Source organism: Rhizobium sp. FKL33 (assembly GCF_005222915.1).
In the GTDB taxonomy this organism is placed as follows: domain Bacteria; phylum Pseudomonadota; class Alphaproteobacteria; order Rhizobiales; family Rhizobiaceae; genus Rhizobium_E.
Genome location: NZ_STFX01000028.1, coordinates 1 through 56,331, shown reverse-complemented (window position 1 = coordinate 56,331; position 56,331 = coordinate 1). Strand labels below are relative to the sequence as shown.

Sequence of the window (56,331 nt, the reverse complement as noted above, 5' to 3'; positions counted from 1 at the left end):
CGCGGCCATGGCTTGGCGCGGTGTGCACGAAGCCCGTGCCGGCGTCGTCGGTGACATGGTCGCCGGCGAGCAGGGGGACCTCAAAATTGTAACCTAGAGATGCGAGAGGGTGGGCACAGGTTATGCCGGCTAAGTCGTCCGCAGTTACATCCATCAGTCTTTTGAATCCGAGCTTCGCTTTCGTGAACGATGCTTCGGCAAGATTGTCAGCGAAGATCAGTTTTTCGCCAACTCTTGGGCCGAAGTCGGCTTCAACCGATGTAACTTCATAGAGACCATATTTGATATTCTTGGAGTAGGAGATCGCTCGATTGCCGGGGATTGTCCAAGGCGTAGTCGTCCAGATCACCACATACGATCCCGCATTCCCGAGATGCCCTCTGAGATCGTCTTTGTGTTTAACACTTTCAGGTTTATCAGGATTAAAACCTAAAGAATGGCTCACCACCGGGAACTTCACCCAGATCGTATCGCTCTCGACTTCAGCATACTCGACCTCAGCCTCGGCAAGCGCCGTGCGCTCGACCACCGACCACATGATCGGCTTGGAGCCGCGATAGAGCTGGCCCGACATGGCGATCTTCAGAAGCTCGCCGGCGATGCGGGCTTCGGAATGATAGTTCATGGTCGTATAGGGATTGTCGAAATCGCCCTCGATGCCCAAGCGGCGGAATTCTTCAGACTGGATATTGATCCAGCCCTGCGCAAACTCGCGGCATTCGCGGCGGAATTCGTTGACCGGGACCTCGTTCTTGTCCTTGCCCTTTTCGCGGTACTTCTCTTCGATCTTCCATTCGATCGGCAGGCCGTGGCAATCCCAGCCCGGCACGTAATTGGCGTCGTAACCGCGCATCTGGAACGAGCGGGTGATGACGTCTTTCAGCACTTTGTTGAGCGCATGGCCGATATGGATGTTGCCATTGGCGTAGGGCGGGCCGTCATGCAGCACGAATTTCTGCCGACCGGCGGCGGAGGCGCGCAGCTGCTTGTAGAGATCCTGCTCCTTCCAGCGCTTGGCGATCTCCGGCTCTTTCTGCGGCAGGCCGGCGCGCATGGGGAAATCCGTCTGCGGAAGATAGAGCGTCGAGGAATAGTCGTTCTTGTCTGCGGTGTCGTTCATCGTCATACCGTCTTATGCGCTCGCGCCCGATCGCGGGGGAGGGGCGGACAGCGCCTGCGAAAAATGGGAACTATCGTGGATTGGAGTGGCGCAAACGCCAAAATCCCGGACCTTTGCGCTCGCCGTTCAGGCTGCAAAGGCCGGGCTAATAATTCGCGATATGATCCAAAGCCGCGCGCGATCCATGATGGGCGCTGTCTTAGGCGGTTTTTTTGGCAAAGGGAAGGGCGGAGGCCGCAAATGTTTGGCGTCTCAGGCTTTCCGCGCCGACGCCATCTCGGCCCATCGTCCCGGCGTCGTTCCATAAGCGCTCCGGAACCAGCGGGTCAGATGCGCTTGGTCGGCGAAACCGGTTTCGGCGGCGACATCGGCGATCGCGGCGCCTTCGCCGAGGCGTTTGCGGGCGGCCTGCAGCCGCCGCATCACCAGAAATCGGTGCGGGCTCGATCCATGCACGCGGCGAAAGGCGCGGGCGATCTGATAGCGGTCGAGCCCGGAAAGACGTTCGAGATCCTCGGATGTCACCTGTTCGAAGGCGTGCTCCACGAGGTAGTCGCGGATGCGCCGCATGTCGGGCGTCGGTTGCCTGCTGCGACCCTTGGCGAGGCCGGCGAGCGCCGCAAGCCGCGCGGCGAGTTCCGCGAGGCATCCGTCGAGCGCGAGCGGATCGATGCCGTTCTCCATGCCGCCGAGCAGCCCTGCGAGCAGGCGCGCCACCACGGGATCGTCGCCGACCGGCTGCTTCAGGAAGGGTAGGGTGCGGATGCCCTCGGGCAACGCGTCGTAAAGTCGGGAGGGTTCGAGATAGAGCATGCGGTAGCGCAGGCCGGCCTCGTCGCCGGCTTGTCCGTCATGCAGTTCATCAGGATGCAGCGCGAGCCACTGGCCGGGCAGGCTCACGCGCCGCTCGCCGCGATAGGCGAAGGCCTGCGCGCCGCTGATCGTCAAGCCCAGCGCATAGCTGTCATGGCGATGCGCCGCATAGGCGAAGCGCGACATCACTACTTCGATCCGTTCCAGCGCCTCGGCGTCGGGCGCGCGGCGGATATGGTCGCCTTCCACGCACAGACGTTCAAGACCCAAGGTCTCGGCCCTTGCTAAGCGCCAGTCTTCATTGCCAGCCAAGGGAGCACCCATGTTCGACACCAAAATCGTTCTGATCCTGCGCGAGGACCTGCCATCCTGGCAAGCGTTGAATGTCGCCGCCTTTCTGATGAGCGGCGTGACGGCGGGCGCGCCCGAGATCATCGGCGAGCCCTATCTCGATCGCGACGGCAGGCGGTTCCTGCCCATCAGCGGCCAGCCGGTGATCGTGCTGGAAGCGGATGGAGAGACGATCCGAAAGGCGGCGGCGCGCATGAAGGAGCAAAACGTGGACGGCGCCGCCTATATCGAAGAGATGTTTTCGACCGGCCACGACGCCGCCAATCGCGCCGTCTTTTCCGAATTCGGTCCCGATAACGCCAGTTTCGTTGGTCTCGGCTTCCGCGCGCCGAAGAAGATCGCCGACAAGATCTCCAAAGGCGCCCGCATGCATCGCTAACCTCGTCTCAATCCAGCCGGGCGAGGATCTGGCGCATCACCATCATGCCGGCGATCATCGCCAACAGGAAGATGTAGACCGAGGCTTCGCCGAGGCCGATCGCCGGAATGGACCCGCCGGGGCAGAAGCCCGCCGCGCCCCAGCCCAAACCGAACAGCGCGGACCCGCCGATCAAGCGGCGATCGATCGTCGTCCTGGCCGGCTGGGCGAATTCCGCGTTGAGGACTGGCGCCTGGCGCGTCCGGAAAATCAGCGCATAGCCGGGAATGGCGACAGCGAGCGCGCCGATCATCACGAAAGCGAGGCTCGGATCCCATGTTCCGAAGAGGTCGAAGAAATTCATCACCTTGGCCGGATTGATCATGCCTGAAATGGCGATGCCCAGACCGAAGATCGCGCCGAAAGCGAGGGCGAGCAGCTCTCTCATCATGCGGCTCCGATCAGATGGCGCAGAATGAAAACGCTCAGAAACGCAGTCGCCATGAAGGTCAAGGTGGCGGCAATCGACCGTTTCGAGAAACGGGCGATGCCGCAAACGCCGTGACCCGAGGGGCACCCCCCGCCGAGCACCACGCCGAGACCGACCACGAAACCGCCTGCGGCCAGCGCCCAAGGCGCGGCGGGCGATTCGAAGGTGATCTCACCGCCGCTCTTCAGCCAAAGGATCGGCGACAGCGCCGCGCCCAATAGAAACGTGGCGCGCCAAGGCCAATCGAACGGCAATGGCGGCAGGACGCCAGCGAGGAGGCCTGTCATTCCGGCGATGCGGCCGTGGAAAGCCATCAACAGCACGGCGGAAAGGCCGATCAGGCCTCCGCCGAACAGCGATTGTACAGGTGTGAAGTCAGTCATCTCTCTTGCCTTGTTTTCTCTCATCCTCGACGATTGCGGGCGGCTTCTTTTCAACTCCCGGCGGCAAGGGCAAATAGGTTGCGCGGTTGAAAAAGTTGCGGGTCCGTTTCTCTGCGTCTGTCAGTGTTCCATCGCGCGAGACGACGAGATTGTATCGGCCGGGGCCGCCGAATTCGTTGGAAAATTTCACCCTGAGACCGAAGGCGTCGAGGGAGAACGGCTTCAACGCATTGATGTCGGCGGCATGGTCGGCAAGATCGCCCCAGCGGGTCTTTTCCGCCAGCAGCGTCAGCATGCGCACTGCTTCCTTGCTGAGCTTGTTGCGCATATCGGGGGTGGCGAAGATGAATTTGACCCGCGCCGACAGAAGTTCGCCGTCCGGCAGCCCCTTGACCATCAGGAAGAAGCTGGATTGCTTGTCCGGCTCGCCATCGGCGTTGAACACCTGCTCGCCCCAGCATTCATAGGTCTTGCTGCTGAACACGCCCGGAGACCAGGCGCTCATGGCGAACCCGGCATCGGCAAAGCCCTTGCACAGCGCCTTGCCGTCAATGCTCAGCCGGCGGAGAAAGCCGCTTTCGGCGTCCTTGATTTCACGCAGGAAAACGATGGGATCGAGCGGGATCGAGAGATTGCGCAGGCGCTTGCTCTTGGGGGAGGCGGGCAAGGCGGGCTTTTCCGTCTCCAGAACCGTCGGCGTGTAGCCGAACGCCCGCATCAAGCGCTTGAGATTGGCCCCGTCCCGCGCAAGCAGCACCGTTGCGCCGATCGCGCCGGCGATGACCGCAAGTATAAACCAGAAAAACAGGTTTCCGCGTCTGCGGCTGGGCGACTTTTCCATCAGGCGCTGAATTCCAAAACGGCTCCACCGACCGCCAGCCTCCATTTAAGGGGCCGACGCTTCGCTGGCAAGGCCGCACCTGATCTGGCGATTGCCCTAAATCATTCCAGAGATTAAGAAACCAGGCCATGTCGCCTTACTCGGGAGAAACGGCCATGACCCACCAGAACGCTGCTCAACGCGCAGACCTTCCGCGCCCTGACGTTAGCATCGACCAGGCGGCGGCGATCTTGCGAGACGCGTATGGTCTGGAGGGGCAAATCGCCGAGCTCGGCAGCCAGCAGGATCGCAATTTCCGCATCCGGACCGCCACCGGCGAGGCTTTCGTGCTGAAGATCTCCCGTGCGGAATATTCCCTGGCCGAACTGGAATCCCAGAACGCCGCCATGCGCGCGCTCGCCTCAAATCAGATCGGCTTCGAAGCGCCGCGCCCGGTGGCCGCGCATTCGGGGAAGGAGATCATCGAACTGACGGTCGGCGATACGCCCTGCCGCGCCCGTTTGCTCACCTATCTCGAAGGCGAGCCGCTGACCCGCCGCAAGCATCTCTCGGAGGTCACCCGCCGCGCCCTCGGCCGCCTCTCGGCGGAGGTGGCGGCGTCGCTCGCCAGTTTCGATCATCCGGGCCTCGATCGCGCCCTGCAATGGGACATGCGCGCCGCCCACAGCGTCACGTTGGCCATGGCGTCGGCCATTCCCGATCCCGCGCGGCGCACGGCTGTGCTGGCGGCCACGGAAGCCGCGGAAGCCCATCTCGCGCCCCTCCGCGACAAGTTGCGCGTGCAAGCCGTGCATCACGACGTGACCGACGACAATGTCGTCGCCCGTATCGGCGATGACGGCCATCCGATCCCCGCCGGCGTGATCGATTTCGGCGACCTCATGCGCGGCTGGGTGGTCGGCGATCTTGCTGTCACCTGCGCGGCGCTGCTGCATCACGCCGATGGCGATCCCTTCTTCATCCTGCCGGCCGTACAGGCGTTTCATGCGACCTATCCCTTGACGGATGGGGAATTGCAGGCGCTCTGGCCTCTGGTCGTGCAGCGCGCCTGTGTTCTCGCAGCCTCCGGCGAGCAGCAATTGGCCGTGGAGCCCGACAACGCCTATGTCGCCGGCAATATCGACCACGAGCGTGAGATTTTGCGCGTGGCCGTCAGTCTCCCGATTGCGGTGATGCAGGCGGCTATTCTCGATGTTCTGGGAAAAACGAATGCCGCGCCCGCGCCGGTCGTGGCGCCGCTGATCGGTGATCTCGATGCGCCCGCGCTGACGCCTCTGCGTCTCGATGCGCTCTCGGAGGCCTATCGTTCCGGCAACTGGCTGGAAGCCGACATCGATCGCCGCTTGCTCAAAGACGCTGCCGTCAGGACTGGCTTTGCGGCGACGCGCTATGGCGAACGCCGCTTGAGCCGCGCGACGCATCATGCTCCGCAAGCGCCGGCCTCGATGGCGCTGGTCGTGGAGCTGGCCGCTCCGGTCGGAACGCGACTTCAAGCGCCCTTCGCGGGCCGGGTGCTGTATACGGACGGCGCGCTGGCGCTGGTCGGGCAGGCCCTGACTGTGTGGCTGACCGGCGCGAATGCACTCGTCGAGGCGGGCGCACTGCTGGACATCGGCGACCAGTTTGCAGCCGTGGGCAAGGAGGGCGTGACCGCCATTCAACTCAGCCGTCTCGGCGAGGAGAGGCCGCCCGCCTTCGTCGCTGATCATCAGGCGAGAGCCTGGATGCAACTCTGCCCGTCGCCGTCCACGCTCCTGGGGATCGATCTCGATGCGCCGGCGCTGGCCAGCGAGGATCTGATGGCGGTGCGGCAGGCGCATTTCGCCAAGCCCCAGAAGAACTATTACCAGAACCCGCCGCAGATCGAGCGCGGCTGGCGCGAGCAGATGTATGGCACAAATGGCCGCGCCTATCTCGACATGGTCAACAATGTCGCCATCCTCGGCCATGGCCACGAGAAGCTCTCGGCGGCGGTCGGGCGGCAATGGAGCCTGCTCAACACCAATTCCCGCTTCCACTATGCCGGGATCGCTGATTTTTCCAAACGGCTCGTCGATCTCGCGCCCGAGGGCCTGGACACGGTCTTCCTCGTCAATTCCGGATCGGAAGCCAATGATCTCGCGCTCAGGCTCGCCTGGGCGCATTCCGGTGCGCGCAACATGCTCAGCCTGCTCGAGGCCTATCACGGCTGGACGGTGGCGTCCGACGCCGTCTCCACCTCGATCGCCGACAACCCGCAGGCGCTGACCACGCGGCCCTCCTGGGTGCACGCCGTCACCTCGCCCAACACCTATCGCGGTCCCTATCGTGGGCCGGATTCCGCTCCCGGCTACGTCACCGAAGTGGAAAAGGCGCTGGCGCGGCTGGAGGAAAAAGGCGAGGCGCTGGCGGGCTTCATTTGCGAAAGCGTCTATGGCAATTCCGGCGGCATTCCCCTGCCCAAAGGTTATCTCAAGGCCGTCTACGAGATGGTCCGCGCCCGGGGCGGCGTGACCATCGCCGATGAGGTGCAGGTCGGTTACGGTCGTCTCGGCCATTACTTCTGGGGCTTCGAGGAGCAGGGCGTCACGCCCGATATCATCACCATCGCCAAGGGAATGGGCAACGGCCATCCGCTCGGCGCCGTGATCACCAGCCGCGCCATCGCCGACAGCCTGGAGAAAGAGGGTTATTTCTTCTCCTCCGCCGGCGGCAGCCCGGTGTCCTGCGTGGTCGGCATGACCGTGCTCGACGCGCTGTTCGAGGAAAAGCTTCAGGACAATGCGCGGCAAGTGGGCGATCATCTCAAGGCCCGGCTGGAGGCGCTCGGCCAGCGTTTCGATCTCGTTGGCGCGGTGCATGGCATGGGCCTCTATCTCGGCCTCGAATTCGTCCGAGACCGCCAGACGCTCGCACCCGCCACGGTGGAGACGGCGCGGATCTGCGACCGCCTGCTCGATCTCGGCGTGATCATGCAACCGACGGGCGATCACCTCAATGTCTTGAAGATCAAGCCGCCGATGTGCCTGTCGAAAGCCAGCGCCGACTATTTCGTCGACATGCTGGCCCGCGTGCTCGACGAAGGCTGGTGACCCCTGATGCCGCGCGCCAATCGTGTGACGCCCTTTGGAAACATCGAAGCGTCCCCGGCGCGCGGGTCTCTGATGGGCAATCGCGGCGATCTGCATGACAGGCAAGGCCGCATCGTCAGGGCCTGGCGCAGCAAGGCGTGGATCAGTTGCACGCTTGAACCCCGGTCGCCGAGTTATCGGGTGATCTTCGATCAACGCGGTCATTACACGCCGCTCTTCTTTCTCGACGAGGCCGTGGCGCTGTCAGCAGGTCATCGTCCCTGCGCGCTTTGCCGCCGCCCGGCCTACAAAGCTTTTCGCGCTGCGCTGGCGGAAGGTCTTGGGGAGGCGGAGCAGACGCTTTCAGCCTCCTGCATCGATCAGATCCTGCATCAGGCGCGGCTCGGGCGAGGCGCCGGGCTACATCTGGAAACACTCGGACACCTGCCCGATGGCGGGTTCGTGCTGCATGGGCGACAGCCGCATCTCCTGTTGCATGGCAAGCTTCACCCTTGGAGCCACGCCGGCTATGGCGCCCCGACTGTCTTCGATCCCGCAACCAGGGTCGATGTGCTGACGCCTCCGCCCATTCTCGCCGCGCTCAAGGCCGGCTTTCGCCCGCTGGTCCAGATTGGCGGCTGACGCGGCGCTTCAAATAAATGAAAACTCCTGTTTCAATTTCATTTTCTGGCGATATGCTGATGAAAATTTGGAGATAGGGGCGGGATGATGCTGACCAACGATCCGGTCTGGTCCGATGAGGCGCAGCGGCGGGAGATGTCGCAGGCGAAAGCGAGCGCTGGCCGCGTTGATCTGCTGGTGATCGGCGGCGGCTTTTGCGGGTTGACGGGCGCGTTGCAAGCGGCCCGCCAAGGGCTCGGCGTTCGGCTGGTGGATGCCGGCCGGATCGGCGAAGGCGCGAGCGGGTTGAATGGCGGCCAGGTCATTCCCGGCCTGAAATATGATCCGGACTGGCTTCTCCAGCATTTCGGTGACAAGCGCGGCGCCGCGGTCGTCGATTTCGTTTCGGGAACGGCGGACGCCGTGTTCGATCTCATCGAAGGTGAAAAGCTCGACGTTCCCCGGGCGCGCTCGGGCTGGATACAGGCCTGTCATACGGAAAAGGCGCTCGCCGCCGCGACTGCGCGCTACAAACAATGGCGCGGCTACAGCGATCAGGTCGAGATGCTGGACGCAACGGGCATTCAGTCCGCAATCGGCGCCGGCAACTATCTCGGCGGCTTTCACGATCGCCGCGCCGGCGTCATCAATCCGCTGTCGCTCACGCTGGAACTGGCGCGACTGGCTCGCGAAAACGGCGTCGAGATCCGCGAAAACAGCCGTTGCGCCAGCCTTTCGCGCCGCGACGGCCTCTGGATCGCCCGTCTCGCCGATGGCGCCGAGATCCGGGCAGGCAAGGTGCTGCTGGCTGCCAATGCCTATTCCGACACTCTGTTCCCGGGCCTCGCCGCCACGCTCGTGCCGCTCCATTCTCTTCAGATCGCCACCGCGCCGATTGCCGAGGACGTGTTGAGATCGATCCTGCCGGCCGGGCAGGCGGTGTCGGATTCCCGGCGGATTCTCGTTTACTACCGCCGCGCTGCCGGCAACCGTCTCATTCTCGGCGGTCGTGGCCCGATGCGTCTGCCGCGCGGACCGGAGGCTTGGGCGCATCTCGAACGGGCGCTGGTCCGGCTGTTTCCGTCTTTGCGTGGCGTGGCGATTGAAAAACGCTGGTTCGGCCGCGTCGCCGTCACGCTCGATCATCTGCCGCATGTGCATGAGCCTGAGCCGGGGCTGGTGACGATGGTCGGTTGCCAGGGGCGCGGCGTCGGTTTGATGACGGCGTCGGGCCCGCGTCTCGTCGATTATCTCCTGACCAGTGATCCAGAGCGGCTGCCTTTGCCGCTCACGCCGATCGCGCCCATTCCCTTCCACCGATTCCGGCAGGTCGGTGTCGGCGCGACGATAGCCTGGTATCGCATGCTGGACGCTTTGGAGCGGTGAAGCGAGCTTGACTCTTTCTGAAAAATGAAAATGATGAACTGAATTTCATATTTGAGCGGACGGCCATGATGGCGATGGGGGAAAGGGTGCAGCAGGGAGGCGGATCGCGCGCGGTGTTCCGCGCCCTCATGCTGACGCCCGGCTCCTTCGTAGCGTTCGTTCTGATCCTCTTCTCGCTGGCGCTGGTGCTGTTTCTGTCGTTGCGCGTCAATGACGGCTCGCTGACCGGGGCAGGGGGCACTCTTGCAAATTATGTCACCGTCGCAACCGATCCACTCTATGTCATGGTCGCGGTGAGGTCGCTGGTCATCGCCGGTTTGGTCACGGCAGCCACAGTCGTCACCGCCTTTCCCGTCGCCTATTTTCTCGCCTTCCATGCCGGTCGCCATCGTGGCCTCATCCTGTTTCTGGTGACATTGCCGTTCTGGACCAGCTATCTGCTCAGGGTCTTCGCCTGGAAGATCGTGCTCGCTTATAATGGCGTCCTGAATTCGGCGCTGGTCGGCAGCGGCCTGCTCAGCGAGCCGTCGCTGGCTTTCCTCAATACGCCCGCCGCTGTGGTGCTCACGCTTGCGCATGCCTATGCGCCATTCGCGATCCTGCCGATTTTCGTCGCGCTCGACACGATGCCGAAATCGCTGCTGGAAGCAGCCGCCGATCTCGGCGCCAAGCCCTTCACTGCCTTCCGCCGCGTCGTGCTTCCGTACTCGATGCCCGGCGTGCTCTCCGGCGCGCTCGTCGTCTTCGTGCCGACGGTCGGCGATTATGTGACGCCGGCGCTGGTCGGCGGACCGCAAAGCGTGATGATCGGTTCGCTGATCCAGGCGCAGTTCGGCAAGGCCAATGACTGGCCGTTCGGCGCGGCGCTCGCTGTCTCCGTGATGGCGCTGATTCTGGCGCTGATTCTCGTCGCCCGCATGGTCGATCGTCGCTACGGGAGCCGCCAATGACCGCGCACGCTCCACGCCTCAATGCCGGCAGTCTGCTCTGGCTCTATGTCGCAGCCTATCTGGTGTTTCTCTATCTGCCGGTCTGCCTGATCCCGCTCTTCTCCTTCAACGATGCGGTGCAGGCGTCCTTTCCGCTCAAGGGCTTCACGCTGGATTGGTACAAGGCGCTCATCGGCAATGAAGCGCTCGCCGCCGCCGTCGCAAACAGCCTGATCGTTGGCCTGACCTCGGCTTTTCTGGCGACGCTCTGCGGCGGCGCGATCGCCTATATGGATGTCTTCGGGCAATCGGTCTTCGCCAATCTCGTCTCGGCCATCGCCCGCCTGCCTATTCTCATTCCCGGCGTCATCCTCGGCATATCGCTGCTGATCCTCGTCAATCTCGCCGGTCTCGGCCCCTCGCTGACGGCCATGGTGGCGGGGCATGTGCTCGCCGGCCTGCCCACGACGGTGATGGTGATGCGGTCGCGCTTCCAGAATATTCCCCGCAGCATTCCCGAGGCCGCCGAGGATCTCGGCGCGCGCGAATTCCTGGTGCTCTGGAAAGTCATGCTGCCGCTCTCGGCCTCGGCGATCGGCTCGGCCTTCATGCTGGCCTTCCTGACCAGTTTCGACGAATTCATCATCGCCTTTTTCCTGGCCGGCTCCGATCAGACGCTGCCGCTGTTCATCTGGAGCCAGCTGCGCTTTCCGAAATCGCTGCCGATGGTGATGGCGCTCGGCAGCGTCATCCTTGCGGTCAGCATCGCCATCGCTGCCGCTGCGGAACTGCTCCGCCGGCGCGGCCAGACGTGAATGATCCAATCATAACAACGAAGAGGAGAACGCGCATGAAAACTGGAAGACTGACCAAGATCCTGGGCGGCGCGCTCGCGGCGGCTCTGATCACGACAAGCGGGTTGGCTGAGGCCGCCGACAAACTGTCCTATTTCACCTGGTCCGGCTATGAATTGCCGGAATTCAGCAAATCCTATCTCGCCGCACATCCCGATGCGATCGAATATGCGATGTTCGGCGATGACGACGACGCCTTCACCAAGGTCAAGGCCGGTTTCCGGCCCGATGTCGCCCATCCCTGTTATGACAAGATCGCCCGGTGGAACAAGGAAGGCCTGCTGCAGCCGATCGACACCAAGCGCATCAAGAACTGGGACAAGATCTTCCCGACCTTCCGCAATCTTCCAGACCTCCAGGCCGGCGACGGCAAGGTCTGGATGGTGCCCTGGGATTGGGGCAACACCTCCATCCTCTACCGCACCGATCTGGTTGAGAATCCGGAAAAGAGCTGGTCGCTCCTCTGGGACAAGCAATATGCCGGCCGCATGGCCACGATCGACGCCGTGCATGACACGCCGCTGGTCGCCGCCCTTCTTGCTGGCGTCAACCCCTTTGACATGAGCGCGGCCGATCTCGACAAGGTCGCCGAGAAGCTCCGCGATCAGCGGCCGCTGATCTCCACCTACACCACCGACATGACCTCGGTGGAGCAGTCGCTGGCGAGCGGCGAACTGGTCGCCGCCATGACCTGGAACGCCTCCGCCGTGGCGCTCAAGAAACAGGGCGTACCGGTGGAGTTCATGAAGCCGAAAGAGGGCATGCTCACCTGGACCTGCGGCTATGTGCTGCTGAAGGACGCCAAGAATGTCGATCTGGCCTATGACTTCATCAACAGCCGTCTGGAAGCCGATTCCGGCAAATATCTGATCGAGGCCTATGGCTATGGCGCCTCGACCAGCACCGCTTTCGCCGAAGTTCCGGCCGATACGCTGAAGACGCTTGAATTGCCGTCCAATCCCGACGACATGCTCAAGACCACGGTTTTCACCGGGCCGATGAAGCAGAATGACGATCTCGCCAAGATGTTCGAAAAGGTCAAGGCGGGCGGCTGAGCCCATGCGCCGCCGCCGTCCCCCAAAGGGCGGCGGCGACCGGAGAGAAAGGACGCCAGAGTGCAAGAGATGACGGCAAGACAGATGCGGGATGCGACGGAGGCCGACGTCATTGTCGGCCGGCGTGTGCGCGCGCTCCGGCTCGAGCGCAACATGTCGCTGACGGAGCTTGCCTCCCGCACCGGCATTTCGATCGGGGCGCTGAGCCAGATTGAGCGCGGCCTGAGTTCTCTGCGCGTCAAGGTCATCTGGCCGCTAGCGGCGGCGCTGTCGGTGGAGCCTGGCGCGCTGATCGGCGAGGGGACCGACAATTCCAACGATCTCTATTGCGTCCGGGCACAATCGCGCCGGCCGCTGCCGGTTCATTCGGAAGGCATCGGAAAATGGCTGCTGTCGCCGCCGGGTTCACAGCTGACCGGCATGCTGGTGACGGTCGAGCCCCGCGGCGGCACTGCCGAAGCCTATGCCCATACCGGCCATGAATTCGGCTATGTGCTGACGGGCGATGTGGAGCTCGAAATCGACGGCGGAACCTATCAATTGAAGCAGGGCGACAGCTTCGCCTTCAAGAGCACCCTGATGCATGCTTTCACCAACAGAGGCGCCGTCCGCGCCGAGATCCTCTGGGTCAACACCAACAAGCCGCCGGAGGCCGACAATGGCTGAGCCCTTGCTGTCGCTCGACAAGGTGCGCAAGGTGTTTCCCGGCGGACTGGTCGGCCTCGACGATATCGATCTCGACATCGCACCAGGCGAATTCCTGAGCCTGCTCGGCCCCTCCGGCTGCGGCAAGACCACCACGCTGAGGGTCATCGCCGGGTTCGAAAGCCCGACGTCGGGCAAAGTGTTGCTTGAAGGGCGCGATATCACCGCGCTCCGACCCTATGATCGACCCGTGAACACCGTCTTCCAGGACTACGCCCTGTTTCCGCATATGAATGTCACGGAGAATATCGAGTTCGGCCTGTCGCTTCGCAAGATCCCCTCCGCCGAGCGTCGCAAAAAGGTTCAGGCGGTGCTGGAGATGGTCGGTCTGCCTGACAAGGCCGAGGCCCGGGTCAGCGCCCTTTCCGGCGGTCAGCGTCAGCGCGTGGCGCTCGCCCGCGCCATCGTCTGCGAACCGAAACTCCTCTTGCTCGACGAACCGCTTTCGGCGCTCGACGCGCATCTGCGCGAACAGATGCAGGTGGAATTGAAGCGCCTGCAGCACGAGATCGGCGCGACCTTCGTGATGGTCACCCATGACCAGACCGAGGCGCTGTCGATCTCCGATCGCATCGTGGTGATGAACAAGGGCCGTATCGAACAGGCAGCGTCTCCCGCCGAACTCTATGACCGGCCCGCCACCCGTTTCGTCGCTGGCTTTATCGGCACCATGAACCTGTTGCCGGCGCGGGTGGTCGGGGTCTCCGCTTCTGGGGTCAGTGTCGACGTCGATGGCTGGACCTTGACCATACCTTCCGATGGGGCGTCGACAAAAAGGCTCGGAGACGATGTCACAATCGGCGTCAGGCCTGAGGACCTGTTCGTTTCGCGTGACGCCGCCGCAGGCGATTTGCTAGGAACAGCAGTCAGCGTCGTCTTTCATGGCAAATCGCTTCGGCTTCGCGTCGAAACCAGCCAGGGAAAGACGCTGTCCGTGGATGTGCCGCGGCAAGGGGAACAAGAAATCGTCGAACCGGGCGTAACCGTGGCTCTGTCGCTGCGTCCCGGGGCGACCTGCCCGATGATGGCGGGCTGAACGCGCAAGCAGAGGAAAGCAAGCATGAGCAATCACGAACTCTTCTACATCAACGGCGAATGGGTTGCCCCTGTCGTTCCCGCCACGCTGGATGTGATCAACCCGGCCACCGAAGAGGCCTACACCAAGATTTCCGTCGGCTCCAAGGCCGATGTCGACAAGGCCGTCGCCGCCGCAAAGGCCGCCTTCAAGACCTTTTCCAAGACCAGCCATGCCGACCGCCTTGCGCTGCTCAAGAAGATCCTCGAAGTCTACAATGAGCGCTTTGAAGATATCGGTAAGGCCGTGTCGGACGAGATGGGCGCGCCGATGTCCTTCGCCCTCGACGCCCAGGCATGGGCCGGCCGCGCCCATATGGAGGCCACGATTAAGGCGCTCGAAGATTACTCCTTCAGCGAAAAGCGCGGCACGACCACGGTGGTCAAAGAGCCGATCGGCGTCTGCGCGCTGATCACACCGTGGAACTGGCCGCTCAACCAGATCGTCTGCAAGGTCGCCCCGGCAATCGCCGCCGGCTGCACGGTCGTGCTCAAGCCTTCCGAGATCGCCCCCATCAGCGGCATCATCTTCGCCGAAGTCATGCATGCGGCCGGCGTGCCCAAGGGCGTGTTCAATCTCATCAATGGCGATGGCCCGAATGTCGGCCAGGTCATGGCCGGCCATCCCGATGTCGACATGGTGTCCTTCACGGGCTCCACCCGCGCCGGCATCATCGTCGCCAAGACCGCCGCCGACACCGTCAAGCGCGTCGCCCAGGAACTCGGCGGCAAATCGGCCAACATCATCCTGCCCGACGCCGATCTCGAAGATGCCGTCACCAAGGGCGTTCAGGGCTGCTTCGGCAATACCGGTCAGTCCTGCGATGCGCCGACCCGTATGCTGGTGCCGGCCGACCGCCACGACGAAGCGCTGAAGGTGGCGAAAGTCGCCGCCGAAGCCTTCAAGACCGGCGACCCAAAAGCTGCCGACACCGATCTCGGCCCCGTCGTCAGCCAGCTGCAGTATGACAAGATCCAGCGCCTGATCCAGGCTGGCATCGACGAAGGCGCGACGCTTGTGACGGGCGGAACAGGCCGTCCCGAACACCTCAATCGCGGCTATTTCATTCGCCCGACCGTGTTCGGCGGCGTCACCCGCGACATGACCGTCGCGCGCGAAGAAATCTTCGGGCCGGTGCTGTCGATTATGCCCTACAAGGACGAGGCCGAGGCCATCGATATCGCCAATGACACGGTCTACGGTCTCGCGGCCTATATCCAGTCCGAAGACATCAACCATGCCCGGGCTGTCGCCGCCGAAATGCGCGCCGGCTCCGTCTTCCTCAACTATCCGGAATGGGACGTCTATTCGTCCTTCGGGGGCTACAAGCAATCGGGCAACGGCCGCGAATATGCCGATTTCGGCATTCACGATTTCCTCGAAATCAAGTCGATCATCGGCTACGGCGATTGATCTTGCCCTCGACTGGCGGCGTCAGCGCCGCCAGTCCTCCCGCGCGATAAAGCCGCGAAGATCGGTGTAGCTCATCGGCTTGGCGAGCGCATAGCCCTGCAAGATGTCGCAATTCATGTCGCGAAGCAGATCGATGTGCGCGCGCGTCTCCACGCCCTCCGCCGTCACCTTCATGCCCAGCGAATGGCCGATGCCGATGATCGCTTCGACCAGTTGCCGCTGTTCCCGGTTCTCGACGATCGGCTTGATCAGCGCCCGGTCCACCTTCAGCGTGTTCGGCTTGACCTTCAGAAGTCCGATGACCGAGGCGTGTCCCGACCCGAAATCGTCGATTTCGAGGCCGAAGCCCCGGCTGCGCAGCGCCTCGATATTGGCGGCGAGATCGCCTTCGCTGTCGTCGAGGAAGATCGTTTCCAGCAATTCGAAGGAAATCTTCTCAGGCGCGATCGGCAGCTTATCGAGCTTGGTCATCAGTTCGGGATCGCTCAGTCGCCTGACAGAGATGTTGAACGATATCTTGGGCGCCGCCTCGCCCAGCGTTTTCATATGGTCGAGGGATTTCTCGAGAATCATCGCATCGATGGCGGAGACCACGTCCAGCTCTTCGGCGATGGCGAGAAACGCAGCCGGCGGCAAGACGCCCTTGAGCGGATGCGCCCAGCGCGCCAGCGTCTCCAGCCCGGCGAGATCGAGGCTCTTCGCATCGAATTGCGGCTGGAAATAGGGGATGAATTCGCCGCGTTCCAGCGATGCAAGGATCTCGTCGGAAACGCGCTTCTTAACGACGATCTGGTCCTGCAATTCGCTGGTGAAGAATTCGTAGCGGTTCTTGCCGTTGCTCTTGGCTCGATAAAGCGCCATGTCGGCGTTCTGCAGCAATTGCGTGGCGTCGCAATCCGGTCGCGCGTCGAAAGCGATGCCGACGCTGGCGCCGACGCGGCAGGGCGTCTTGTCGACATAGACTGGCGCCCGAAGCCGCTCGATGATCTCGGTCGCCATGGCTTGCAACCGGCAGAGATCACCTTCGAAAGTCGAGACGATGACGAATTCGTCTCCGCCGATCCGGGCGACGACATCGTCTGTTGATGCGGCCGAGAGCAGAATGGCGCTGGCATGCGTCAGCATGAAATCGCCGGCGCGATGGCCGAGCGTGTCGTTGATCTGCTTGAAGCGGTCCAGATCGATATGCAGGATGGAGAGGCCAGCGGCGCCGGAGTGGCGTGCAAGCGTTTCATCGAGGAAGCGTCGGTTCGGCAGCCCCGTCAAATCGTCATGCAGCGCGTTGAATTCCAGACGGGATCGGATCGCTTCGAGCTCGGAGTTGCGGGCCTCGGCGAGCGTCTTGGCGCGCTCGAGTTCCTCGCGCACCCGGACGTCCTCCGTGACATCCCAATTGGCGCCGATCACCTTTTGCCGGCCATTTGCGTCGATGAAATGCGCAGCTTGCCCCCGAATATGGCGCAAGGCCCCGTCATTGGCCCTGATGATCCGGAATTCGTTCGAAAAATCTTTTCCCGATGTCACGCCGGCATTGATCCGCTGCAGGGCGGCGGCGCGGTCTTCAGGATGGATGACGCTCATCCAATCATCTCCGCCCATGACTGGCGAATTGCCGATCAGACCGAAAATCTCCATCAGCGTGTCGTCGAACTGCACGGTGTGATCGACGAGATCGGCCTCGAAAACCCCGATGCGCGTGGCTTCCAGCGCGAGTTCAAAACGCTGCTTCAGCCGTTGGATCTGTCCTTCGGCCTCCTTGCGCGCGGTGATATCGAGATCGGTGCCGATGATGCGGGCCGCGCTGCCATCCGGAAAAGTTTCGACGCAGGCGCCGCGGCATTCGATCCAGACATAGGTTCCATCGGCGCGTCGCTCGCGATACTCGCAATCCGTGACCGACATGTCTCCCGCGACCTGCTTCTCGATATAGGCGCGGACCCGTTCGCGGTCATCAGGATGGACGGCATCGATCCAGCTCTCATAGTCGGCGTCGACTTCGCTATCGCGTGAAAGCCCCCGGATCTCTTTCCATTTCCCGGAATAGAAATAGTCGCCGCGCCTGATGTCATGGTCCCAGACGCCGAGATCCGAGCCCACCAGCGCCGCATTCCAGCGTTCTTCCCAGCGGCGCGTCTCTATCTGCGTCGTCTTGGCGGCATGGATGTCGAGTATGGTGACGATGAAGAAGCCGTCGAAACCCGAGACCTGCCTGGCCTGCAGATTACACCAGCGGCGCTCTTCTCCTGATGTGATTTCGATGTCGAGGCCGGCTGGGCAGCCTGGAATATCCGGCGACAGGATCAGCAGATTGACGAGTTTGTCCCGGTCCTCTTCAGCGAACTGTGCGCACAGCGACGACGCCGTTCCGACGCCCGGCAGGATGGAATAGGCTGCTTCATTGGCGCCGAACACGCTCAGGCGTTCATCGATCAGGATCGCCGGCGCCGGCAGCAGATCGAGTGAGGAGAGAATCTCCTTCACGATCCAGTCCGGTAAGGGGCGTAAGGCTGTCAAGGCTCTCACGCAGTCGGCTCGATCTGTTGTTCGGTGCTGAATGGCATGGATTCGTCTCGACTTCGGGAATGCAGATCATCGCCTTACGACCTAAACAATCCGTTCACATCGCTGGTGAAATCTTGGACGTTGTGGCCATGTTGCGCCGCGCCGTCTTTCATAGCAAGTCGTCGATGACAGCGATAAAACATCCGTGTTTGGTGAGAGTGGAGACTGCCATGGAAAAAGATACGCCGAAGCGCCGACCGCGCCGCAAGAGCGAAGGCGCGACCATGGCCGATGTCGCCCGCGCGGCGGATGTGTCGATGCAGACCGTGTCGCGCTTTCTGCGCTCTCCTGACACCGTAACGGAAAAGACCGCCGAAGCGATCCGCGCAGCCATCGCCAGCACCCATTACGTCCATAATCTCGCCGCCAGCCATCTCGCCTCGCAGCGCAGCCGCACCGTGGCGGCGATCATCCCGACGATCTCCGCCTCCGTGTTCGCCGACACGATCCAGAGCTTTTCGGAGGTGCTTGACGCAGGAGGCTATCAGATCTTTCTCGGCGCGACGAACTACGACCCGGTTCAAGAAGAAAAAGTCATCCGCGGCCTTTTGGGGCGGCGTCCCGACGGCATTTTCATCATCGGCGCCCGGCACAGTCGCCAGACAACGGCTTTGCTGAAACGGGCCGCCATTCCGGTGGTGGAAGGTTGGGATCTCGTCGACCATCCGCTCGATGGCGTCGTCGGTTTTTCGAACCGTCAACCCATGCGGTCCCTTGTGGATCATCTCGTAGCCATGGGGCGACGGGGCATCGTGTTCTGCGGCGCGCTGGCGCGCGGAGACGTGCGCGCCGAAGAGCGGCGGAACGGTTTCGTCGAGGCAGTGAAGGCGATCTGGCCTGAGGCGGAGCCGAGTTTGGTCGTGGAGCAGGACCAGGGCGCAGACATGGAAGCGGGCGCTCGCCTTCTCGCACGCGCGCTGCGGGAGCGGCCGGATTGCGATGCACTGGTCTTCTCGAGCGATATCCTCGCCTCAGGCGCGCTTCTGGCGAGCCAGAGACTGGGTATTTCCGTTCCGGAAAGACTGGCGATCACCGGATTTGGCGATTTCGAACTCGCCCGTCATCTCAACCCGGCTCTCACCACCATCCGTATTCCGGCAAGCGAGATCGGTCGCAGAGCCGGGGAAATGCTTCTGGCGTCGATGCTCGGTCAGACGCCTGCCGAAAAACGCGTTGATGTCGGATTCGAACTGATCCTGCGGCAGAGCGCCTGAGATCGACGGTGATGGAAGCCGTCCGTTGAAAAATGTTAGCGCTCACTCTTGACGTTGTGCTGAATGCCGGTACCCTGAAGACAATGAAAATCATCTTTGGGAGGAAGACATGGGCGTTCTCAGCGGGTACCGCGTCCTCGATTGTTCGATCGCCATGGCGGGGCCGTTCGCGGCGCAACGTCTGGGCGATCTCGGCGCGGATGTTGTCAAGGTTGAGCCCGTGACGGGCGAATGGCAGCGGCATGTCTCGGCAGGCGGCGCAGGCGGCAACCGCGTCAACGTTTCATTCCTGTCGCTCAACCGCAACAAGCGCTCGCTCGCCGTCGATCTCAAATCGCCCGACGGCAAAGCCATCCTGATGGACCTCGTCCGCGATTGCGACGTCTTCCTCCAGAACTATCGCCCCGGCGTCGCCAAGCGTCTCGGCGTTGATTACGAAAGCCTGTCGGCGATCAATCCGTCCATCGTCTATGTCTCGATGTCGGGTTATGGCGAGACTGGACCCTATGTCGATCGTCCCGGCCAGGATCTCGTGCTGCAGGGCATGTCGGGCGCCATGCTGTCGGCGGGCCGGGAAGGCGAGCCGCCCACCGCCGCCGGCCAGTATCTGGTCGACGCCATCACGGCCTACACCGCCTTCGAAGGCGTGCTGGCCGCCCTCCTGCATCGCGAGCGCACGGGCGAGGGGCAGCTGGTGCAGGTCAACATGCTCGACGCCATCACCACCATCCAGATGCAGGAGCTTTCGGTCTTCACCGTCGGCAAGAAGGAGCAGAAGCGCTCCGCCGAGCCGCATGCGCATGTCTATATCCGCGCGCCCTATGGCGCCTTCGCGACGTCGGACGGCTTCATCATCGTGGCCTTCCCCAAGCTCAAAACCTTGGGCGAGGTGATCGGCGAGGACAGTTTCCTGACCATGAACGACGAGGTCGATACATGGAGCCGTCGCGACGAGATCTTTGCCAAGACGCGCGACAGGCTTAAGACCAGGACCTCTGCGGAATGGCTGGACCTGCTGCGCGCCGCCGACATCTGGTGCGGTCCCGTCTATGGTTACGCCGATCTCGTCGACGATGCGCAGATCAAGCATAACGGCTCCTTCGTGGAATACGACCATCCGACCGAGGGACGGGTGAAGACGCCCGGCTTTCCGATCCGTTTCTCCAAGACTCCGTCGACAGTCGAGCGCGGCGCCCCGCTCGCCGGCGAGCACAGCCGCGAGATTCTCAGGGAAGCCGGCTATGACGAGGCGCGGATCGACCAGTTGCTGGCCCAGGGCGTGATTGCCGCCAGCGTGGTGTGATCACTAGGCTCCTCCTTGGGCCTGCGCTAACCGGGCAAACCCCTCCGTGAGATCCACGGCTGATACGGCGACATAACCCCTTGGTGTTATGTCGCCGTCGCCGCATTTTCGACATCATCGCCGCCTGCCTCGCCCAAAAAGGGGAGGCCTCGAAGGACCGCGCCAAACGGCGCCAAGAAAAACTCCGGAGGCGAAGATGAACCAGCCTATCAAACTCCAACGCGCGCTCGGCCTGTGGTCGGTCGTTCTGTTCGGCCTTGCTTACATGACGCCGATGATCGTGTTCGGCACATTCGGCGCGCTCGCGACCACCAGCGGCGGCACCACGCCGATGGCCTATCTGATCGCCGCCGGCGCGATTCTTCTGACCGCCATCAGCTATGGCGTGATGGCGCGCGTCTATCCGGTTGCGGGCTCGGCCTACACCTATGCTCGCCGCTCACTGAACGGTCATGTCGGTTTCCTCGTCGGCTGGGCTGTGTTGCTCGACTATTTCTTCCTGCCCATGGTCATCTGGCTGATCGGCGGCGCCTATCTATCGTCCGCGTTTCCGGATGTGCCGGCCTTTGTTTGGATCCTGGCGTTTATCCTTCTGACTACTGCCGTCAATCTCGTCGGCGTCGTCTTCGCAAGCCGCGTCAATCTCATCCTGATGGCCGTTCAACTTCTCGTGCTCATCGCCTTCGTGGCGCTGGCGGCGCGTTATGTCATCGCAGCGCAAGGTCCCGGCGGTCTGCTGTCGGTCGAGCCCTTCTTCAAGGCGGACGTGCCTTTCTCGGCCTCCATCGCGGGCGCTGCGATCGCGGCCTATTCGTTCCTGGGTTTCGACGCCGTCTCGACGCTGACCGAAGAGACCCGCGATCCCGCGCGCACCATGCCGAAGGCCATCCTGATCACGGCCGTGGCGGGCGGTGCGATCTTCGTGCTGTCGTCCTATGTCACCCAACTCGCCCATCCCGGCGCGGTGTTCCAGTCCGTCGATTCCGCCGCCACTGAAATCGCAGCCAAGATCGGCGGCGACGCGTTTGTGGCGATTTTCCTCGCCACCCTCATCGTCGCCCAGTTCACCTCGGGTCTCGCCGCACAGGCGAGCGTCGGACGGCTGCTGTTCGCCATGGGCCGCGATGATGTCCTGCCGAAAGCAATCTTCGCGCGGCTTCATCCGCGCTGGCGCACGCCGGTAATCAATCTGGTCATGGTCGGCGTCGTCGGTCTTCTGGCGCTGTTCATGGACATCACCACCTCGACCTCTTTCATCAATTTCGGCGCTTTCCTCGCCTTCACCGCCGTCAATCTCTCGGTGATCGCGCTTTATCTGCGCGGCGAGACGCAGGTCCGCGCTTCGGGCGTTCTCGTCGGGCTGATCATTCCGGCGGTCGCAGCTGTTTGCGATCTCTATTTGCTGGGCAATCTCGACTGGAACGCCAAGATCCTGGGTCTCGCCTGGCTCGTTATCGGCGCGGTCTATCTCGTCTATCTGACCGGTGGACTGCGCAAGGCCCCGCCGGAAATGGATTTCGCTGAATAAGCCGGGAAAAAGCTCCGGTCAGGCGAGAAACAGATGGAAAAGCTCGGCCTGACTGGAGATCTTCAGCTTCGCATAGATCTGTCGCCGGTGAACCTTGACCGTGTTCGGCGACAGATCGAGAACGGCAGCGATCGAGAGGTTGGAATGGCCTTTGAGGATCAGGGTGACGATCTCGGTCTCCCGTTTGGTCAGAAGCGGATGTTCGATGCGGGCGCCGCCGCTCGGCGCAGCGCCGTCTCCCAAACCTTGCCAGTGTTTCCGCGCAGCAGCACAGACCATCGGTCCAAACAATCCGAAAAGCCCGAGCTCCTCCGCGCCGAACAGCGGTTCGCCCTCCATGCGCGACGCCGAGAGCACGCCGGTCGAGTTCGCACCGAGATCGAGCACGAAACCCACTTCGTCGATGATGCCGGTCGTCCGGTAATGGCGGCGGAAGTATTCGCTGTCGAAGAAATCATCCGGGGCGATCGCCCGCATGGCCAGAAACCGCTCGCGGCGATCGCCTTTAACGGCGTCGTAGAAAGGGTCGAGCACATAGGCGCCGTCGAGATAATGATCGACGATCACGCCATGACGTTTCTGGTCGTGCATGTTGTAGAGATCGCCGGCCCCGCCATCCGCTGTGTAATAGAAGCCGTTCATCATGCCGAAAGGCCCGAGCGCCTGCAGCGCCTTCGCCAGAAGATCCGGGAACGCGGTCTGCCCGATCGCCGTCACCGACTCTGCGAAGGCCGTCGCGAAAGCGCCGAGCTTCGCCTCATTCACCGTCGCGGATTGGTCCATCCGCTTCACCCCCGACCTCAGCACGCGTCATCGCGTTCAGGATGCTTTGGAACTCTCTCATGCAAAAGGCAATGAAAATCACATTCGACCGCCATGAGCTGGACCTGCCGGCTCTCGAGATCGCCGAGGGCGTTCGCTCCGGTCGGCTCAAGGCGGTCGACATCATGGCCGAGAGCCTGCGTCGGGCGCGCATCGCCCAGGACGCCGCAAATTGCTTCGCCTTGATCCGCGGTGAGCAGGCCATGGCTGCGGCTGAAGCGGCGGATGCCGCCGTAGCGCGCGGGGAGCCCACGGGCGCGCTCTTCGGCGTGCCCTTCGCCGCCAAGGATCTGACCCCCACCAAAGGCGATCTCACGACGCTTGGCTCCTGGTCCTCTGGCGACTGGGTTCCCGAAGAAAGCGCGCTTGTGGTGCGGCGGCTCGAAGCGGCCGGCGCGATCCTGATGGGCAAGACCACGACGCCGGAATTCGCCTTTTCGAGCTTCACCGTCAGCCCGCGTTTCGGCGTCACCCGCAATCCCTGGGATCTCTCGAAAACCTCGGGCGGTTCATCCGGCGGCTCCGCTGTGGCGGTGGCGATCGGCGTCGTGCCCGTTGCGGAAGGCACCGATATGGGCGGCTCGGTGCGCATCCCCGCCGCCTTCTGCGGCGTCGTCGGCCTGAAGCCGAGCCTCGGCCGTATTCCCATGACCATCCTGCCGAGCCAGTTCGACAATATCTCGCATTTCGGCCCTCTCGCTCGAAGGATACAGGACGCGATCGCCTTCATGTCGGCGGCGTCTGGTCCGAGCGACGAGGACATTTCTTCCATCCCGATCGGCTTCGATGGCGGGAATTGCGCTCCCCTCGATCTCCGCGGCCGCCGCTTCGCCCTGTCTTACGACCTCGGCTATTACCGCCTCGAGCCCGACGTCCGTCAGTCGATTGACGAGGCGGTCGAGCGCATGCGCAATGCCGGCGCGGTCATCGAGGAGGTGGATCTCGGCTGGACGCGCGCCGTCAATGATCGCTGGTTCGATCTCTGGTGCGTGTTCATGGCCGCCTATTTCGGCGACCGGCTGGTGGGTTTCCGCGAGCGGATGGATCCCGAAATCGTCAAGCTCATCGAGCGCGGCCTGACGCTTAACGCAGCCGAGATCAAGCGGATCGAATTGCTGCGGACCGAGATGTGGCGTTCCCTGGCGACAGCTCTCCAGGGCAGGGAAGCGCTGCTCTGTCCGACTTGCGCCATCACAGCGCCGGGCGTCGATCGTATAGATGACGACTTTATCGGCGAGGATGAACAGGGGCGTTTGCTCGGCCTCGATATGACTTGCCCCTTCAATCTCCTGCCCCAAAGCCCCGCCCTGTCGGTCCCTGTTGGTCTCACGCCACATGGCATGCCCGTGGGGCTCCAGATCGTCGGCCACCGCTTCCAGGACGAGCGCGCGCTGGCGATCGGCGGCGCCATCGAAGCGCTCTCCCTTTAGGAGAGCTGCACAAGGATCGTGGAACCTCAGCCGAACGGCTGCATTTCCTGCATATGTCACATGCGCCGGCGCGCTTTGTGTTCGTCTCGGCTTTCCGCTATTTCTCGCGGAGGCTGGCGTAATCCGTCTCGCCGCCGATACTGCTCGATATGCAAAGGCCCCGTCTTCATGTCCAGAACGCCCAGAACCGTCGAACGCGATGTCCAGGATCAACCCCAGGCGCTGTCGATTGTTCTGGACCGAATGTTCAGCGAGGGACGAATGGCGCTCGAAGGTGCGCGCGCGACAGTGTTGAGCGGCCGTCCGGTGATCGTCACCGGCATGGGCGCGTCTTTCCATGTCGCTGTTCCACTCGTTTATCACCTCTCCGCCATGGGCGTGAACGCCAATCTCATCGAGACGGGTGAACTTGTCCGACATCGCTTGCTGCTCTGCCGCAATGCCGTGGTGGTCGTTATTTCTCAGTCCGGCGAAACCAACGAAACGGTCGAACTCCTGGACGCGATGACGGAGCTCAACGCCATCACCATCGGCGTCACCAATGAGGAACCGGGCGCGCTGGCCCGACGCGCCCATCTGCCGCTGATCGTCGGCAGCCCGCGCGACACGGTCTTCGCCGTGCAGACCTATATGGGCGCCATGGCGGTGCTGTTGTCGCTGTCAGGGCGCCCCGGTTTGCTGGAGCGTGGCGATTTCGAGCCGGCGCTGCAGGCGGTGCAGGCGCTGGTGTCGGCTCCGATGGAAAACGACTTTCCCGCAGCCGGCGGTCCGCTCTATATCCTCGGACGCGGACCTTCCGTCGGCTCCGCCCGCGCCGCCGCGCTCTGGTTCCATGAGTTCGCGCGGATGTCGGCGACGCCCATGACCGGCGGCATCTTCCGACATGGTCCGATTGAGGCGATGGGCGCCGGCTTTCAGGTCATCGGATTTGCTCCCAAGGATATCGATCTTGCCTCCAATCTCGCCCTTGCCGCGGATATTCGCGGAGCCGGCGGAGCCGTCCGGCTGATCGGTCCCGACAGGGACTGGTCCTATCCGGAGATTGCCTCGCTGCTTGCGCCGCTGGTCGAAATCGTGCCTGCACAGCGTGCAGCCGTCGCCGCAGCCCGATCTCGTGGCGCGCCCCTCGGCGAGACGCGCTTCCGCTGACGCGTCATCGACCGGGTGTGAGCCCCGGAAATTTTTACTTGCGCCGCCTCCGGCGCCCGGCGTTAATGACGCTCTCCTACGTGAATCGGGATCCTGCGAGGCCGTCGTGAACAAGACCGTTTTGTCCGGCGTGGCGCTGACTGTTTTCGCCTATTTCCTGTTTTCCATGCAGGATGCGTCGGTCAAGCTTCTGGCTGCGGGCCTCCCGATCGCCCAGATCCTGTTCGTGCGCAGCGTGGTGATCCTGGCTCTGTGTCTCGCAGTCGGCGGCAAAAGCCTGCCGACGGCAATGGTCCGGTCGCCGGTGCTCGTGCCGATGTTGTCGCGCAACGTGTTGCTGCTTCTCGCCTGGCTGACCTTCTACACCGCCTCGCGCGATCTCGGGCTCGCGCAACTGACCACGATCTATTACGCCTCGCCCGTCATCGTCACGCTGCTCGCCGCGCCGATCTTGAAGGAGCGCGTGCCGCCCCTGCGCTGGTTGGCGGTCGCCGTGGGCTTCGGGGGCGTCTTGCTGGCAAGCGATCCCTTCGCCGCTGGCCTGGGGCTGTCGCGCCCGATCGCGCTCGCGCTGTCGGCTGCGGTGTTCTGGGCTCTTTCGGCGATTTTGCTGCGCAAGACGGCGATGGCGGAACGCACGCTGGTGCAGATGGCGATCTCCAGCGGCTTTTTCATCTTGATGACCGGCACCGCCTGCCTGTTTCTCTGGATGCCGGTGAAGCCCGGTCTTCTAGCGCTTATGGCGGGGGTCGGCGTCTTTACCGGCGTGGCGCAATTCGCTTATTTCGAAAGTATCCGCCGCGCGCCCGTCTCGCTCTTGGCTCCGTTCGAATACACCTCGCTCATCTGGGCTTTCATTCTGGGTTACGTCATCTGGGGCGATCAGCCGAATTTGAACGTCTTCGGCGGGGCGGCCCTCATCATGATAGCGGGAGTGCTGGCGCTGCTGTCAGAGCGCGGCAAGACGGTCGTGGCGGAGAGCCAGGCCTGACTGTCAGTCGGCCAACTCCTCCTCGATGACGTCCTTGGCGATGGAGAGATAGGCTTTGATCTGATCCTTCATCACGACTGTCATATCGGTGGCAGGAGGCATTTCATAAATGCAAAGCCGAATGCCGGCAAAGACGAGCGTGGAATGCATGCTCCAGATCAGTTCATATTCCCGTTCGGTCGGGGAGCGGTCTCGGACCGAGGGAAATCCATAGTGCTGCCGCGCGCCTTCGACGATCTCGCGAAACAGCAAATTTTTGAATTTTGTGAGATAGGCCTGCGCGAAAGTGGGGTCGTTCAGAGAAAGGAACATAAAAGCGCGAAACCATCGCGACTTGTAGATCGTCGGGAGATAGTAACTGTAAAAGGCTTCCAGTCGTTGCGGAAACGGTGTCGCGGAGTCCACCAGAATTTCCCGCCATCGCGTCTCCCAGTGTCCGTTCTGGATCACATCAGAAATTGCCGACAGGAGATCGACTTTGGTGGGAAAGTAGCGGTGAACAAGAGGTTGGGTCACCTGAACTCTGTCCGCCAATTCTTGGACGGTGATTGCCATACCCTTCACCGAGTAGATATCGATCGCGGCTTCCAGGAGCTCATGCCGGCGCTCATGAGCCGGAAGATTGCGTCTCTGACCGGATGGGTTTGGCTTCTTTGTCATTAACTTCGTCATACACCCAGCTTTATATGGAATTACCAAAAGGAAATTCATTTGTGGTTAAATGACGATGACGATGATTTCAATCTGTGAAATTCATTGCGACAATTTGAGGTGTCGCCAGACTAGTCCCGAACCAAGAGCAAAATATGCTCTTTAAGAGCATGGAATATGGGTTTCAAATACAACATTTATAACCCGTTTTCGGGGGATACAACGTCTTGGTGCTTTGATCGAGATCGATGTTGCGGATGGTTTCCCACGATTGATTGGAAAATCATTCCGTGAGTACACGGCGAAAACATTCGAAATCGAATGGTTTTTTGACAATGTGCGTCCTTTTGTCGCATGTAAAATCACTTTTGTAGCGATCCCCGACGACTCTGAGAATTTGCCAGAAAGGCGCCGTTGATTCCATCCGTTCACAGGGTCGCCTGAAATCTTGCGCCAATCGCTGCTCGCGGACGAGCCGGCGCCGGCCCGCGAGCAGTCCATTCAGTTCAGCGCGGCCTTGAGCCGCGGAACATTGCTCAACAGGATCACGTCGAGCGCCAAGACCGCGAGCAGGGTGATGCCGGCGACAGGAAAGATGAAGCTCAGCGCCAGCATAATGACCACGGCGCCTTTCCACATCGGCATTGCATCGGGCAGGGGCGGGGCGCCGAGCCGGAAGCTGCCGCCCGGACGACGTTTCCACCACATAACCACGCCGGACACGGCGATTGCGATGATGGCGAAGCAGAAGAACGCGTTCAGCGCGATGTTCCACCATCCCAACTGGCCCTCATGCAGCGCGATTCCAACAGCCATCGCCTTGCCCGGAACCGAATAATCCGCGTAGTCGACCGTCGCCAGGACTCGGCCAGTATATTGGTCGATATGCACGGTCTTGTCGGACGTCGGATCGAGGCTGTCATAGCTCATCGAATCCCGGCTCAACGTCCAGACGCCGGTGGCGTCAGCTGGCGCATTGACCTGGAAACGTCCATCAAAGCCGATTGTACGGGCATAGGAAACAATGTTTTGCAAGACGATCGGAAGGCCTTCCGGCAGGCCGGCGGCGCCGGAGCTTCCATCCGACATTGGCATAGGAGTCTGCTCGAGAGCCCAGGGGACGTCCTTTTCCGCGCCATGGTTCATCTCGGCATGGGTCTTGTCGGACAGAGGCACATTGTCCCATTTCGCAGCCGGAAAGGTGCTCCAGGCCTGTACAAATTTACCGCCCCAGACGCCCGCCCAGGAAAGGCCTGAGATTAGAAAGAACAGCAGGATGATCGACATCCAGAAGCCGGTCGTCACATGAAGTGACTTCCAGAAGGCCCGTCCGCGAGCCGCAAGATTGATCACCAGCACATCGCGCCAGCTCTGCCGGTTTCGCGGCCACCACAGATAAAGGCCGGTTACCAGAAGGATGATGCCGAGCGAGGCCGCAATCTCGATCAGCAAATCGCCGAAGCCGCCATTGCCGCCGATCATCAACTCACCATGGATTGATGTTGCGAATTCGTTCCACGTGCCGTCCTGCGCGCGGTCCTGCACCACCTTGCCCGTATACGGGTCGAGCGCGATCATGCGGTTGCCGCCTTCGAGATTGACCTGGAAAAGCGCGGGATTGGCGGGGCCGTAAGGCGCGACATATTTGCCGATGCTGCCTTCCGGATAGGTTTGCAGCGCCGCCTTGGCCTGATCGGTGATGCTGAGCGCCTTTTCGCCGACCGGAATGGCGATGCGGTCGCCATATTCGGGTGCGACCGTGGTGAACCACAGGATGATCAGGCCGGTGACGGCGAGCATGATCAGGAATGGGACCACATAAAGACCCGCATAGAAATGCCATCTCCAGGCGGCGAAATAGAATTTTTGCGCGATGGCCCGATCCTTGGGCGGCGCGCTGTCGAGCGTTCCAACTGTCATGATGTCCCCTTTGGTTTAGACGAAGAACAAGAGCGCGCTTAGGGCGTGGTGCCGCCGGCGGCGCGTTCCAGAGCAGGTTGATTGAGGATGGTGATGCGTTCGGGCCTGTCGAAAGCGATCAGACCCGTGCGCTTGAAAGCGTTGAGCGTCCGGCTGATGGTTTCGATCGTCAGACCCAGCCAGTCGGCGAGGTCGGCGCGCGTCGGATAGAGAATGAAGGTGGCCCGCGACGGCCGGGAAGGTCGGTCGCGGGGCGCGAACTGCCGCGCGAGATCGAGGACTGCCGTCGCCACCCGTTCCGCCGCCGTCTTGCGCCCGAGCAACAGCGCATGCGCCTGCATGCGCGCCAGCATCAGGCGGCCCTGTGAGACATAGGCGTCGCTTGGCATGTCGACGGGCATGACCGAGCTGTAGGTAAGCGACTCGGCCCGGCAATCCGCGCCGATCGAGAAGACGCGGCCGGGCCCGACAATGTCGGAGATCTGCCGCCTTCCGTCCGGGAGATAATGCGAGAGGGCGAGACAGCCGCTTTCGACGGTTAGCAATTCCGCAGACGGTTCGATCGAGAGCGTCTGGCGCGGCTCCAGAAACTGGTTGTGTTTGGTGGACGCGCGAAGGCGCCGGGGAACAGGGCTTGCGCCCGGGATGGCGATGGAGAGCAAATGCATGGCTTCATCCGGCCTGGGATGCCGGAACGTCAGATTAACTCGCGTCGCCGGATCCGGATCTCAGAAATCGGCGCGAAAGCGCGCCGGGCTCAAACGAGATCGGATCGTGCAGGCGGTCCGCGCGGAGAGGCGGAGGGGGGCAGGAGCAGACGTTGAAGCGCCTCGTCCCAAGCATAGATTACCGGTTCGAGATCCGGCCGCGGGACGTATACGGCTTTTTCGACGCTGGGAAGATGGATGCTCGCAGACAGGCGACACGCATCGCATCCTCGGTCGGATGCGTGCTTCTTGGCTCCATCCTCGTCATCGCCGTAGCAGATATCGGCTATGGAGCCGTCGGGCAGCGCATAAGCGAAGCCTGGAACGGGGTCTGCCGCAAAGGACGGCGCAGGCTTGTGCGCAAAGCCGAGCATGACGAGCAGCAGCGCGCAAAAAAGGCGCAGAAGCTTTCTACCCATACCCGACGTCATGAAATCAACCTGTGCTGGAACGAATTTATGCCGACTATAGCACAAAATTTACATTTGCAACCGGTGCAGGCCGTACCGATCAGGTCAGATGGACGCAGGCCCCGCCAATCCAGGTCGAGGTCAGATGCGTGGCGTCAGCGCTCAAGATCACAAAATCCGCATCAAATCCCTCGGCGATCCGCCCCTTGCGATCTTGAACCCCCATGACCTCGGCCGGATAGACGCTCGCCATTTTAGCCGCCTCTTCCAAGGGCAGCCCGATCACCTCGATCAGGAAGCGGACGGAAGAGAACATGTCGATATCTGCGCCGGCCAGCGTGCCGTCGGCGAGCGTCAGCTTGCCGTCGGTTCGATAGATCTGTCGGCCGTTCAGGGTAAAGCCGGTCAGATCGGTGCCGATCGTCGACATCGCGTCGGTCACGACGAAGATATGCCCGGGGCCGCGTTTGGCCCGCAGCGCCGCCGCCATCGAGCCCTTGTGGACGTGAAAGCCATCGGCGATGATCCCGGCATTGAGCGCGCCGATATCGAGCGCCGCGCCGACCAGTCCGGGGCTGCGATTTTCCATCTGGCTCATGGCGTTGAAGAGATGCGTCGCGCAACGCGCGCCCGCTGCCGCATACTGCCCCGCCGTCTCGTAGCTGGCATTGGTGTGGCCAAGGCTGACCGTGTAGCCCGCTGCCTTCAGTCGCCTCACCTGATCTTCCGTGACATTCTCGGGCGCCACCGTAATCATGATCGCGTCGAAACGGCGACCGACCGCTTCGAGCCGTGTCAGATCCTCCTCGGTCATCGGGCGGATGAGGTTCGGGTCATGGGCGCCTTTGCGTGCGGTCGACAGATGCGGTCCCTCGAGGTGCAGGCCGAGAAAGCCCGGAACATGCTCCGCCTTGGCCTGCAAGCCGGCCTCAATGGCGGCGGCGGTGATCGCGGGCGTATCGGTGATCAGGGTCGGCAATAGCGCCGTCGTGCCGAAACGCGCATGCGCCGCGCAGATCCGGCGGATTCCCTCGACGCTCTGGTCGTCGTTGAACATCACCCCGCCGCCGCCATTGACCTGGAGATCGATGAAGCCGGGGACGATCACCCCGCCCTGAATGTCGGTGCGTTCCGCTTGGGCTGGCCCCCTGTCGGAAGGGCAGAAACCTTCGAAACGCCCGTCACGGATCAGAAGGGTTTCGTCCTCGCGCCAATGCTCGCCGTCGAAGATCCGGCCGTTGTCGATCGCGATCAGGGCCATCAATGCGTCTCCGTCACTTTCTTGAGCGCCGCCGGCGCATCCGGATTAAAACCGCGCGACCGGGAAAACGCCTCGACGAAACCATAGAAGGGGATGATCAGCGCCAGCGCGTCGGTGAGCGGATGACCGGTGCGAACCGCAGGCAGTTGCGAGGCTGCGTCCGCGCCGTCGCCGGTCACGAAAGCCGCCGCTCCTTTGCGCGCCAGGTCGTCCAGGGTCGCGATGGTCGAGGCGGTGGCGGCGTCGCGGGAAGCGAAGCCGACGACCGGAAATTTCCTGCCGACCAGCGCCACCGGTCCATGCAGCACTTCCGCGCTGGAATAGGCTTCGGCGTGAATCTCGGACGTTTCCTTGAATTTCAGCGCTGCTTCCGAGGCGATCGCGAGCGCCGGTCCCCGGCCGAGCATATAGAGCGAATCAGCCCCTTCGAGCGCCGCCTGCAGCGGGCTCCAGTCCAGGGACAATGCTTGGTTCAACGTGTCCGGCAGGTCGCTGACGGCGCGGGCGAGGTCGACATCATCGGTCCATTCGCCGAGAATGGCGAGACCCGCCACGATCGAGCTGACATAGGATTTGGTCGCGGCGACCGCGAGTTCGGGCCCGGCCTGAATGTCGATGGCGTGGTCTGCGGCGTCAGACAAAGGCGAGGGCAGGGTGTTGGTCAGCGCGATCGTCACCGCTCCGGCGTCCCGCGCCGATTTGGTCATGGCGACGATGTCGGGGCTCTTGCCGGACTGCGACACCGCGATCGCCGCCGCGCCGTTCAGGCGCAACGACTTGCCATAGATCGAGGCGAGCGAGGGGCCGATCGAGGCCACGGCGCGGCCGGCATATTGCTCCACCGCATATTTCAGAAAATGGCAGGCATGGTCGGATGAACCGCGGGCGATGGTGACCAGGAAGGCCGGATCTGTTGCCTTCAGCGCCTGCCCGGCGGCGCGCAGGCTCGGACCCTGCCGGTCGAGAAGCCGGGAAACCGCGGTGGGGATCTCGTTGATTTCCTGGCGCATATGGGTCGTCATTGGGGTCATCCTGTACTGGGGCTCACGCGTCGGTGAGCGTCATTTCTGCGACGAAGTCATAGGCGTCGCCGCGATAGAGGGAGCGGGTGAATTCCACCACCCGCCCCGAAGCGAGATAGGAGAGGCGTTCGATGGCCAAACCGGCGGAGCCTTCCGGCACGCCCAGAAGGCCGGCTTCTTCGCGTCCGACATTCACCGCCCAGATGCGCTGCACGGCCCGCGCCGGACTGGCGTTCAACCGCTGGAGTTCGGCATAGAGCGACGTGGTGACCATCATCGGATCGGGCAGAATGTCTGAAGACAGGCAGGCGCGTTCGATGGCGAGCGGCAATTCGTTGGCGATGCGCAGGCGGGCGAGCCGCGCCACCATCATGTCCACCTTGAGCCCGAGCTTCATCATCTCGTCGGGCGATGGATGGAAGAGACCGCGCTCCAGCCATTCCGACCGGGTGGAATAGCCGCGTCGCGCCATGTCTTCGGAAAAGGATGTGAGCCGCGACAGCGGCTGCTGCATGCGGGCCACCGGCTTCATCACGAAAGTGCCCGAGCCATGCTTGCGGCTGAGCAGTCCGTCGCGCACCAATTCGTCCACCGCCTTGCGCACAGTGACGCGGCTGACCTGGGCATATTCGGCGAGATCGCGTTCGGGCGGCAGAGCCTGGCCATGGGCGAGGCGGCCTTCATGGATGGCCTCTTCCAGCCACTGCCGCAGCTTGACATAGAGCGGGCCGGAGCCTTCGCTTTGCAGCGCCCCGAGCGGCAGGAGATCTGCGAGTGGCTCACCCATGCATCGCCTCCGTCTGGAACCGCCGGACAGCCAGAGCCACGGCCCCCGTCAACGCATCCGCCTGGGGTTCGATGAGGCGGGACCGATGGCGGGGCGCGAGATGATCGGCGTAAAGAGCGGCGAGGCCGCCGAGCAGCGCCAGTCGACCGCCCCCGCTGATCTCCGCCTGCCGGTCGAGGCCGGCGTCGATCTGGGCGGCTGCCGCGGTCAGGAGCCGGGATGCGGTCTCGTCCCCCAGTTTGGCGAATTCGAAGATGCGCGGCGCAAAGCGGCCGAACTCACCCGGGCTGGCTTTCTTGGCGAAGGCCACCATGCGCGGCGGATTATGGTCGAACTCCGTGAGGATGGAGGTCGTCAGCGGCGAAGCGGGCGCAATGCCGTCATAGGCGAGCAGCGCCTCTTGCAGGGCCGCGTGTCCGAGACGGGCGCCGGAGCCGAAGTCGCCAATCACGAAGCCCCAGCCGCCGAGATAGCGAATGTCCATTCCCAGTCGCGTGATGAAGATGCTGCCGGTGCCGAGAATGGCCACCGAGCCGTCGCCTTCGCCGAGCGCGCCTTCGAGCGCGATCAGTCCGTCGGAATCGATCACCGAGCGGGCGAAGGGAAGGCGCGAAGAGACGGCGATCACCGCGTCTTCGACATTGTTGCCGGCGAGGCCGAGAAAGGCCGAGGCCTCCGTCAGTTCGCTTTCGCTCAGTCCGGCGCTGGCGAAAGCTTCGCGGCTGGCGTTGGAGATGCTGGCGAGCGCGATGTCGGCGGAGGTCATGATATTGGCGGAGCCGCTCTTGCCCATGCCGAGAATGCGGCCCGTCGCATCGGCGACCGCCGCGCGGCAACTCGTGCCGCCCCCGTCAATTCCAACGAAATATCTGGCCATTGAACGCCTCCTGATCAGACAATACCAAAAAAATACCAATATCCAAGCGGCATCGGCAAAAAAATCCAGGAAGAAAAATTAACCAATCTATTCAACATCAAGATCGTGTGGATAGGCGTGGTTGGATCACGAAATTTTACCTTTCGTAAATTCCTGCTGGACAATTGGTATTTTGTTGGCATTAATTGCCGGCACTGAGGAGACAGGTTGCATGGCTGAGCGGAAGACAGAGGCGCTGCATGAGAGGGCGAAGGGGATCGACATCCTCGCGCCGCTCGACGCGCTGTCGCTTCTCGCCGCCGCGCAGGCCGAAGCCGCCAAGGCTCCCGCCGCGGCCGCACAGGCGATCGCCGCTGCGGCGCGCCTGGCTGCGGATGCGCTGAATAGCGGTCACCGTCTCGTTTACGCCGGCGCCGGTAGTTCCGGGCTGATGGCCATGGCCGATGCGCTCGAACTGCCCGGCACCTTCGGCATTCCGCGCGACCGGATCGCCGTGCTTCTGGCCGGCGGCGCAGACAGCCTGCTCAATCTGGCCGGCGCGCCGGAAGACGATCTCGACGCCGCCCGCGCCGACGCCCGACGGGAGATTTCCGTCGGCGACTGCGTGATCTGCGTGTCGGCGAGCGGCTCCACCCCCTATACGTTGGCCCTGGCCGAAGAGGCCAGGTCTCTGGGCGCGCGCATCGTCTCGATCGCCAACAACGCCGGCACGCCGCTGCTTGCGCTCGCCGATGTGGCCATCCTTCTGGAGACGCCGCCGGAAATGGTGTCCGGCTCCACTCGCATGGGCGCCGGCACTGCGCAAAAGATCGCGCTCAACATGTTTTCGACGCTGATGGCGATCCATCTCGGCCATGTCCATGACGGGCGCATGGTGAACCTGTTCGCCGACAACAGCAAATTGCGCCAGCGCGCCGCCGGCATTGTTGCGGCGATCGCGGATGTCGGCGCCGATGACGCCGCACGCGCCATCGAGGCGGCCGATGGCGCGGTTAAGACCGCGATCGTGCTGGCCGCGGGCGCGCAAGACAAATCTGAAGCCGAGGCGATCTTGAGCAGGACAAGCGCAAATGTGCGCGCCGCGCTCAAGCTCCTCGGTCGTGTTTGAAACTGGGTTCAAAAACGCCATAGTGGCGTCAACAAGAGGGAGAACAACATGACCCGCACCACAATCAAGGCTCTGCTCCTGAGCGCGAGCATCCTCGGCTATGCCGGGGCGGCCAGCGCCGAGGACGTCACGCTCACCATCGAGAGCTGGCGCAACGACGACCTGGCGATCTGGAAGGACAAGCTCATTCCGGCTTTCGAGGCCAAGCATCCCGGCATCAAGGTGGTCTTCTCGCCGATGGCCCCGACCGAGTACAACTCGGCCATCAACGCCAAGCTGGAATCCGGTTCCGCCGGCGACCTGATCACCTGCCGCCCGTTCGACGCCTCGCTCGATCTCTACAAGAAGGGCTATCTCGCCGACATCACCAAGAATGCCGGCATGGAGAACTTCTCCGACGTCGCCAAGTCCGCCTGGACCACGGATGACGGCGCCGCCACCTTCTGCGTGCCGATGGCCTCGGTCATCCATGGCTTCATCTACAACAAGGACGCCTTCGACCAGCTCGGCATCACCCCGCCGAAGACCGAGGACGAATTCTTCGCCGCGCTCGAAAAGATCAAGGCCGACGGCAACTACATCCCGATGGCCATGGGCACCAAGGATCTCTGGGAAGCCGCGACCATGGGCTACCAGAATATCGGCCCGAACTACTGGAAGGGCGAAGAAGGCCGTCTCGCGCTGATCAAGGGCGAGCAGAAGCTGACCGACGCCCAGTGGGTCGAGCCCTACAAGACGCTCGCCAAGTGGAAGCCTTATCTCGGCGACGGCTTCGAAGCCCAGACCTATCCGGACAGCCAGAACCTGTTCACGCTCGGCCGCGCCGCCATCTATCCGGCCGGCTCCTGGGAAATCGGCGGCTTCAACACCCAGGCCCAGTTCAAGATGGGCGCTTTCCCGCCGCCGGTGAAGAAGGACGGAGACAAGTGCTACATCTCCGACCACACCGACATCGCCGTCGGTCTGAACGCCAAGTCCGCACATGCTGAACAGGCCAAGACCTTCCTGACCTGGGTCGCCTCGCCGGAATTCGCAGATCTCTACGCCAATTCGCTGCCGGGCTTCTTCAGCCTCAACAAGACGGCGGTGAAGATGCAGGATCCGCTCGCGCAGGAATTCGTCTCCTGGCGTGAAAAGTGCTCTTCGACCATCCGCTCGACCTACCAGATCCTGTCGCGCGGCACGCCCAACCTCGAAAACGAGACCTGGGTCGAATCTGCCAACGTGATCAACGGCACCGATACGCCTGAGGTCGCAGCCGAGAAGCTCCAGAAGGGCCTCGACAGCTGGTACAAGCCCGCAAAGTAAATAGCAAAGAGACGGCGGTTTTCGCCGCCGCCTCTTGATCTGCGAACATGCCCTCATCCGGCTGCCGCCACCTTCTCCCCGCGCCTGCGGGGCGAAGGCTGATGGAGCGCCCGCCTTGCCACATCCTCCTTCTCCCCGCCAGCGGGGAGAAGGTCCCGGCAGGGGGATGAGGGGCCATCGCCGCCTTCCACATCTTCTCTTTACCTGGACGAGCCAAATGGACGTCGACACACTTCCCGAAGCCGCGCCGCGCCGGCCCGTCCGCTGGCATATCGCCGTTTTCCTGTTGCCGGCGGTGCTGGTCTATACGGCGGTGATGATCATTCCGCTCGCGAGCACGCTGTGGCTCTCCTTCTTCAACGAAGTCGACGGCCAGAAGACATTTGTCGGCCTCGGCAATTTCGCCACCCTGTTCGGCGAGCCCAAATGGTCCGACGGCTTCTGGAACGCGCTGAAGAACAACGTCATCTTCTTCATCATCCATATGCTGGTGCAGAACCCCATTGGCGTGGCGCTGGCCGCGCTGCTGTCGATCCCCAAGCTCAGATTCGCGAGCTTCTACCGCACCGCCATTTTCATGCCGACGCTTTTGTCCTTCGTGATCGTCGGCTTCATCTGGAAGCTCATTCTTTCGCCGATCTGGGGCGTGACGCCTTTCCTTCTCGACACCGTCGGCCTGAAATTCCTGTTCGGCCCCTGGCTCGGCAAGCCCAATTCCGCGCTCATCGCCGTATCCCTGATCTCGGTCTGGCAATATGTCGGCATCCCGATGATGCTGATCTATGCGGCCCTGCTCAACATTTCCGATGAAGTGATCGAGGCGGCCGAACTCGACGGGATCACCGGCTTCAGCCAGTTCTGGAAGATCAAGCTGCCGCTGATCCTGCCGTCGATCGGCATCATTTCGATCCTGACCTTCGTCGGCAATTTCAACGCCTTCGACCTGATCTACACCGTGCAGGGCGCGCTCGCCGGGCCGGATGGATCGACCGACATTCTCGGCACTCTGCTCTACCGCACCTTCTTCGGCTTCCAGCTGCAGCTCGGCGACCGATCGATGGGCGCGACCATCGCCACGGTGATGTTCCTGATCATTCTCGCCGGCGTCGCCTTCTATCTCTTCGCCATCCAGCGCCGCATGCGCCGCTACCAGTTCTGAGGAGATCACGATGTCGAAAACCCGCTCCTCCCTCGGCCGCGCCGCCGCCGCCCACGCCGTGCTCGTTGCCTATACCGCAATCGCGCTCTTCCCCGTGGTGTTGACGATCATCAATTCCTTCAAGTCGCGCAACGCCATCTTCCGCAATCCGATGCAGCCGCCGCTGCCGGGCACCTTCGATCTCATCGGCTACACCACCGTTCTGAGCGGCGGCAGTTTCCAGATCTATCTGATGAATTCGCTGATCGTTACGGTCGTGGCGATCGCGCTGGTTCTGCTGTTCGGCGCCATGGCGGCCTTCGCGCTGTCGGAATATCGCTTCCGCGGCAACACGCTGCTCGGTCTTTACATGGCGCTCGGCATCATGATTCCGATCCGCCTGGGCACGATCGGCATTCTCCAGGGCATGGTGGCGTTCAATCTGGTCAATACCCGGACGGCGCTGATCCTCGTCTACACGGCGCAGGGCCTGCCGCTCGCCATCTTCATCCTGTCGGAATTCATGCGCACGGTGTCCGACGATCTCAAGAACGCCGGCCGCATCGACGGCCTCAGCGAATACAAGATCTTCTTCCGGCTGGTGCTGCCGCTGGTGCGCCCCGCTATGGCCACGGTCGCGGTCTTCACCATGATCCCTATCTGGAACGATCTCTGGTTCCCGCTGATCCTCGCGCCGTCGGAAGCCACCAAGACAATCACGCTCGGCGCGCAGATCTTCATCGGCCAGTTCGTTACCAACTGGAACGCGGTGTTGGCTGCGCTGTCGCTCGCCATCGCGCCCGTTCTCGTTCTCTACATGATTTTCTCGCGCCAACTCATTCGCGGCATCACGGCAGGAGCAGTGAAATGAGTGTCGAGGTGAGCATTGTGATAGATGCCTTGACCGAGACAGCTTTGGCCAACGGCTTCAAACCTGTCGGGAGTGTCTATTTCTACAGAGAGCATCCAGAAGTAACCTGTGTCGTCAATTTGCAGAAGTCGCAATGGGGCCCGCAGCATTACATAAATGCAGGCGTGTCATTCTTTCGATTGTCGCCAACGCGTAGACCCAAAGTGTCGGGCCTGCACATTCTCTGGCGTGCGGATTCTGTCATCCAGGACAACTCGCCGCTGAGCAATGCCCTCGATTTGGAAGCCAGTCTAACGGATGTGAGTCGGCGCCAGATTATACGGGACCATACTTACACGCATGCCTTCGCTCATTTGGCCAAGTGCACCACGGAAGCGACGTCGCTCGCTCTGGCACACGATATCGGCGCGGCCGTAAAGCGCTTGGCACAGCCCACTAAGGAGACCGGAAATGCCCTCTCCCATTAAAGTTCTTGTCGCCGGCCTCGGCAATATGGGCCTAAGCCACGCCCAGTCCTATGCTAGGAATGACGGCTTCGAGATTGTCGGCCTGGTCAATCGTTCGCAGGTGGTCCTGCCCGACATTCTGGCCGGGCATGCTATTCGTCCCAATTTCGAGGACGCGCTGGCTGAGCTGAAACCTGATCTCTGCTCGATCAACACCTATTCCGACAGCCACGCCGCCTATGCGATCAAGGCGATGGAGGCGGGCTGCCATGTCTTTCTCGAAAAGCCGCTGGCGACGACCGTGGCCGACGCCGAGCGCGTCGTCGCCTGCGCCCGCGCCACCGGCAGAAAACTGGTGATCGGCTATATCCTCCGCCATCACCCCTCCTGGATGAAGCTGATCGAACTCGCCCGCGAGATGGGCCCGCCCTACGTCTTCCGCATGAACCTCAACCAGCAATCCTCCGGCAAAGCCTGGGAAACGCATAAGGCGCTGATGCAGACGACATCGCCGATCGTCGATTGCGGCGTGCATTATGTCGATGTGATGTGCCAGATCACCGACGCCGAGCCTGTCAGCGTGCGCGGCATGGGTGTCAGGCTCTCGGACGAGATCGCTGCCGACATGTATAATTACGGCCATCTTCAGGTGACGTTCGAGGATGGCTCGGTCGGCTGGTATGAGGCGGGATGGGGTCCGATGATGTCGGAGACGGCCTTCTTCGTGAAGGACATCATCACCCCCAAGGGCTGCGTCTCGATCGTTATGGATCCGAACGCCAAGTCCGACGATATCGACACGCACACCAAGACCTCGGTGATCCGCCGCCATCCGGCGAAGACCGGCCCCGATGGCCGCTTCGTGAGCGGCGACGAATTGCTGCAGATGGCGGGCGAACCCGGCCATCAGGACCTTTGCGATCTCGAACAGGCTTTCGTGCTCAGGGCGATCCGCGAGGATCTCGATCTCGACCGGCACATGCAGGACGCGGTGCAATCGCTGCGCATCTGCCTCGCCGCCGACGAGAGCGTGCGCACCGGCGAGCAGATCGCGCTATGAACGGAGACTACCAGTGGGCAATCTGAAACTCAAATCCATCCGCAAGGCCTATGGCCCGCTCGAAGTGCTCAAGGGCATCGACCTCGATGTGGCGGATGGCGAATTCGTGATCTTTGTCGGCCCCTCCGGCTGCGGCAAGTCCACGCTTCTGCGCTCCATCGCCGGCCTCGAAGACATCTCGTCCGGCCAGATCCTGATCGACGGCAAGGATGTGACCGTCACGCCGCCGGCGAAACGCGGCATCGCCATGGTCTTCCAGTCCTATGCGCTCTATCCGCATCTCACCGTGCGCGACAACATGGCGCTCGGCCTCAAGCAGGCCGGCGTCGAGGCGAGTGTCATCGCTGAGCAGGTGAAGAAGGCCTCGACGATGCTGTCGCTGGAGCCCTATCTCGAACGCCGGCCAGCCGAACTGTCGGGCGGCCAGCGTCAGCGCGTCGCCATCGGCCGCGCCATCGTGCGCGAGCCGAGCCTCTTCCTCTTCGACGAGCCGCTTTCCAACCTCGACGCGGCTCTGCGCGTGCAGACCCGGCTGGAAATCGCAGCGCTCCATCGTCGTCTCAAGGCGACCATGATCTACGTGACGCATGACCAGGTCGAGGCGATGACGCTGGCCGACAAGATCGTCGTGTTGAGCGCCGGCGCGGTCGAGCAGGTCGGCTCGCCGATGGAGCTCTACAACAAGCCCGCCAATCTCTTCGTCGCCGGTTTCATCGGCTCGCCGCAGATGAATTTCGTCGAGGCCGGCAGACTGGGCGAAAGCGGCTACCAGACGCTCGGCGTCCGCCCCGAACATATTACCTTGTCCCGGGAAAGCGGATTGTGGCCCGGCAAGGTCGTGCATGTCGAACATCTCGGCGCCGACACCATCGTCTATATCGAATCCGAGAAGCTGGGGACCATCACCGTGCGCATGTTCGGTGAACATCCCTATGCGCCGGATGAGATCGTCCATATGACGCCGGACGCCAAATCGCTGCATCGCTTCGACGCGGCTGGCAAGGCGATCAGGTAAGCGAGGCATGATCCTCGCTCTCGATATCGGCGGCAGTTTCATCAAGGCGGCGTGGTCCCCGGAACCGGGAGCGCTCGAGCCTATGGGACGGGTCGCAACGCCGTCCGATACGATTGAAGCGTTCGTCGCCGCCATCGGAGACCTGACCAGGGCTGCGCCGTCGAGGCCCCAGGCTCTGGCAATTTCTCTAACAGGCGTCGTGGATCGTGACACTGGACGCCTGACCTGCGCCAACATTCCGGCGCTGCACCAGACAATCCTTGCTCCGGCGCTGGAAGCGGCGCTCGGCCTGCCGGTGCTGATCGCCAATGACGCGGATTGTTTCGCGCTCGCGGAAGCCGCGCATGGGGCGGGCCGAGGCCGCCATGTGGTGTTCGGGGTGATTCTCGGCTCCGGCGTCGGCGGTGGTCTCGTCAGCGGTGGGCGGCTCGTCAACAGCGCTGGCGGTTTTGCCGGTGAATGGGGCCATGGCGCTTTTCTCCCCGCCATCGCCGGCGATCCGCCGGAACTCATACCCGCCTTCGAGTGTGGTTGCGGCCGCAAAGGCTGTTTGAACACCGTGGGCGGCGCGCGCGGGATCGAAGCCCTGCATCGGCATCTTCACGGCTCGGACGCCGACAGCCATGCAATTCTCTCCGCATGGGAGGCGGATGATCCGGCCGCGGCGCGGACGGTGGACATTTACAGCGATCTCGTCGCCCGCCTTCTGGCGCTCGCGATCAACATCACCGGAGCCGAAATTGCGCCGGTGGGCGGAGGCCTTGCAAATTCCGAAAAGCTCCTATCTAACATCGACCGGAAAACGAAACCCGGAGTACTCGGCGTTTCCGAGCGGCCGCTGGTGGTCCAGGCGCAATGTGGACCCGATGCAGGCTTGATCGGCGCGGCGGCGTTGGGATGGAGCGTGAAAGCGTATGAGCGAAATTCTGCTGGAAGTGTGCGTCGATGATCTGGCAGGGCTCGAAGCCGCCATTTCGGGCGGAGCCGACCGCATTGAACTCTGCAGCGCCCTTTCGACAGGCGGATTGACGCCGTCCGCCGGCTTGATGAGCGCGGCGGCGAAATCCTCGGTTCCCGTCTATGCGATGATCCGTCCGCGCATCGGCGCTTTCGTCTACACCCAGCGCGAACTGGACCTGATGTGCGAGGACATTCAGTTCGCCGCTTCCGCCGGCATTTCGGGCGTGGTGATCGGCGCCAATCTTCCGGGCGGAGCGCTCGACGCCAAGGCGCTGAGGCAATTATCCAACGCGGTGGGCCGCATGCCGCGCACCCTGCATCGCGCTTTCGACTTTGTCCCTGATATGGCTGCCGCGATCGAACTCGCCGTCGACTATGGTTTCGAGCGCATTCTCACCTCCGGCCGCGCAAAGACCGCGCCCGAAGGCCTCGATGATCTCGCCGAGGCCATCAGGCTCGCCGATGGCCGCATCTCCATCATGCCGGGCTCCGGCGTTACGCCCGCGAGCATCGGCCAGATCCTTGACCGGCTGCCAGTGCGGGAGGTGCACGGCTCGCTTTCGACCACGGTTGACGAGACGGATGACCGCGTCGTGTCGCTCGGCTTCAGTCCCCGCCAGACCCGTCGCACCGACGAAGCCACCGTGCGGGCGCTCAAGACGGCGCTTGTCGCGCGCTGACGACGGAACCGCCTTCGAGGTCATGTGTTTACGGGCGATACCAGGAGTGTCGCCATGCCCAAATATTTCTTCTCCGTACTGGACCGCGACGGCGCGTCGCCGGCCGAACGCGCCTATGAATTCGACAACGACGCCCAGGCCGTCGAGGAAGGCCGAAAGGCGCTGGCCGAAATGGCGTTGGACGGTCTGCCGGGTGAACCCCTGAACATGATCGCGGTGGAGGTGTTCGACGAGATCCGCCGGCCGATCGTGGAAATCAGGCTGACGCTCGAATTCATACCCAAGAATGGCGGTCGCCCTACAATCATATGATCGGATGGATCAAAACCGCAGGTCCCGCGTTTCCCTGACGCAATCCATCAAGGAGAACGACCATGACCATTCACGATATCCGGGAACATGCGGAAGTGATCGGCAACGACGGCCGCCATGTCGGCACAGTCGACCGCATCGAGGGCGATCGCATCAAGCTGACCAAGTCCGACAGCCAGGGCGCCGGTCATCAGGGGCATCACCACTTCATCGAATTGTCGCTGGTCGAGACCGTCCAGGAAAACAGGGTTCACCTGTCTGTCCCGGCCGATGAGGCCGTACAGCAGGAAGAGGAAGAGTCAGGCTCCCGCATCCACTGATCCTATCGTATCTGTAAGCCTACGCTGCCTGAAATCTGCAAAGCGCGTCGCATCGTCCGGCGCGCTTTTGCTTATCTGCTTGGCGCCGGCTTGAAACGGGAACGCTTTCCTCTTTGTCCGGTTGTGTCGCCTCAAACCATGCCCGCCTCAATGAGGAGACCGCAATGAAAGCCCTGACCTGGCACGGAAAGTCCGACAAACGTTGTGAAAGCGTGCCGGACCCGAAAATTCACCACGGCCGCGACGCCGTCCTCAAGGTGACGGCCTGCGCGGTATGTCGGCGCGCTTATTGAAGCTTCAATATTATAAACCCATAAAAATAGATGGGCTAAATTTCGCCATTTCATTTGCGACATGAATAAGCGACAAAGGACGAAGCGCCGCAGTCGGAATGCTTCGTTCGGAGCGGTGCGGGAGGGCCATGAATGTCGCTGCACACTCAAATCCACAGCCCAGGCGTCTTTGCGGGATCGGAAGTGTCGTTCTTGCGCGGTGTTATCCGGGAGTTGGAGACCGAGCATTGGTATCCCAAAAGCCGCGAAAAGCAGGAAACCTTTGTCTCGCTGCTCATTCGCGCCTATGATCGCGGCATCGTCTGCCGCGCACGCTTGAAAACCTTCGCGTCGGTCGCTGCGCGTTTCTATTTCCCCGAAAACCGGGAAACACTGATCGTTCAGCCGGCTGCCCGGATCGGATCCGCCTCGCGTCGCATGTGACGGCGGCAATAGGCTTCTGCCGCGCGGAGACCATCCTCGCGCGAACGAAAGCGCTCGCGCAGATCGACGACGCGGTCTCCGTCGATGATGGTGATGCTGCGATCGATCACATCCCAGATGATCTGGGGGTAGAGGCCAGTCGGCATGATAAATCCTTCCCGTCGCTACGCAAAACTTGTCGCGGGTTCAGTCACGTGACGCATGTTCCGGCTTGCCCTTGCGCGGAGTGGAAGCCAGATCTTCGAGTTGTTTTTCCGACATTGAGGCCGCCATGCTTTTCGACGCGCCGCGCAGGCTGCTTTTCGGCGTATCTCCTCGCTTGGCGGAGAGCGCCGCGCCTGCTGCTTTCTGCTGAGCTTTGGATTTTGCGGGCATGACCGGCTCCTTGGAAATGGCGGGCTCCTGTCGAGCCCGCCATTCGTCGAAATCAACTCACGATATTGGCGATGGTTCCCGTTTTGACGCGGATATTGTTCTGGACATGGGAAACGCCCGAAACCGACTCGGCCAGATCTTCGGCGCGCCGCTTGTCCTGACGGCTTGCAACCGTGCCCGTCAGCGTCACTTCCGCTTCGGCCACCATCACTTCGATCTCGGACGCGTCGAGATAGGGATCCTGCATCAGCCGATCATTGATGTCCTCGAGAATTCATTCATCGCGCCGCACGTATCCTTTCGGGCCTTTGCCGCGATGACGATCCTGTTCGCGCCGCCGCTCGGCGTCCTCGTCGCCGAACCAGGATGCGACCTCGTCGGAGGCGCGATCGAGCAGGTCGCGTTTTGCATCGCGGTCGCCATAGGCCTGGCGGCGCTCGCCATTGTCTCTGTCGCGTTCGCGGTAGCGATATTCAGGCTGCGCATAGCCAGCCTCGTTTCGGCCGAAGCCGGGGGAGTTGTATCGCCGGTCGTCGGCGAGATTCCCATCCTCGCGCTCGCGTTCCCGGAAGGAGCCTGTCCGATCCCAGTCGGGATAGCCCCGGGCGCCGTAGAACGGGTCCACATCGAACCGTTCACGATCTCGGGACGTCCGTTCGCGATTGCGGTCGTTTCGGAAGTCATCTCTGCTCGCCATTGGGTTTCCTCTTCTTTCGAGACCGTCGCTGGCGCGGTCTTTCTGCTTCTAAAACTGTGTTCGCCGGGCTTCGGTTCCCCCTGAAAAACCAGCTCTGGAACTTCGGAAATCCTGCGGGGTTTCAGTGAAAAGGAGAGGCTGATGACAATGGACTTGAACGAACGGCGGATGAAAGCGCTGACGGGGGCGTTCGATCGCGCGATCCAGACGATGATCGCCAATGCGAATGCGGCTGGCTGGAGCACGGACGAAGCACTTGCGGCGATGGGGGCGGCCGTCGCCAACCTCAAAATGAGCAATCTCATCGATCCCGACCCCGCAGATGATCCGGAACCCTACGGGGAAGACCAGAGCATCGAGGACGCGGACACCGAAGAGGCTCCGGACCTTTCTGACGATCATCCCCATGATCATTTCGACGAGGAGGGGCCGCGCCGCCGATCCGCAGAAGGCCCCGCCTATGCTCCCACCCGGTCCGCCGTGATATCGGAGCGTCCTGCGAACGAGTGACCCGAAAAGGACATGTCAATTCCAGACTGGCTTGGAACCTTGGGCGTTCAAATGGGTTATGAGCGCGCAGGAAGCAGACTGCCCCTTGTTCCCCCCGAGCTTCCTGCCCATTGATCGTTCTCCCTCGCGCGAAATGCGGACCTCGGTCAGGTCTGGACTCCGCCTGACCACGCGCGAGGGAGGACGATCATTTCTTTTTCCATTGCTTGCCTCTGTCGCCAGAGCAGCATGTCGGCATGGCGCGTGAAACAGGCCCTGCCTTGCGCCTTTACGGTTCGTTGAAGCCCTCTGCGACGATGCGGAATTCCAGACCCCTGATGTCGCGGTGGAACATCAGGCTTCCCTGCTCGCTGGATCCTTCCGGCGCATAGTCGATCACGGCGCGACTTTCCTCGGCGACGGCGCCGTTTTCCAAAACCTGCCCCTTCACCTGCACCTGCGCGGCGGTCTTCTGTCCCATATTCACAATGGTGAAATCGACGCGGTGGGGATCTTTGGGAGCGAGCGTATGGACGATCCGGAGATCCGCCGGCCCATCTCCGCTGGTAACGCCGTGGGCCACGAGATAGACGAAGCCGCTCGCAAACAGCAGCGCCGAGATGCCGGCCAGAGCCCATTCCACGACAGGGGTTTCATCCGGCAGGTCGTCCTGCTTGTCCTGGCCGTCGCTCATAGCGTTTACCTCCTCTTTGAGTGTCTAAAGCACGAGCCGGGCCGCCGCCGCGCCGATCGAGGCGGGAAAACCGAGCACCAGCGTCGCGCTCAGAAAGGAATGCAGGCTCAAGCCGTCACTCCGTCCGAAAACCCACAGCATCGTCATGCACATGATGAGCGACAGCACATAGCCCGGCAGGCTGAAGCGCAGGAACAGCGACAGATGCGAGCCAGCGTCGCGCCCTTCGCCGCCCTTGAAATTGGAGACATAGACAAAGGCGTGCATCAGAATCAGCGATGTCAGCGCCAGAGCGACGTCCCGCCAGACATCCATCTGGTAGGCGATGAGGATGATCTCCTCGGTCGGAGCGACGTTGAAGGACAGAAAGAGAGCGCCCGTCGCCATCAGGAAAAACTCGCCCCAATAGGACGATCTCTCGCGCCTGAGATCCTCTGTCGAGGATTCTCCGCCGAACTGGCTTCGCGCCAGCATTGCGCCTATGCCGCCGGGCACAGTCTGCACGGCGATTTTGCCGATCGCTTCGCGAAGCGAGGTGTCGAGTGTCACGACGCCGAACAGCCAGAGCACGAAGGCCGACATCAGCCCGGCGATCAGCAGGCCGACGAAGACGTCGGCGAGATCGTCCTTCAACGAAAAAGTTCTGCGAAAACCGCCATAATAGGAGAGGCCGAGCAGCAGCGGGATCGTGACGATGAGCAGCAGGCAGAGCCGCCATTCCTCGATGGTAAAGCCGAGCGCCCACATCTCCATCGTCATCAGCATCGGCAGCGTGAAGATGATGGCGCCGCCGGCGGCTCGCCCAAGGCCGGTCAGGAAATGCTGAAGGCTCGGTTCCGACGCCGTTCTGATGTGCATGAAATCTGCGGTTCCCCCTGGCTTTCCGCCTATTGCGGGAAAACAACGGGATCCGTGCGGTTTTGTTCCCGCTTCACCGTCACCTTTCTTGGACCCCCTTGAGATAAACCGTTGCGAGCGGCGGAAGCGTCAGCACGATCGAGACATCGCGACCATGGCTCGGTTCACTTTCAGTCCAGGCTTCGAGCATGCCCTGGTTCGATCCGCCATAGATCTCGGCGTCGCTGTTGAACACCACCGTCCAGCGTCCGGGAAAGGGCGCGCCGATGCGGTAACCGGATCTGGGCGTCGGTGTGAAGTTGGACACCGCCAGCATCGCTTCCTTTCGGTCCTCCGAATAGCGCAGCATAGCGATGACGGAATTCTGCGCGTCATCCGCAGTCGCCCATTCGAATCCCCGGCTGTTGAGGTCGCCGAACTGCAACGCCGGCTCCTGTACATAAAGACGGTTGAGATCGCTGATCACCCGCTGCAGTCCGGCGTGACCGGGATCGTCGAGCAGATCCCAGTGCACCGAGGCGTCGTGGTTCCATTCTGTCCGCTGGCCGAGTTCCCCCCCCATGAACAACAGCTTCATGCCGGGATGCGCCCACATGAACCCGTAATAGGCGCGAAGATTGGCCCGCTTCAGCCAGTCGTCGCCCGGCATCTTGCCATAGAGCGAGCCTTTGCCGTGAACCACTTCGTCATGCGACAGAGGCAACACGAAATGCTCGGTATACTGATAGACCATCCCGAAGGTCATCTGCCCCAGGTGATAGGCCCGATAGATCGGGTCCTTTTCCATGAAATCCAGCGTGTCATGCATCCAGCCCATGTTCCATTTGAAGTCGAAGCCGATCCCGCCCTGTTCCACCGGCGCCGTGACGCCCGGCCAGGCTGTCGATTCCTCGGCGATGGTCAGGGCGTGCGGCGCGCGTTGACGGATGATGCTGTTGAGATGCTTGAAGAATTCGACGGCTTCCAGGTTTTCCCGTCCGCCATACTTGTTCGGAATCCACTCGCCGACGTTTCTTGAGTAATCCCGATAGAGCATCGAGGCGACGGCGTCGACGCGCAGCCCGTCGATATGGAACCGGTCCAGCCATTCGAGCGCCGAGGCGATCAGAAAGCCTTTCACCTCGTTGCGGCCGAGATTGTAGATCAGCGTGTTCCAGTCGCGGTGGAAGCCTTCGCGCCGATCTTCATGCTCATACAGCGCCGTGCCGTCGAAACGCGCCAGTCCCCAGACGTCGGTCGGAAAATGCGCCGGCACCCAGTCGAGCAGCACGCCGATGCCGGCCTCGTGGCACCGATCCACGAAGACCGCGAAGTCCTCCGGCGTTCCGTGTCGCCCGGTCGGCGAAAAGAGCCCCAGTGGTTGATAGCCCCAGGAGCCGCCGAACGGATGCTCCATGATCGGCAGGAGCTCGACATGGGTGAAGCCCAGGTCCTGGACATAGGGGATGAGCCGTTGGGCGAGTTCGATCCAGTTGAGCGAGCGGCCGCCTTCCTCCGCGATCCTGAGCCAGGAGGCGAGATGCACTTCGTAGATCGACATCGGCGCGTTCAGGTCGCGATGCTCGCGCTTGCGCCGCATCCAGTCTTCGTCGGTCCAGGGGAACGAGTTGCCGGACACGACGATCGAGGCGGTGGCGGGCGCGGCCTCGCTCGATCGAGCGACGGGATCAGCTTTCTGCGGCAGCACCTCGCCGGAGGGGGCGATGATTTCGTATTTGTAGCGGTCGCCGGGCCCAAGGCGCGGCACAAACAATTCCCAGACGCCAGCTTCACGGCGAAGCCGCATCGGATGACGTCGTCCGTCCCAACTGTTGAAATCGCCAACCACAGAGACGCGCTGCGCATTCGGCGCCCAGACCGCAAAGCGGACGCCGGGAACGCCATCGACAGCCATGGCCGTCGCGCCCAAGGTGCGTCCAAGATCGTAATGGGTGCCTTGGGCGAGAAGATGCAGGTCGAGTTCGCCGAGCAGCAGGCCGAAGGAATAGGGATCTTCGGTTTCCTGCACAGCGTCGAGCCAGTGAATGCGCATGACATAGCGATTGACCGGCTGGATCGGCCCGGCAAACAAGCCGCCCGCATGGACGAGTTCGGCCTGGCCGATCTCCGCGCCGGTGTCTGCGTCGAGAATGTCGACGCGCATCGCCCCGGGCAGCAGCGCGCGAAGCACGGTCTGCTCTCCGATCCTATGCTTGCCGAGGATCGAAAAGGGATCGCCATGGCGGCCGTCCATGAGCGCCGCGACCGCGTGAGGATCGATTGCGCCGAGTAGATGCTGCGCTGTCATCGATGCGCCTCCATCAGTCTGTTGGCAATTGTCGCACAGCCCTTGAGCGGAATGGGCAGCCAGCCGGTCCGGTTGCGGGCCTCGTAACCGATTTCATAAGCCGCCTTTTCGAGCAGGAAGAGATCGATCAACCGAGCGCGCCGTTCGGGCGTCATCGACAAGGCTTCATTGTTCTCGATCGCGGCGGCATAGCGTTCGAGGAACGCGGTCTCTGCTTCGCGCTTGAACCGTTCGGTCAGCTGGGCGCGATGATCGTCGCTTGTTTCCGCCGCCGTATCCCGGTCCGATCCCGCCGACGCGGCGAGGTAGCTGATCGAGCGCAGGAGGCCGGCGACATCGCGAAGCGGACTTGTCTTGGCGCGTCGATCCGAAAGCGCGCGCGCAGGCTCACCCTCGAAATCGATGATGTAGACGTCGTCTTCGGCGACGAGCGCCTGGCCGAGATGGAAATCGCCATGCACCCGTGTTTCTATCGCCCCCACCAGAGAGCGTGACAGGGCCGAGGCGGCGTCAAGCAATCGAGCGCGCTGCTCCAGCAGCGGATCGATATACTGAGCGCAGGCTGGATCGAGATTGGGACGGACGTCCGACAAGAGATCGAGGCAGTCGCCGAGTTTCTTCTGGAGCGCCTTTCGCCAGGTCTCCGCTTCGGTCTCACCGGCCGTGGCGGGGGCGAAATCGGGATCTTCACTTGGCAGAGCGAGGGCGGCGTGCAATTCGCCCAGCCGCTTGCCGACGACGCCGGCCACTTCGATCAGCCCGTTGAACGGATCGCGCTCTTCCTCGCTCGCCGCCTCCTCACCAGAGGCGTTGACGATGACGACTTCAAGGCGATGGCGGAGTTCGTTCAGCATCCAGGTCCAGGCGTCGCCCTGATTGCGAATGGCGCCCTGGACGATCATCAGCGTAGAGCGTTCTCCTTCGGCGTCTATGCGGGCGACTTCGCCGAGCAGCGGCGGCGTGTTGGCGTAACCGACTTTGGTGAGATGTCGAGTCATTTCCACTTCGGGATGGATGCCCGGGAAGATATGGCGGATCAGCTTGATCATCGCCATGTCGCCAAGGATCAGCGAACTGTTCGATTGCTCGGCCGACAGCCAGCGGATCGGCATGTCGTCGGAGAGGCTCATGCAGTCGAGCGCCTCTGTGCCGAGAAATTCCAGCGACCCTGTCTTGCTCGAGATCGCCGAGCGCTCGCACAGCCCTCGCATCACGCTGCGCGCGGGCGCTTCCGCTGCGAAGCCGTCGGTCAGGAAACCGACGCGCCGAACATGGCGAACACGGGCAAGCGTCAATTGTTGCGCCAGCGCTTGTGGCTGGGTGTCATCCCAGGCCACCGCCAGCGGCAGAAGATAGGTCTCGGCATGCCCCTCCAACTGAACCCGCAGTTCGGTGAGGACGAGGTCGTTGGAGAAGGGCATTTCGGTGGCGGCGACGAGCTCGGCGCTGCCCGGATCGTCGGGTCCGGCAGCCAGGGAGTTGTTGCGGCCTTTGCGATTGGTGGCGCCGATGGGATGGATCGGTGGAAGATAGAGGACGTCGAAGCCCATGTCGCGGATCGCGGGCAGCCGCTTGATGACGTCGTCGAACGTTCCGTGCCGATGCGGATCGCCGCTTTGGGAACGCGGGAAGATCTGGTACCAGCTGGCGAAGGCCGCTTCTCGACGTTCGGCGTCGAGCGGTATCACGGCTGATCGGGTTCGAAATGGTCGCGCATCGGCCTCCGCCATCAGTCGGAAGGCGTTGTCCGAAAGCAGCAACGCCACGCGTTCGCTGCTTTCCGCTTGGGCGAGCCGTTCGATGAAGGCGCGCAGGCGAGATTTGAGTGGATCTTCCGCCTGTTCCTCAGCCTTCCGGATCAGCGCTGCGCCTTCCTGTAGTTCGAGCGTCAGGTCCAGCCGCGCCTCATGCTTCTTCTGCAATTCGTAACGATAGATGCCGAACGGATTGCGCCAGGGCTCGATCAGGAATTCGTGCCGGCCGAGACGTTGCGGGGTGAAATCGGCCGTCCAGCGGTCGTTGACCAGAAGCGTCATCGGAGCTTCCCGCCATTCCGCGTCGTCTGCCGCGCGCCACAGAAGCGCTGCGGACAAGGGGTCATGCCCATCTCCGAAAATATCGGCCTCGACATGGACAAGGGAGCCGACAATCCGCTTAACCGGAAAACGACCGCCGTCGACGCTTGGGGTAACCGCCTCGATCGCCAGCCGGGAATCCTCGCCTGCCGCCTCCGCGCCGTTGGCGGGGACTGCGCTACGGATTGGCTGGCCGCGTTCGCCGACATAGATCCTGATGTCGCCAGGGCGGAGACGCGCCAGCGCATTGAGCGCCGATCCGTCACCGCCGGCGGGCTTCAGCGGCAGAAAGCCCGACGAAGCCTCTCTCAAGACGTTATATGGCGCCGAGGCGCCCCGTCTGAGATCACGATTGACGAGGATCGCCGTCAACCGGTCTGAGGCGGAGAAGCTAGCGCCATCGGTGCGAAGCAGGGTCAGGCATGGCGTGCCAGAGGCGGCCAGGAACTGAAGCGTACCTTTGGGTTGCCGAGCCGCCTGGTTGGCCGATCGATTGAGTTCGCGGATAGGCCCCGTCAGATTGAAGCAGGCGGCGCGTTCTGCGCTCCAGAGATCCGCGCCTTTGCCGGACAGCGGATCCAGGGGCTGCGTCGCGCCATATTCGAAGCCCATGGGGACCATCAGCCCGTCGCCGATCTGGTCGGCGAGTTTCAGCGCGCGCAGCGCCTGGCGTTCGAGGATCTCGCGGCTTTCGGCGCCATGCGCCAGCCGTTTGCCGTAGGGCGCTTCCGGAAAGGCGATTTGCCAGCCCAGATCGCGCTGCAATTCATATTCCTCGGCAAACCATGGCGACTCCAGGTCCCACCAGGCGAAGGATGAAAAGCTTCCGTCGAAACCTGTCCCCCGCAGGCGGCGGCGAACTTCGAAATCGGCGCCCGGCGTCCAGGCGAGAAAGATCGCCTCGCCTGCGTTCGCGCGGCAACTGTGGATTACACTGCGCCAGAAGTCCGCCGGCGCCTGCGCAAGCCCCATGCAGCGGAAGCCGGACACCCCGGCATTGATGAAGCGCGACAGCCTCTCGCTCCAGTGCGCCGCCGCCTCGTCTCCCACCACCTCGATCTGCCGCCCGCCTCGCCGCAGCGGCCCGATGCGGGGATCGAACGGCGTCGTCCCGCGCGGATCCGGTTCGAAATCGACGACGATGTCGAGCATCAACCCGACGCCCTCTTCGCCTGCAGCGGCGGACAGACGTGCAAGCGCCGCCGTCGCGTCGGCGCCCAGCCCGAGTTCCGGCTCCGCGCTGTCCCAATCTGTTGGAACAAACACGCTGCCGCCGGGCGGGCGGGCGAAAATCGGCGCCGTAAGCACTTTGTCGAAACCCAAAGCTCGGGCATGGGCGAAGGCGCGCCGCCACTCATCTTCGCTCTTCAGCGCCAAGGGATGGACGAAGTAAAGTCGCGGCGGGGCCGCCGCCTCACGGAAGGCGGTTGTCGAAGTCGCGTGTGTCATGGATGGGTCCAAACTATCGTGGCGGACGTCAGATCATGATCTCGCCGCCGGTCACCGGAATGACGGCGCCGGTCATGTAGCTGCCGAGATCCGAGGCGAGCAGCACATAGGCGCCGGCGAGTTCGGCCGGCTGTCCCGCACGTCCGAGCGCTGTCTGCTTTCCAAAATTCTCGACCTTCTCCTGCGGCATGGTCGACGGGATGAGCGGCGTCCAGATCGGTCCCTGCGCGACCGCGTTCACCCGTATGCCCCTATCCGCCATCATGGCGGAAAGGCCTGCGGTAAAGTTCAGGATGGCGCCCTTTGTCGAGGCATAGGCGAGCAGTTGGGGGGAGGGCTGCTTGGACTGGATCGACGTCGTGTTGATGATCGACGATCCCGGCTTCATATGCGGGACTGCCGCTTTGGAAAGGAAGAAGGGCGCATAGATATTGGTGCGGAATGTCGTGTCCCACTCCTCCGCGGTGATGTCGGAGATGTCGGCATAAGTTCGCTGAAAGGCGGCGTTATTGACCAGAATATCGAGCCCGCCCAGTTCGTTGACCACTTTTTCGATGACGCCGTTGCAATGGCCCTCGTCGGAAAGATCGCCGGGAATGGTCAGCGCCTTGGAGCCTGCTTCTTCGATCAGCCGGGCGGTGTCCTCGGCGTCGCGATGTTCCTGGAGATAGGCGATGGCCACATCGGCGCCTTCTCGGGCGAAGGCGATGGCGACTGCGCGGCCGATGCCCGAATCGCCGCCGGTGATCAGGGCGACCTTGCCTTCAAGTCGCCCATTTCCGCGGTAACTCTCTTCACCGTGATCCGGCAATGGATCCATGTTCGGCGTCGTGCCGGGCGGCGACTGTTCCTGCTTGGGATGAGGCGGCTTGGGGCGGCGGGTGTTGGACATCGGTTCGCTCCTTTGCGTCTGCCCTGCTTGAACCTTTTCGCAGCCCGGATTGTTCCGAATGCAATGCGGTTGCTTGACGGTCGCGTGCTTTGAGAAAGGGACAGGTGCAGGACGGACGACGCGGCGAATGGGCTATCTGATCCTGGCGGTGAACCTGTCGCTCCTCGTCTGGGCAGGCGTGATTTATGGTCTTGCGAGCCTCATCAGCGGTGATCCCGCCATCGATCCCGAACCGACCGCCAGCACCGAATGAGCCCTATGCCTCTTCGATCGTCCAGATGATCGACCACGGCGCGCGCATACCGTCGCTGTCCAGATGGCTGCGCCAAATCACCTCTCCACGCGTCTGGTCCCGCGCAGGAACCGCCAACGCGCCCAGATTGGCGCTCAGTGCAAGCCTTGCATCGCCATAGGTCCAGACAACATCGAGGCGAGATCCCTCATTGTTATAGCTTGCGGTCCGGCATGGTTGCCGGAGGAGAGGGATGATTCTGTCGCGTCGAAGCGCGAGAAGCGATTTGTGAAAGTCGAGCCAGTTGCCGGCGAGATCGTCCGTGCACTCTTCCCAATCCAGCTTCGCCGACAGAAAAGTTTCTTCGGATGTCGGATCGGGGATCTCGTCGGCATGCTCAGGCTCGAAGCCTGGCAGCCGCACCATCTCCTTGGCCCGACCCTTGCGGACCTTCCGGTTCAGGTCCTCGTCGAAATCGCAGAAATAGGGAAAAGGGCGCGTGGACGCCCATTCTTCGCCCATGAACAACATCGGTACCTGCGGAGACAGGAGATAGATGGCCGCAATGGCCCTCAATCGGTCTGGCTCGACGATGGCGGCCAGGCGGTCGCCGAAGGCGCGGTTGCCGATCTGGTCGTGATTCTGGATGAAGGCGATAAACGCCTGCGCCGGCAGATGCGTGCTGACCCCGCCGCGGGAGCCGCCGTGATAAGGCATCTCCTGCCCCTGATAGATGAAGCCTTCGGTCAGGCTCCGACCGAGCCCCTCGGGCAAAGCCTGATAATCTGCGTAGTAACCGATCGTTTCGCCGGTTGCCGCCACGTGCAAAGCGTGATGGATGTCGTCGTTCCATTGTGCGGTATAGGTGCGGGGCGCGGAGTCTGCGGTGCGCTCCAGCATGGACGGATCATTGTGCTCGTTCTCGACGACGAGATGCACGTTGCGGTCTCTTGCCGCGTCGCGCACGCGTCTCGCCAACTCGTCGAGCAGATGTTCCTCGCTGGTATCGTCGATCGCATGAACGGCGTCGAGTCTCAAACCATCCAGTCGAAACTCGTCGATCCAATAGATGGCGTTCTGGATCACATATTCACGCACCAGCTTCGAATCGGCGTCATCGTAGTTGATGCCCGCGCCCCAGGGCGTGTGATGCCGTTCGGTGAACAGCGGCGCGTAGAGGCCCATGTAATTCCCGTCAGGTCCGAAGTGATTGTAGACGACGTCGAGCATGACCGAGACACCCAGCCGATGCGCTTCGTCGACGAGCGCCTTCAGGTCATCCGGCGCGCCATATCCGGAATAGGGCGCGTAATGGAGCACGCCGTCATAGCCCCAGCCCCAGCGCCCAGGAAATTCGCCGATCGGCATCAGTTCGATCATGGTCACGCCAAGATCAGCAAGATAAGCAAGCTTCTCCATCGCCGCCCTGAACGTGCCCTCCGGCGTGAAGGTCCCGACATGCAGCTCATAGAGGATGGTCTCTTCCCAAGCGCGTGCTCGCCAATCGGGCGTGCGCCAGAGATAGTGCAGCGGGTCGATGACTTCGCTCGGCCCTTTCAGGCCCTCCGGCTGATGCCGCGATGCCGGGTCGGGAATTTCGAGGCCGTCCTCGAGAACGAACCGATAGCGAGTTCCGGCTCTCGCGCCCTCGACATCGAGAATACGCCATCCGCCATCAGACGTCGTCATCGGAAGCACGGGGCCGTCGTCTATACGCAGACTGATGTTTTTCTGGAGCGGCGCCCAGAGCCTGAAGAGTACGCCGCGTTCGTGAATGACAGGGCCAAAGGCGAAATGGGACAAGGGATCTGGCCTCCTATTGCAATCAACCCCTGCTCAACGTTCCGACCGAGCGCCTGTTCCGGGCAGACAGGCAGTAAAAATTTCCTAAAATTTACTGGACGCCCTTGGCGCTGCCGCCCTGTGGCGGTAATGAGTCGGATGAGGACGTCGGGCGAGAGGAGCGCGCCGGAGTGGCGCGACGAATCGTGTGAGGCGTCTCACAGATCCTTGAGACCGAATGGGAGCCGGAATCCATGAAAATCACCAAACTGACCACCTATATCGTCCCGCCGCGCTGGTGCTTCCTGAAGATCGAGACGGACGAGGGCGTCACCGGCTGGGGCGAGCCCGTGGTCGAGGGCCGGGCGCTGACGGTGGAGGCCGCCGTGCATGAACTCGCCGACTATCTGATCGGCAAGGATCCGTTCCTGATCGAGGACCACTGGCAGGTCATGTATCGCGCCGGCTTCTATCGCGGCGGCGCAGTCC

General features: G+C 62.4%; 53 protein-coding genes and 3 pseudogenes (1 of these 56 only partly in view). 32 read left to right on the top strand and 24 right to left on the bottom strand.

Annotated features, from left to right (window positions below; translation table 11 throughout):
• Both ileS and E8Q41_RS17320 read right to left on the bottom strand, forming a co-directional pair.
• On the bottom strand, positions 1-1,120 hold the 5' portion of the coding sequence (gene ileS / locus E8Q41_RS17325; RefSeq protein ID WP_137156810.1) for an isoleucine--tRNA ligase. The gene continues 1,847 nt to the left of window position 1, outside the view; the window shows 1,120 of its 2,967 coding nt (coding positions 1-1,120); its start codon is at positions 1,118-1,120; the stop codon falls past the left edge of the window.
• Positions 1,121-1,372: 252 nt separating this feature from the next.
• Positions 1,373-2,257, bottom strand: coding sequence for an AraC family transcriptional regulator (locus E8Q41_RS17320; RefSeq protein WP_246660231.1), 885 nt, complete (start codon positions 2,255-2,257; stop codon positions 1,373-1,375).
• On the opposite strand from E8Q41_RS17320, the gene E8Q41_RS17315 reads away from it, so the two are divergent.
• Positions 2,256-2,663, top strand: a complete 408-nt coding sequence (locus E8Q41_RS17315) for a DUF2000 family protein (RefSeq protein ID WP_137156809.1) — start codon at positions 2,256-2,258, stop codon at positions 2,661-2,663. The genes E8Q41_RS17320 and E8Q41_RS17315 overlap by 2 nt on opposite strands.
• Before the next feature lie 7 nt (positions 2,664-2,670).
• On the opposite strand, the gene E8Q41_RS17310 is transcribed toward E8Q41_RS17315, so the two are convergent.
• From E8Q41_RS17310 to E8Q41_RS17300, 3 genes are read right to left on the bottom strand one after another with little or no spacing between them, the layout of a single operon-like run.
• A complete protein-coding gene (locus E8Q41_RS17310) occupies positions 2,671-3,093 on the bottom strand; it encodes a DUF6691 family protein (RefSeq protein WP_348640027.1) in 423 nt (140 codons plus the stop codon).
• Positions 3,090-3,515 carry a YeeE/YedE thiosulfate transporter family protein gene (locus E8Q41_RS17305; RefSeq protein WP_137156807.1) on the bottom strand — a complete coding sequence of 142 codons (426 nt, stop codon included), beginning with the start codon at positions 3,513-3,515 and terminating at the stop codon, positions 3,090-3,092. Before E8Q41_RS17305 ends, E8Q41_RS17310 begins: the two co-directional genes overlap by 4 nt.
• Positions 3,508-4,356 carry a DUF6030 family protein gene (locus E8Q41_RS17300; RefSeq protein WP_137156806.1) on the bottom strand — a complete coding sequence of 283 codons (849 nt, stop codon included), beginning with the start codon at positions 4,354-4,356 and terminating at the stop codon, positions 3,508-3,510. The genes E8Q41_RS17305 and E8Q41_RS17300 overlap by 8 nt, the downstream gene beginning before the upstream one ends.
• 155 nt (positions 4,357-4,511) lie before the next feature.
• On the opposite strand from E8Q41_RS17300, the gene E8Q41_RS17295 reads away from it, so the two are divergent.
• The 9 genes from E8Q41_RS17295 to E8Q41_RS17255 all read left to right on the top strand — a co-directional run bounded on the left by E8Q41_RS17295 (position 4,512) and on the right by E8Q41_RS17255 (position 15,444).
• Entirely contained in the window at positions 4,512-7,427 is a 2,916-nt protein-coding gene (locus E8Q41_RS17295; protein WP_137156805.1) for an aminotransferase, read from the top strand.
• A gap of 6 nt (positions 7,428-7,433) precedes the next feature.
• The gene (locus E8Q41_RS17290; protein ID WP_137156804.1) at positions 7,434-8,048 is read left to right on the top strand and encodes a hypothetical protein; all 615 of its coding nucleotides are present in this window, start codon (positions 7,434-7,436) and stop codon (positions 8,046-8,048) included.
• Positions 8,049-8,132: 84 nt separating this feature from the next.
• Complete coding sequence (locus tag E8Q41_RS17285) at positions 8,133-9,413, top strand: FAD-binding oxidoreductase (protein WP_137156803.1); 1,281 nt, start codon at positions 8,133-8,135, stop codon at positions 9,411-9,413.
• 68 nt (positions 9,414-9,481) lie between these two features.
• A complete protein-coding gene (locus tag E8Q41_RS17280) occupies positions 9,482-10,363 on the top strand; it encodes an ABC transporter permease (protein ID WP_246660230.1) in 882 nt (293 codons plus the stop codon).
• Positions 10,360-11,157, top strand: a complete 798-nt coding sequence (locus E8Q41_RS17275; RefSeq protein ID WP_137156801.1) for an ABC transporter permease — start codon at positions 10,360-10,362, stop codon at positions 11,155-11,157. Before E8Q41_RS17280 ends, E8Q41_RS17275 begins: the two co-directional genes overlap by 4 nt.
• A 35-nt stretch (positions 11,158-11,192) precedes the next feature.
• On the top strand, positions 11,193-12,251 hold the full coding sequence (locus tag E8Q41_RS17270; protein ID WP_137156800.1) for an ABC transporter substrate-binding protein: 1,059 nt from the start codon (positions 11,193-11,195) through the stop codon (positions 12,249-12,251).
• A 69-nt stretch (positions 12,252-12,320) separates the two neighbouring features.
• Positions 12,321-12,917 (top strand): cupin domain-containing protein, encoded by a 597-nt coding sequence (locus tag E8Q41_RS17265; protein WP_137156799.1) that lies wholly within the window; start codon positions 12,321-12,323, stop codon positions 12,915-12,917.
• On the top strand, positions 12,910-13,992 hold the full coding sequence (locus E8Q41_RS17260; protein ID WP_170976524.1) for an ABC transporter ATP-binding protein: 1,083 nt from the start codon (positions 12,910-12,912) through the stop codon (positions 13,990-13,992). Before E8Q41_RS17265 ends, E8Q41_RS17260 begins: the two co-directional genes overlap by 8 nt.
• Before the next feature lie 24 nt (positions 13,993-14,016).
• Positions 14,017-15,444, top strand: coding sequence for an aldehyde dehydrogenase family protein (locus E8Q41_RS17255; RefSeq protein WP_137156797.1), 1,428 nt, complete (start codon positions 14,017-14,019; stop codon positions 15,442-15,444).
• A gap of 21 nt (positions 15,445-15,465) precedes the next feature.
• On the opposite strand, the gene E8Q41_RS17250 is transcribed toward E8Q41_RS17255, so the two are convergent.
• A complete protein-coding gene (locus E8Q41_RS17250) occupies positions 15,466-17,925 on the bottom strand; it encodes a bifunctional diguanylate cyclase/phosphodiesterase (protein ID WP_137156796.1) in 2,460 nt (819 codons plus the stop codon).
• Positions 17,926-18,176: 251 nt separating this feature from the next.
• On the opposite strand from E8Q41_RS17250, the gene E8Q41_RS17245 reads away from it, so the two are divergent.
• The 3 genes from E8Q41_RS17245 (at position 18,177) to E8Q41_RS17235 (ending at position 22,051) form a co-directional block, all read left to right on the top strand.
• On the top strand, positions 18,177-19,220 hold the full coding sequence (locus E8Q41_RS17245) for a LacI family DNA-binding transcriptional regulator (protein ID WP_246660229.1): 1,044 nt from the start codon (positions 18,177-18,179) through the stop codon (positions 19,218-19,220).
• 109 nt (positions 19,221-19,329) lie between these two features.
• Positions 19,330-20,523: a CoA transferase gene (locus E8Q41_RS17240; protein ID WP_137156794.1), complete on the top strand. Its 1,194-nt coding sequence runs from the start codon at positions 19,330-19,332 to the stop codon at positions 20,521-20,523.
• Between the two features lie 196 nt (positions 20,524-20,719).
• The gene (locus tag E8Q41_RS17235) at positions 20,720-22,051 is read left to right on the top strand and encodes an APC family permease (protein WP_137156793.1); all 1,332 of its coding nucleotides are present in this window, start codon (positions 20,720-20,722) and stop codon (positions 22,049-22,051) included.
• Between the two features lie 18 nt (positions 22,052-22,069).
• Here E8Q41_RS17235 and E8Q41_RS17230 read toward each other — a convergent pair whose 3' ends face one another.
• Positions 22,070-22,834: a helix-turn-helix transcriptional regulator gene (locus E8Q41_RS17230; protein WP_137156792.1), complete on the bottom strand. Its 765-nt coding sequence runs from the start codon at positions 22,832-22,834 to the stop codon at positions 22,070-22,072.
• 71 nt (positions 22,835-22,905) lie between these two features.
• On the opposite strand from E8Q41_RS17230, the gene E8Q41_RS17225 reads away from it, so the two are divergent.
• The 3 genes from E8Q41_RS17225 (at position 22,906) to E8Q41_RS17215 (ending at position 26,443) form a co-directional block, all read left to right on the top strand.
• On the top strand, positions 22,906-24,303 hold the full coding sequence (locus tag E8Q41_RS17225) for an amidase (RefSeq protein WP_246660228.1): 1,398 nt from the start codon (positions 22,906-22,908) through the stop codon (positions 24,301-24,303).
• Positions 24,304-24,471: 168 nt separating this feature from the next.
• Entirely contained in the window at positions 24,472-25,452 is a 981-nt protein-coding gene (locus E8Q41_RS17220) for an SIS domain-containing protein (protein WP_170976523.1), read from the top strand.
• 106 nt (positions 25,453-25,558) lie between these two features.
• A complete protein-coding gene (locus tag E8Q41_RS17215; RefSeq protein ID WP_137156789.1) occupies positions 25,559-26,443 on the top strand; it encodes a DMT family transporter in 885 nt (294 codons plus the stop codon).
• A 3-nt stretch (positions 26,444-26,446) separates the two neighbouring features.
• On the opposite strand, the gene E8Q41_RS17210 is transcribed toward E8Q41_RS17215, so the two are convergent.
• The 8 genes from E8Q41_RS17210 to E8Q41_RS17175 all read right to left on the bottom strand — a co-directional run bounded on the left by E8Q41_RS17210 (position 26,447) and on the right by E8Q41_RS17175 (position 34,078).
• A complete protein-coding gene (locus E8Q41_RS17210) occupies positions 26,447-27,103 on the bottom strand; it encodes a helix-turn-helix domain-containing protein (protein WP_170976522.1) in 657 nt (218 codons plus the stop codon).
• Positions 27,104-27,595: 492 nt separating this feature from the next.
• Positions 27,596-29,014, bottom strand: coding sequence for a PepSY domain-containing protein (locus tag E8Q41_RS17205; RefSeq protein ID WP_137156787.1), 1,419 nt, complete (start codon positions 29,012-29,014; stop codon positions 27,596-27,598).
• Between the two features lie 38 nt (positions 29,015-29,052).
• Positions 29,053-29,682, bottom strand: a complete 630-nt coding sequence (locus E8Q41_RS17200; RefSeq protein WP_137156786.1) for a helix-turn-helix domain-containing protein — start codon at positions 29,680-29,682, stop codon at positions 29,053-29,055.
• 89 nt (positions 29,683-29,771) lie between these two features.
• Positions 29,772-30,140, bottom strand: a complete 369-nt coding sequence (locus tag E8Q41_RS17195) for a hypothetical protein (RefSeq protein ID WP_137156785.1) — start codon at positions 30,138-30,140, stop codon at positions 29,772-29,774.
• 91 nt (positions 30,141-30,231) lie between these two features.
• Positions 30,232-31,392, bottom strand: coding sequence for an N-acetylglucosamine-6-phosphate deacetylase (gene nagA, locus E8Q41_RS17190; protein ID WP_137156784.1), 1,161 nt, complete (start codon positions 31,390-31,392; stop codon positions 30,232-30,234).
• On the bottom strand, positions 31,392-32,414 hold the full coding sequence (locus E8Q41_RS17185; protein WP_137156783.1) for an SIS domain-containing protein: 1,023 nt from the start codon (positions 32,412-32,414) through the stop codon (positions 31,392-31,394). Before E8Q41_RS17185 ends, nagA begins: the two co-directional genes overlap by 1 nt.
• Positions 32,415-32,436: 22 nt before the next feature.
• On the bottom strand, positions 32,437-33,201 hold the full coding sequence (locus E8Q41_RS17180) for a GntR family transcriptional regulator (protein WP_137156782.1): 765 nt from the start codon (positions 33,199-33,201) through the stop codon (positions 32,437-32,439).
• Positions 33,194-34,078, bottom strand: a complete 885-nt coding sequence (locus E8Q41_RS17175) for a BadF/BadG/BcrA/BcrD ATPase family protein (RefSeq protein WP_137156781.1) — start codon at positions 34,076-34,078, stop codon at positions 33,194-33,196. The genes E8Q41_RS17180 and E8Q41_RS17175 overlap by 8 nt, the downstream gene beginning before the upstream one ends.
• Before the next feature lie 211 nt (positions 34,079-34,289).
• Between E8Q41_RS17175 and E8Q41_RS17170 the strand changes: the two genes are divergently transcribed.
• From E8Q41_RS17170 to E8Q41_RS17110, 13 genes and pseudogenes are all read left to right on the top strand, one after another.
• Complete coding sequence (locus E8Q41_RS17170; RefSeq protein ID WP_137156780.1) at positions 34,290-35,186, top strand: N-acetylmuramic acid 6-phosphate etherase; 897 nt, start codon at positions 34,290-34,292, stop codon at positions 35,184-35,186.
• 48 nt (positions 35,187-35,234) lie between these two features.
• Positions 35,235-36,494 (top strand): ABC transporter substrate-binding protein, encoded by a 1,260-nt coding sequence (locus tag E8Q41_RS17165; protein WP_137156779.1) that lies wholly within the window; start codon positions 35,235-35,237, stop codon positions 36,492-36,494.
• 217 nt (positions 36,495-36,711) lie between these two features.
• Positions 36,712-37,653, top strand: a complete 942-nt coding sequence (locus E8Q41_RS17160; protein WP_137156778.1) for a sugar ABC transporter permease — start codon at positions 36,712-36,714, stop codon at positions 37,651-37,653.
• A gap of 10 nt (positions 37,654-37,663) precedes the next feature.
• Positions 37,664-38,503, top strand: a complete 840-nt coding sequence (locus E8Q41_RS17155) for a carbohydrate ABC transporter permease (RefSeq protein WP_137156777.1) — start codon at positions 37,664-37,666, stop codon at positions 38,501-38,503.
• Positions 38,500-38,970 carry a DUF4304 domain-containing protein gene (locus E8Q41_RS17150; RefSeq protein ID WP_137156776.1) on the top strand — a complete coding sequence of 157 codons (471 nt, stop codon included), beginning with the start codon at positions 38,500-38,502 and terminating at the stop codon, positions 38,968-38,970. Before E8Q41_RS17155 ends, E8Q41_RS17150 begins: the two co-directional genes overlap by 4 nt.
• Positions 38,954-40,009: a Gfo/Idh/MocA family oxidoreductase gene (locus E8Q41_RS17145; RefSeq protein ID WP_137156775.1), complete on the top strand. Its 1,056-nt coding sequence runs from the start codon at positions 38,954-38,956 to the stop codon at positions 40,007-40,009. The genes E8Q41_RS17150 and E8Q41_RS17145 overlap by 17 nt, the downstream gene beginning before the upstream one ends.
• A gap of 13 nt (positions 40,010-40,022) precedes the next feature.
• Complete coding sequence (locus tag E8Q41_RS17140) at positions 40,023-41,024, top strand: ATP-binding cassette domain-containing protein (protein ID WP_137156774.1); 1,002 nt, start codon at positions 40,023-40,025, stop codon at positions 41,022-41,024.
• Positions 41,025-41,031: 7 nt separating this feature from the next.
• Positions 41,032-41,973 carry an ROK family protein gene (locus E8Q41_RS17135; RefSeq protein ID WP_137156773.1) on the top strand — a complete coding sequence of 314 codons (942 nt, stop codon included), beginning with the start codon at positions 41,032-41,034 and terminating at the stop codon, positions 41,971-41,973.
• Complete coding sequence (locus E8Q41_RS17130; RefSeq protein WP_137156772.1) at positions 41,939-42,664, top strand: copper homeostasis protein CutC; 726 nt, start codon at positions 41,939-41,941, stop codon at positions 42,662-42,664. Before E8Q41_RS17135 ends, E8Q41_RS17130 begins: the two co-directional genes overlap by 35 nt.
• A 54-nt stretch (positions 42,665-42,718) precedes the next feature.
• Complete coding sequence (locus E8Q41_RS17125; protein WP_137156771.1) at positions 42,719-42,976, top strand: hypothetical protein; 258 nt, start codon at positions 42,719-42,721, stop codon at positions 42,974-42,976.
• A 62-nt stretch (positions 42,977-43,038) separates the two neighbouring features.
• Positions 43,039-43,296: a DUF2171 domain-containing protein gene (locus E8Q41_RS17120; protein WP_170976521.1), complete on the top strand. Its 258-nt coding sequence runs from the start codon at positions 43,039-43,041 to the stop codon at positions 43,294-43,296.
• A gap of 164 nt (positions 43,297-43,460) precedes the next feature.
• A pseudogene (locus tag E8Q41_RS17115) lies at positions 43,461-43,574 on the top strand (oxidoreductase); the annotation flags it as partial.
• 147 nt (positions 43,575-43,721) lie between these two features.
• Positions 43,722-44,012 carry a hypothetical protein gene (locus E8Q41_RS17110; protein ID WP_137156770.1) on the top strand — a complete coding sequence of 97 codons (291 nt, stop codon included), beginning with the start codon at positions 43,722-43,724 and terminating at the stop codon, positions 44,010-44,012.
• Here the strand turns inward: E8Q41_RS17110 and E8Q41_RS17105 are convergent.
• From E8Q41_RS17105 to E8Q41_RS25965, 3 genes and pseudogenes are all read right to left on the bottom strand, one after another.
• A complete protein-coding gene (locus E8Q41_RS17105) occupies positions 43,970-44,158 on the bottom strand; it encodes a hypothetical protein (protein WP_137156769.1) in 189 nt (62 codons plus the stop codon). The two genes, E8Q41_RS17110 and E8Q41_RS17105, sit on opposite strands and share 43 nt — an antisense overlap.
• 40 nt (positions 44,159-44,198) lie before the next feature.
• Entirely contained in the window at positions 44,199-44,387 is a 189-nt protein-coding gene (locus tag E8Q41_RS17100) for a DUF3008 family protein (protein ID WP_137156768.1), read from the bottom strand.
• Between the two features lie 52 nt (positions 44,388-44,439).
• Positions 44,440-44,811: pseudogene (locus E8Q41_RS25965) on the bottom strand (BON domain-containing protein); the annotation flags it as partial.
• Between the two features lie 414 nt (positions 44,812-45,225).
• Between E8Q41_RS25965 and E8Q41_RS17090 the strand changes: the two are divergent.
• The gene (locus tag E8Q41_RS17090) at positions 45,226-45,594 is read left to right on the top strand and encodes a hypothetical protein (protein WP_137156767.1); all 369 of its coding nucleotides are present in this window, start codon (positions 45,226-45,228) and stop codon (positions 45,592-45,594) included.
• A gap of 268 nt (positions 45,595-45,862) precedes the next feature.
• On the opposite strand, the gene E8Q41_RS17085 is transcribed toward E8Q41_RS17090, so the two are convergent.
• From E8Q41_RS17085 to E8Q41_RS17065, 5 genes are all read right to left on the bottom strand, one after another.
• A complete protein-coding gene (locus E8Q41_RS17085; protein WP_137156766.1) occupies positions 45,863-46,267 on the bottom strand; it encodes a hypothetical protein in 405 nt (134 codons plus the stop codon).
• A 24-nt stretch (positions 46,268-46,291) separates the two neighbouring features.
• Positions 46,292-47,125: a TIGR02587 family membrane protein gene (locus E8Q41_RS17080; protein WP_137156765.1), complete on the bottom strand. Its 834-nt coding sequence runs from the start codon at positions 47,123-47,125 to the stop codon at positions 46,292-46,294.
• A gap of 79 nt (positions 47,126-47,204) precedes the next feature.
• Positions 47,205-49,412: a 1,4-alpha-glucan branching protein GlgB gene (glgB, locus tag E8Q41_RS17075; RefSeq protein WP_137156764.1), complete on the bottom strand. Its 2,208-nt coding sequence runs from the start codon at positions 49,410-49,412 to the stop codon at positions 47,205-47,207.
• On the bottom strand, positions 49,409-52,936 hold the full coding sequence (locus E8Q41_RS17070; RefSeq protein WP_137156763.1) for a putative maltokinase: 3,528 nt from the start codon (positions 52,934-52,936) through the stop codon (positions 49,409-49,411). The genes glgB and E8Q41_RS17070 overlap by 4 nt, the downstream gene beginning before the upstream one ends.
• A gap of 28 nt (positions 52,937-52,964) precedes the next feature.
• Complete coding sequence (locus E8Q41_RS17065) at positions 52,965-53,828, bottom strand: SDR family oxidoreductase (protein ID WP_170976520.1); 864 nt, start codon at positions 53,826-53,828, stop codon at positions 52,965-52,967.
• Positions 53,829-53,955: 127 nt separating this feature from the next.
• Here E8Q41_RS17065 and E8Q41_RS26165 point away from each other — a divergent pair, with 127 nt between their 5' ends.
• The gene (locus E8Q41_RS26165) at positions 53,956-54,081 is read left to right on the top strand and encodes a hypothetical protein (RefSeq protein WP_281405312.1); all 126 of its coding nucleotides are present in this window, start codon (positions 53,956-53,958) and stop codon (positions 54,079-54,081) included.
• Between the two features lie 3 nt (positions 54,082-54,084).
• Here the strand turns inward: E8Q41_RS26165 and treZ are convergent, their stop codons facing one another.
• The gene (gene treZ, locus E8Q41_RS17060) at positions 54,085-55,863 is read right to left on the bottom strand and encodes a malto-oligosyltrehalose trehalohydrolase (RefSeq protein ID WP_137156762.1); all 1,779 of its coding nucleotides are present in this window, start codon (positions 55,861-55,863) and stop codon (positions 54,085-54,087) included.
• Between the two features lie 233 nt (positions 55,864-56,096).
• On the opposite strand from treZ, the pseudogene E8Q41_RS17055 reads away from it, so the two are divergent.
• A pseudogene (locus E8Q41_RS17055) lies at positions 56,097-56,331 on the top strand (D-galactonate dehydratase); the annotation flags it as partial.

Coding starts and splice junctions, on each gene's coding strand:
- E8Q41_RS17265 (WP_137156799.1), top strand. CDS start 12,321: ATGACGGCAAGACAGATGCGGGATGCGACGGAGGCCGACGTCATTGTC.
- E8Q41_RS17080 (WP_137156765.1), bottom strand. CDS start 47,125: ATGCACATCAGAACGGCGTCGGAACCGAGCCTTCAGCATTTCCTGACC.
- nagA (WP_137156784.1), bottom strand. CDS start 31,392: ATGGCCCTGATCGCGATCGACAACGGCCGGATCTTCGACGGCGAGCAT.
- E8Q41_RS17240 (WP_137156794.1), top strand. CDS start 19,330: ATGGGCGTTCTCAGCGGGTACCGCGTCCTCGATTGTTCGATCGCCATG.
- E8Q41_RS17130 (WP_137156772.1), top strand. CDS start 41,939: ATGAGCGAAATTCTGCTGGAAGTGTGCGTCGATGATCTGGCAGGGCTC.
- E8Q41_RS17150 (WP_137156776.1), top strand. CDS start 38,500: ATGAGTGTCGAGGTGAGCATTGTGATAGATGCCTTGACCGAGACAGCT.
- E8Q41_RS17110 (WP_137156770.1), top strand. CDS start 43,722: ATGTCGCTGCACACTCAAATCCACAGCCCAGGCGTCTTTGCGGGATCG.
- E8Q41_RS17260 (WP_170976524.1), top strand. CDS start 12,910: ATGGCTGAGCCCTTGCTGTCGCTCGACAAGGTGCGCAAGGTGTTTCCC.
- E8Q41_RS17090 (WP_137156767.1), top strand. CDS start 45,226: ATGACAATGGACTTGAACGAACGGCGGATGAAAGCGCTGACGGGGGCG.
- E8Q41_RS17185 (WP_137156783.1), bottom strand. CDS start 32,414: ATGACGACCCATATGCGCCAGGAAATCAACGAGATCCCCACCGCGGTT.
- E8Q41_RS17285 (WP_137156803.1), top strand. CDS start 8,133: ATGATGCTGACCAACGATCCGGTCTGGTCCGATGAGGCGCAGCGGCGG.
- E8Q41_RS17145 (WP_137156775.1), top strand. CDS start 38,954: ATGCCCTCTCCCATTAAAGTTCTTGTCGCCGGCCTCGGCAATATGGGC.
- E8Q41_RS17180 (WP_137156782.1), bottom strand. CDS start 33,201: ATGGGTGAGCCACTCGCAGATCTCCTGCCGCTCGGGGCGCTGCAAAGC.
- E8Q41_RS17205 (WP_137156787.1), bottom strand. CDS start 29,014: ATGACAGTTGGAACGCTCGACAGCGCGCCGCCCAAGGATCGGGCCATC.
- E8Q41_RS17310 (WP_348640027.1), bottom strand. CDS start 3,093: ATGATGAGAGAGCTGCTCGCCCTCGCTTTCGGCGCGATCTTCGGTCTG.
- E8Q41_RS17105 (WP_137156769.1), bottom strand. CDS start 44,158: ATGCCGACTGGCCTCTACCCCCAGATCATCTGGGATGTGATCGATCGC.
- E8Q41_RS17235 (WP_137156793.1), top strand. CDS start 20,720: ATGAACCAGCCTATCAAACTCCAACGCGCGCTCGGCCTGTGGTCGGTC.
- E8Q41_RS17225 (WP_246660228.1), top strand. CDS start 22,906: ATGAAAATCACATTCGACCGCCATGAGCTGGACCTGCCGGCTCTCGAG.
- E8Q41_RS17120 (WP_170976521.1), top strand. CDS start 43,039: ATGACCATTCACGATATCCGGGAACATGCGGAAGTGATCGGCAACGAC.
- E8Q41_RS17275 (WP_137156801.1), top strand. CDS start 10,360: ATGACCGCGCACGCTCCACGCCTCAATGCCGGCAGTCTGCTCTGGCTC.
- E8Q41_RS17280 (WP_246660230.1), top strand. CDS start 9,482: ATGGCGATGGGGGAAAGGGTGCAGCAGGGAGGCGGATCGCGCGCGGTG.
- E8Q41_RS17230 (WP_137156792.1), bottom strand. CDS start 22,834: ATGGACCAATCCGCGACGGTGAATGAGGCGAAGCTCGGCGCTTTCGCG.
- E8Q41_RS17295 (WP_137156805.1), top strand. CDS start 4,512: ATGACCCACCAGAACGCTGCTCAACGCGCAGACCTTCCGCGCCCTGAC.
- E8Q41_RS17070 (WP_137156763.1), bottom strand. CDS start 52,936: ATGACACACGCGACTTCGACAACCGCCTTCCGTGAGGCGGCGGCCCCG.
- E8Q41_RS17245 (WP_246660229.1), top strand. CDS start 18,177: ATGGAAAAAGATACGCCGAAGCGCCGACCGCGCCGCAAGAGCGAAGGC.
- E8Q41_RS17165 (WP_137156779.1), top strand. CDS start 35,235: ATGACCCGCACCACAATCAAGGCTCTGCTCCTGAGCGCGAGCATCCTC.
- E8Q41_RS17085 (WP_137156766.1), bottom strand. CDS start 46,267: ATGAGCGACGGCCAGGACAAGCAGGACGACCTGCCGGATGAAACCCCT.
- E8Q41_RS17195 (WP_137156785.1), bottom strand. CDS start 30,140: ATGGGTAGAAAGCTTCTGCGCCTTTTTTGCGCGCTGCTGCTCGTCATG.
- E8Q41_RS26165 (WP_281405312.1), top strand. CDS start 53,956: ATGGGCTATCTGATCCTGGCGGTGAACCTGTCGCTCCTCGTCTGGGCA.
- E8Q41_RS17065 (WP_170976520.1), bottom strand. CDS start 53,828: ATGTCCAACACCCGCCGCCCCAAGCCGCCTCATCCCAAGCAGGAACAG.
- E8Q41_RS17255 (WP_137156797.1), top strand. CDS start 14,017: ATGAGCAATCACGAACTCTTCTACATCAACGGCGAATGGGTTGCCCCT.
- E8Q41_RS17200 (WP_137156786.1), bottom strand. CDS start 29,682: ATGCATTTGCTCTCCATCGCCATCCCGGGCGCAAGCCCTGTTCCCCGG.
- E8Q41_RS17135 (WP_137156773.1), top strand. CDS start 41,032: ATGATCCTCGCTCTCGATATCGGCGGCAGTTTCATCAAGGCGGCGTGG.
- E8Q41_RS17100 (WP_137156768.1), bottom strand. CDS start 44,387: ATGCCCGCAAAATCCAAAGCTCAGCAGAAAGCAGCAGGCGCGGCGCTC.
- E8Q41_RS17155 (WP_137156777.1), top strand. CDS start 37,664: ATGTCGAAAACCCGCTCCTCCCTCGGCCGCGCCGCCGCCGCCCACGCC.
- E8Q41_RS17210 (WP_170976522.1), bottom strand. CDS start 27,103: ATGACAAAGAAGCCAAACCCATCCGGTCAGAGACGCAATCTTCCGGCT.
- E8Q41_RS17270 (WP_137156800.1), top strand. CDS start 11,193: ATGAAAACTGGAAGACTGACCAAGATCCTGGGCGGCGCGCTCGCGGCG.
- E8Q41_RS17160 (WP_137156778.1), top strand. CDS start 36,712: ATGGACGTCGACACACTTCCCGAAGCCGCGCCGCGCCGGCCCGTCCGC.
- E8Q41_RS17220 (WP_170976523.1), top strand. CDS start 24,472: ATGTCCAGAACGCCCAGAACCGTCGAACGCGATGTCCAGGATCAACCC.
- glgB (WP_137156764.1), bottom strand. CDS start 49,412: ATGACAGCGCAGCATCTACTCGGCGCAATCGATCCTCACGCGGTCGCG.
- E8Q41_RS17175 (WP_137156781.1), bottom strand. CDS start 34,078: ATGGCCAGATATTTCGTTGGAATTGACGGGGGCGGCACGAGTTGCCGC.
- E8Q41_RS17170 (WP_137156780.1), top strand. CDS start 34,290: ATGGCTGAGCGGAAGACAGAGGCGCTGCATGAGAGGGCGAAGGGGATC.
- E8Q41_RS17290 (WP_137156804.1), top strand. CDS start 7,434: ATGCCGCGCGCCAATCGTGTGACGCCCTTTGGAAACATCGAAGCGTCC.
- E8Q41_RS17320 (WP_246660231.1), bottom strand. CDS start 2,257: ATGGGTGCTCCCTTGGCTGGCAATGAAGACTGGCGCTTAGCAAGGGCC.
- E8Q41_RS17300 (WP_137156806.1), bottom strand. CDS start 4,356: ATGGAAAAGTCGCCCAGCCGCAGACGCGGAAACCTGTTTTTCTGGTTT.
- E8Q41_RS17125 (WP_137156771.1), top strand. CDS start 42,719: ATGCCCAAATATTTCTTCTCCGTACTGGACCGCGACGGCGCGTCGCCG.
- E8Q41_RS17305 (WP_137156807.1), bottom strand. CDS start 3,515: ATGACTGACTTCACACCTGTACAATCGCTGTTCGGCGGAGGCCTGATC.
- E8Q41_RS17315 (WP_137156809.1), top strand. CDS start 2,256: ATGTTCGACACCAAAATCGTTCTGATCCTGCGCGAGGACCTGCCATCC.